The organism is Grimontia marina (genome assembly GCF_900060185.1).
Taxonomy (GTDB): Bacteria; Pseudomonadota; Gammaproteobacteria; order Enterobacterales; family Vibrionaceae; genus Enterovibrio; species Enterovibrio marinus.
This window is the reverse complement of the sequence record NZ_FIZY01000032.1, coordinates 1-57,671: the sequence shown is the minus strand read 5'-3', so window position 1 is coordinate 57,671 and position 57,671 is coordinate 1. Positions and strand designations below refer to the sequence as shown.

Annotated in this window: 47 protein-coding genes, 1 tRNA gene, 1 rRNA gene and 1 pseudogene (1 of these 50 running past the window's edge); 25 read left to right on the top strand and 25 right to left on the bottom strand. The window is 49.5% G+C overall.

The features are described 5' to 3' along the window. The 4 genes and pseudogenes from rpoD to rpsU all read right to left on the bottom strand — a co-directional run. Positions 1-534 (bottom strand): annotated as a pseudogene (rpoD, locus tag GMA8713_RS16140) (RNA polymerase sigma factor RpoD) (its annotated part extends 1,311 nt beyond the left edge of the window); the annotation flags it as partial. Between the two features lie 81 nt (positions 535-615). After that, positions 616-2,370: a DNA primase gene (gene dnaG, locus GMA8713_RS16135; RefSeq protein ID WP_062712182.1), complete on the bottom strand. Its 1,755-nt coding sequence runs from the start codon at positions 2,368-2,370 to the stop codon at positions 616-618. A 123-nt stretch (positions 2,371-2,493) separates the two neighbouring features. Further along, entirely contained in the window at positions 2,494-2,937 is a 444-nt protein-coding gene (locus GMA8713_RS16130; RefSeq protein WP_002537657.1) for a GatB/YqeY domain-containing protein, read from the bottom strand. A gap of 24 nt (positions 2,938-2,961) precedes the next feature. After that, the gene (gene rpsU, locus GMA8713_RS16125) at positions 2,962-3,177 is read right to left on the bottom strand and encodes a 30S ribosomal protein S21 (protein ID WP_002537656.1); all 216 of its coding nucleotides are present in this window, start codon (positions 3,175-3,177) and stop codon (positions 2,962-2,964) included. Between the two features lie 208 nt (positions 3,178-3,385). Here rpsU and tsaD point away from each other — a divergent pair, with 208 nt between their 5' ends. Beyond that, positions 3,386-4,405, top strand: coding sequence for a tRNA (adenosine(37)-N6)-threonylcarbamoyltransferase complex transferase subunit TsaD (tsaD, locus tag GMA8713_RS16120; protein ID WP_062712179.1), 1,020 nt, complete (start codon positions 3,386-3,388; stop codon positions 4,403-4,405). Positions 4,406-4,493: 88 nt separating this feature from the next. On the opposite strand, the gene plsY is transcribed toward tsaD, so the two are convergent. After that, on the bottom strand, positions 4,494-5,126 hold the full coding sequence (plsY, locus tag GMA8713_RS16115; RefSeq protein WP_062712176.1) for a glycerol-3-phosphate 1-O-acyltransferase PlsY: 633 nt from the start codon (positions 5,124-5,126) through the stop codon (positions 4,494-4,496). Positions 5,127-5,320: 194 nt separating this feature from the next. Between plsY and folB the strand changes: the two genes are divergently transcribed. The 3 genes from folB to GMA8713_RS16100 are packed head-to-tail and all read left to right on the top strand — an operon-like array spanning position 5,321 to position 6,988. Next, positions 5,321-5,680, top strand: a complete 360-nt coding sequence (gene folB, locus GMA8713_RS16110) for a bifunctional dihydroneopterin aldolase/7,8-dihydroneopterin epimerase (protein WP_062712173.1) — start codon at positions 5,321-5,323, stop codon at positions 5,678-5,680. Continuing rightward, positions 5,677-6,162: a 2-amino-4-hydroxy-6-hydroxymethyldihydropteridine diphosphokinase gene (folK, locus tag GMA8713_RS16105; protein WP_062712169.1), complete on the top strand. Its 486-nt coding sequence runs from the start codon at positions 5,677-5,679 to the stop codon at positions 6,160-6,162. The genes folB and folK overlap by 4 nt, the downstream gene beginning before the upstream one ends. 22 nt (positions 6,163-6,184) lie before the next feature. Next, on the top strand, positions 6,185-6,988 hold the full coding sequence (locus GMA8713_RS16100; protein WP_062712166.1) for an undecaprenyl-diphosphate phosphatase: 804 nt from the start codon (positions 6,185-6,187) through the stop codon (positions 6,986-6,988). Positions 6,989-7,112: 124 nt separating this feature from the next. Here GMA8713_RS16100 and GMA8713_RS16095 read toward each other — a convergent pair whose 3' ends face one another. After that, the gene (locus GMA8713_RS16095) at positions 7,113-8,351 is read right to left on the bottom strand and encodes a multifunctional CCA addition/repair protein (RefSeq protein WP_062712163.1); all 1,239 of its coding nucleotides are present in this window, start codon (positions 8,349-8,351) and stop codon (positions 7,113-7,115) included. Between the two features lie 205 nt (positions 8,352-8,556). Here GMA8713_RS16095 and GMA8713_RS16090 point away from each other — a divergent pair, with 205 nt between their 5' ends. Further along, positions 8,557-10,836 carry an AAA family ATPase gene (locus tag GMA8713_RS16090; RefSeq protein WP_062712161.1) on the top strand — a complete coding sequence of 760 codons (2,280 nt, stop codon included), beginning with the start codon at positions 8,557-8,559 and terminating at the stop codon, positions 10,834-10,836. A 73-nt stretch (positions 10,837-10,909) separates the two neighbouring features. Here GMA8713_RS16090 and GMA8713_RS16085 read toward each other — a convergent pair whose 3' ends face one another. The 3 genes from GMA8713_RS16085 to GMA8713_RS16075 form a co-directional block, all read right to left on the bottom strand. After that, the gene (locus tag GMA8713_RS16085; protein ID WP_062712158.1) at positions 10,910-11,524 is read right to left on the bottom strand and encodes a TIGR04211 family SH3 domain-containing protein; all 615 of its coding nucleotides are present in this window, start codon (positions 11,522-11,524) and stop codon (positions 10,910-10,912) included. A 159-nt stretch (positions 11,525-11,683) separates the two neighbouring features. Beyond that, a complete protein-coding gene (locus tag GMA8713_RS16080) occupies positions 11,684-12,949 on the bottom strand; it encodes an inorganic phosphate transporter (protein WP_002537644.1) in 1,266 nt (421 codons plus the stop codon). Positions 12,950-12,984: 35 nt separating this feature from the next. Further along, positions 12,985-13,665, bottom strand: coding sequence for a TIGR00153 family protein (locus tag GMA8713_RS16075; RefSeq protein ID WP_062712155.1), 681 nt, complete (start codon positions 13,663-13,665; stop codon positions 12,985-12,987). 226 nt (positions 13,666-13,891) lie between these two features. Between GMA8713_RS16075 and GMA8713_RS16070 the strand changes: the two genes are divergently transcribed. Continuing rightward, the gene (locus GMA8713_RS16070; protein ID WP_062712203.1) at positions 13,892-15,418 is read left to right on the top strand and encodes a CYTH and CHAD domain-containing protein; all 1,527 of its coding nucleotides are present in this window, start codon (positions 13,892-13,894) and stop codon (positions 15,416-15,418) included. A gap of 33 nt (positions 15,419-15,451) precedes the next feature. On the opposite strand, the gene GMA8713_RS16065 is transcribed toward GMA8713_RS16070, so the two are convergent. After that, the gene (locus GMA8713_RS16065) at positions 15,452-16,234 is read right to left on the bottom strand and encodes a potassium channel family protein (protein ID WP_062712152.1); all 783 of its coding nucleotides are present in this window, start codon (positions 16,232-16,234) and stop codon (positions 15,452-15,454) included. A 151-nt stretch (positions 16,235-16,385) separates the two neighbouring features. Here GMA8713_RS16065 and GMA8713_RS16060 point away from each other — a divergent pair, with 151 nt between their 5' ends. Beyond that, positions 16,386-17,984: a methyl-accepting chemotaxis protein gene (locus GMA8713_RS16060; RefSeq protein ID WP_062712149.1), complete on the top strand. Its 1,599-nt coding sequence runs from the start codon at positions 16,386-16,388 to the stop codon at positions 17,982-17,984. Positions 17,985-18,076: 92 nt separating this feature from the next. Then, positions 18,077-20,929 carry a bifunctional [glutamate--ammonia ligase]-adenylyl-L-tyrosine phosphorylase/[glutamate--ammonia-ligase] adenylyltransferase gene (glnE, locus tag GMA8713_RS16055; RefSeq protein WP_062712146.1) on the top strand — a complete coding sequence of 951 codons (2,853 nt, stop codon included), beginning with the start codon at positions 18,077-18,079 and terminating at the stop codon, positions 20,927-20,929. Positions 20,930-21,010: 81 nt separating this feature from the next. Here glnE and lpxL read toward each other — a convergent pair whose 3' ends face one another. Beyond that, positions 21,011-21,940 carry an LpxL/LpxP family Kdo(2)-lipid IV(A) lauroyl/palmitoleoyl acyltransferase gene (gene lpxL, locus GMA8713_RS16050; RefSeq protein ID WP_062712143.1) on the bottom strand — a complete coding sequence of 310 codons (930 nt, stop codon included), beginning with the start codon at positions 21,938-21,940 and terminating at the stop codon, positions 21,011-21,013. 192 nt (positions 21,941-22,132) lie between these two features. On the opposite strand from lpxL, the gene hldE reads away from it, so the two are divergent. Then, positions 22,133-23,569, top strand: coding sequence for a bifunctional D-glycero-beta-D-manno-heptose-7-phosphate kinase/D-glycero-beta-D-manno-heptose 1-phosphate adenylyltransferase HldE (gene hldE, locus GMA8713_RS16045; protein WP_062712140.1), 1,437 nt, complete (start codon positions 22,133-22,135; stop codon positions 23,567-23,569). A gap of 71 nt (positions 23,570-23,640) precedes the next feature. On the opposite strand, the gene tolC is transcribed toward hldE, so the two are convergent. After that, positions 23,641-24,960 carry an outer membrane channel protein TolC gene (gene tolC, locus GMA8713_RS16040; RefSeq protein ID WP_062712126.1) on the bottom strand — a complete coding sequence of 440 codons (1,320 nt, stop codon included), beginning with the start codon at positions 24,958-24,960 and terminating at the stop codon, positions 23,641-23,643. Positions 24,961-25,216: 256 nt separating this feature from the next. On the opposite strand from tolC, the gene nudF reads away from it, so the two are divergent. From nudF to idi, 8 genes are all read left to right on the top strand, one after another. After that, positions 25,217-25,852, top strand: coding sequence for an ADP-ribose diphosphatase (gene nudF / locus GMA8713_RS16035; protein ID WP_198159529.1), 636 nt, complete (start codon positions 25,217-25,219; stop codon positions 25,850-25,852). A gap of 25 nt (positions 25,853-25,877) precedes the next feature. Beyond that, positions 25,878-26,303 carry a DUF1249 family protein gene (locus GMA8713_RS16030; RefSeq protein ID WP_062712122.1) on the top strand — a complete coding sequence of 142 codons (426 nt, stop codon included), beginning with the start codon at positions 25,878-25,880 and terminating at the stop codon, positions 26,301-26,303. A gap of 45 nt (positions 26,304-26,348) precedes the next feature. After that, positions 26,349-27,173: a 3',5'-cyclic-AMP phosphodiesterase gene (gene cpdA, locus GMA8713_RS16025; protein ID WP_062712119.1), complete on the top strand. Its 825-nt coding sequence runs from the start codon at positions 26,349-26,351 to the stop codon at positions 27,171-27,173. A 2-nt stretch (positions 27,174-27,175) separates the two neighbouring features. Next, positions 27,176-27,754 (top strand): esterase YqiA, encoded by a 579-nt coding sequence (gene yqiA / locus GMA8713_RS16020; protein ID WP_062712116.1) that lies wholly within the window; start codon positions 27,176-27,178, stop codon positions 27,752-27,754. Positions 27,755-27,851: 97 nt separating this feature from the next. After that, on the top strand, positions 27,852-29,744 hold the full coding sequence (gene parE, locus GMA8713_RS16015; protein ID WP_062712114.1) for a DNA topoisomerase IV subunit B: 1,893 nt from the start codon (positions 27,852-27,854) through the stop codon (positions 29,742-29,744). A 28-nt stretch (positions 29,745-29,772) separates the two neighbouring features. After that, positions 29,773-32,067: a DNA topoisomerase IV subunit A gene (gene parC / locus GMA8713_RS16010; protein WP_157515650.1), complete on the top strand. Its 2,295-nt coding sequence runs from the start codon at positions 29,773-29,775 to the stop codon at positions 32,065-32,067. A 183-nt stretch (positions 32,068-32,250) separates the two neighbouring features. Next, the gene (locus tag GMA8713_RS16005) at positions 32,251-32,976 is read left to right on the top strand and encodes a 1-acylglycerol-3-phosphate O-acyltransferase (protein ID WP_062712111.1); all 726 of its coding nucleotides are present in this window, start codon (positions 32,251-32,253) and stop codon (positions 32,974-32,976) included. 96 nt (positions 32,977-33,072) lie between these two features. Continuing rightward, positions 33,073-33,609, top strand: coding sequence for an isopentenyl-diphosphate Delta-isomerase (idi, locus tag GMA8713_RS16000; RefSeq protein WP_062712099.1), 537 nt, complete (start codon positions 33,073-33,075; stop codon positions 33,607-33,609). A gap of 86 nt (positions 33,610-33,695) precedes the next feature. Here the strand turns inward: idi and GMA8713_RS15995 are convergent, their stop codons facing one another. The 5 genes from GMA8713_RS15995 to arcA form a co-directional block, all read right to left on the bottom strand. Then, on the bottom strand, positions 33,696-34,085 hold the full coding sequence (locus GMA8713_RS15995; protein WP_062712097.1) for a RidA family protein: 390 nt from the start codon (positions 34,083-34,085) through the stop codon (positions 33,696-33,698). A 168-nt stretch (positions 34,086-34,253) separates the two neighbouring features. Then, positions 34,254-34,721 carry an aspartate carbamoyltransferase regulatory subunit gene (gene pyrI, locus GMA8713_RS15990; RefSeq protein WP_002537624.1) on the bottom strand — a complete coding sequence of 156 codons (468 nt, stop codon included), beginning with the start codon at positions 34,719-34,721 and terminating at the stop codon, positions 34,254-34,256. Between the two features lie 15 nt (positions 34,722-34,736). Beyond that, entirely contained in the window at positions 34,737-35,666 is a 930-nt protein-coding gene (gene pyrB, locus GMA8713_RS15985) for an aspartate carbamoyltransferase (protein WP_046307058.1), read from the bottom strand. A gap of 335 nt (positions 35,667-36,001) precedes the next feature. After that, positions 36,002-37,006, bottom strand: coding sequence for an ornithine carbamoyltransferase (gene argF, locus GMA8713_RS15980; protein WP_062712094.1), 1,005 nt, complete (start codon positions 37,004-37,006; stop codon positions 36,002-36,004). Positions 37,007-37,271: 265 nt separating this feature from the next. Beyond that, entirely contained in the window at positions 37,272-38,492 is a 1,221-nt protein-coding gene (gene arcA / locus GMA8713_RS15975) for an arginine deiminase (RefSeq protein WP_062712091.1), read from the bottom strand. Between the two features lie 514 nt (positions 38,493-39,006). Here arcA and rraB point away from each other — a divergent pair. Continuing rightward, positions 39,007-39,405, top strand: coding sequence for a ribonuclease E inhibitor RraB (gene rraB / locus GMA8713_RS15970; protein WP_062712088.1), 399 nt, complete (start codon positions 39,007-39,009; stop codon positions 39,403-39,405). Between the two features lie 68 nt (positions 39,406-39,473). Here the strand turns inward: rraB and GMA8713_RS26865 are convergent, their stop codons facing one another. Continuing rightward, complete coding sequence (locus GMA8713_RS26865; protein WP_084387758.1) at positions 39,474-40,382, bottom strand: helix-turn-helix domain-containing GNAT family N-acetyltransferase; 909 nt, start codon at positions 40,380-40,382, stop codon at positions 39,474-39,476. A 249-nt stretch (positions 40,383-40,631) separates the two neighbouring features. Here GMA8713_RS26865 and GMA8713_RS15960 point away from each other — a divergent pair, with 249 nt between their 5' ends. Together GMA8713_RS15960 and GMA8713_RS15955 are read left to right on the top strand one after the other, a co-directional pair. Beyond that, on the top strand, positions 40,632-41,894 hold the full coding sequence (locus GMA8713_RS15960; RefSeq protein ID WP_232314462.1) for a YjgN family protein: 1,263 nt from the start codon (positions 40,632-40,634) through the stop codon (positions 41,892-41,894). After that, the gene (locus GMA8713_RS15955) at positions 41,894-42,898 is read left to right on the top strand and encodes a M48 family metallopeptidase (RefSeq protein WP_062712083.1); all 1,005 of its coding nucleotides are present in this window, start codon (positions 41,894-41,896) and stop codon (positions 42,896-42,898) included. The genes GMA8713_RS15960 and GMA8713_RS15955 overlap by 1 nt, the downstream gene beginning before the upstream one ends. A gap of 49 nt (positions 42,899-42,947) precedes the next feature. Here GMA8713_RS15955 and GMA8713_RS15950 read toward each other — a convergent pair whose 3' ends face one another. The 3 genes from GMA8713_RS15950 to GMA8713_RS15940 form a co-directional block, all read right to left on the bottom strand. Continuing rightward, entirely contained in the window at positions 42,948-43,349 is a 402-nt protein-coding gene (locus tag GMA8713_RS15950) for a DUF2061 domain-containing protein (RefSeq protein ID WP_062712080.1), read from the bottom strand. Positions 43,350-43,536: 187 nt separating this feature from the next. Beyond that, a complete protein-coding gene (locus GMA8713_RS15945) occupies positions 43,537-45,807 on the bottom strand; it encodes a bifunctional diguanylate cyclase/phosphodiesterase (RefSeq protein WP_062712077.1) in 2,271 nt (756 codons plus the stop codon). Continuing rightward, the gene (locus GMA8713_RS15940) at positions 45,804-47,834 is read right to left on the bottom strand and encodes a HAMP domain-containing sensor histidine kinase (RefSeq protein ID WP_062712074.1); all 2,031 of its coding nucleotides are present in this window, start codon (positions 47,832-47,834) and stop codon (positions 45,804-45,806) included. The genes GMA8713_RS15945 and GMA8713_RS15940 overlap by 4 nt, the downstream gene beginning before the upstream one ends. A gap of 156 nt (positions 47,835-47,990) precedes the next feature. Here GMA8713_RS15940 and GMA8713_RS15935 point away from each other — a divergent pair, with 156 nt between their 5' ends. Beyond that, on the top strand, positions 47,991-48,455 hold the full coding sequence (locus GMA8713_RS15935) for a hypothetical protein (protein WP_062712071.1): 465 nt from the start codon (positions 47,991-47,993) through the stop codon (positions 48,453-48,455). A gap of 331 nt (positions 48,456-48,786) precedes the next feature. On the opposite strand, the gene GMA8713_RS15930 is transcribed toward GMA8713_RS15935, so the two are convergent. The 3 genes from GMA8713_RS15930 to pepA all read right to left on the bottom strand — a co-directional run bounded on the left by GMA8713_RS15930 (position 48,787) and on the right by pepA (position 53,755). After that, entirely contained in the window at positions 48,787-51,645 is a 2,859-nt protein-coding gene (locus GMA8713_RS15930) for a valine--tRNA ligase (protein WP_062712067.1), read from the bottom strand. Between the two features lie 20 nt (positions 51,646-51,665). After that, the gene (locus GMA8713_RS15925) at positions 51,666-52,121 is read right to left on the bottom strand and encodes a DNA polymerase III subunit chi (RefSeq protein WP_062712064.1); all 456 of its coding nucleotides are present in this window, start codon (positions 52,119-52,121) and stop codon (positions 51,666-51,668) included. Positions 52,122-52,246: 125 nt separating this feature from the next. Further along, positions 52,247-53,755 (bottom strand): leucyl aminopeptidase, encoded by a 1,509-nt coding sequence (pepA, locus tag GMA8713_RS15920; RefSeq protein ID WP_062712061.1) that lies wholly within the window; start codon positions 53,753-53,755, stop codon positions 52,247-52,249. A 193-nt stretch (positions 53,756-53,948) separates the two neighbouring features. Here pepA and lptF point away from each other — a divergent pair, with 193 nt between their 5' ends. Both lptF and lptG read left to right on the top strand, forming a co-directional pair. Further along, entirely contained in the window at positions 53,949-55,049 is a 1,101-nt protein-coding gene (lptF, locus tag GMA8713_RS15915; protein ID WP_062712058.1) for an LPS export ABC transporter permease LptF, read from the top strand. Then, on the top strand, positions 55,049-56,122 hold the full coding sequence (gene lptG, locus GMA8713_RS15910; RefSeq protein WP_046307038.1) for an LPS export ABC transporter permease LptG: 1,074 nt from the start codon (positions 55,049-55,051) through the stop codon (positions 56,120-56,122). Before lptF ends, lptG begins: the two co-directional genes overlap by 1 nt. Before the next feature lie 73 nt (positions 56,123-56,195). Here the strand turns inward: lptG and GMA8713_RS15905 are convergent, their stop codons facing one another. Then, positions 56,196-56,681, bottom strand: coding sequence for an RDD family protein (locus tag GMA8713_RS15905; RefSeq protein WP_002537602.1), 486 nt, complete (start codon positions 56,679-56,681; stop codon positions 56,196-56,198). 182 nt (positions 56,682-56,863) lie between these two features. Between GMA8713_RS15905 and GMA8713_RS15900 the strand changes: the two genes are divergently transcribed. Continuing rightward, positions 56,864-56,949: transfer RNA gene (locus GMA8713_RS15900), tRNA-Leu, on the top strand. 659 nt (positions 56,950-57,608) lie between these two features. Continuing rightward, positions 57,609-57,671, top strand: a 16S ribosomal RNA gene (locus GMA8713_RS15895); the annotation flags it as partial.

Genomic DNA, 57,671 nt, shown 5'->3' with positions numbered 1-57,671 from the left:
TGCGATGTCTTCCTGGTTCGGGTCTACGAAGCCAGAAATGATGTCTGTCAGGCGAAGCTCTTCTGCTTCTACTTTGTCAAACTGATCGAGCAGTGATGAGATGGAGCCAGGGTATTCGGCAACCGATACCTGTACTTGGTTAATACCATCTTCGATGCGTTTGGCGATGTCGATTTCGCCTTCGCGGGTAAGCAGTTCTACTGTACCCATTTCACGCATGTACATGCGTACTGGGTCAGTTGTACGACCTATTTCAGATTCAACGCTAGAAAGTGCTGCTGCTGCTGCTTCGACGGCATCTTCGTCCGCGACAGTTTCAGACATCATCAGCTCATCGGCATCTGGCGCTGTTTCCACCACCTGAATACCCATGTCGTTGATCATCTGAATGATGTCTTCTATCTGATCAGAATCAACAATGTCTTCCGGTAGGTGGTCATTTACTTCTGCATAGGTTAGATAGCCTTGTTCCTTACCTTTTGCGACAAGCAACTTTAGCTGTGACTGCGGATTTTGATCCATAGACGATATCCAACTTCGGGTCTGAGTGAAGAATTTAGTATGCGGAAACGCAAACTGCCAATTTTAGCAAAATACAAGTATGCTGGCTAGTTTCTAGTCGGGTCGGCTTTGTAATAATAGCCATAATTCCCGTCTCTCTTCGGCTGATAAGCCGACGCTTCGATCTTTAGCTTGAAACTTGTCTATTTGTTGTTTGACACACTGGTCTAGAATTTTATCCAGTGAGTCTAAAAAAACGTCTAATACATTGTTTTCGTTGATAGGTAGTTCCCAACTTGCCAATTTGGCCAACAATGCCTCTTGTTCTGTGCCGCGCCAATGTTCGAGCAGCTGTCCTGTCGTAATATTGGGACGGTTTCTGCAAAGTTCAAGCATGGTGGTGAATAAATTTAAGCCGGGCATGCCGAGCTCTTCCACCCCATCCAGTGGCGGTACGTTTTCTACAAACCCTGGATTCTGCAATAACAGGGTTATAACTTCGCGCATCGGCGTGCGTTTCATTTCCGGCAAGGGCTTGCGCGTTTGCGTCTGTCCTTGTCGTCTGATGAGCTTTTCAAGTTGTTGCTCATCAGGTAGACCTAGCTTCTGGCCCAAAATGTTACGTAGGTAGAGACGAAGTGTGCCACCCGGCACTTTATCAATCAGTGGTACGGCCAAGGTGGTGAGCTTGGCTTTGCCTTCCTGACTGCTGGTGTCGACCTGTTCCATGAGGGTGTTAAATAGGAATTCGGATAATGACATTGCGCCTGCGAGACGCTGCTCAAAGCCTTCTTTACCTTCCTGTCGAACCATGGAATCTGGATCTTCACCATCTGGCAGGAACATGAATTTGAGCTGGCGTCCATCTACCAAATGTGGAAGTGCCTGCTCCATTGCGCGCCATGCGGCGTCACGTCCCGCTCGGTCACCGTCGTAGCAGCAAATCACGTTGGAGGTTTGGCGGAACATGGTTTGCATATGTTCTGCGGTAGTGGCGGTGCCCAGTGATGCAACGGCGTAATCAATGCCAAACTGCCCCAGCGCGACAACGTCCATATAACCTTCAACAACGAGCAATTGCTTGGGCTCGCGGTGTGCCTGCAACACTTCGTACAGGCCATACAACTCACGTCCTTTGTGGAATATCGGTGTTTCCGGTGAGTTGAGGTATTTCGGTGTACCATCGCCAATGACGCGGCCACCAAAACCGATAACACGTCCACGACGGTCACGAATAGGGAACATCACGCGGCCACGGAAGCGGTCGTAACGGCGTCCGTTGTCGTTTTCTATCAGCATGCCGGTTGATACCAGTGCCTGCTGGCTGGTGTTGTCACGGCCAAAGCGTGAACGCACCTGATCCCATTCGTCAGCGACGTAGCCAATCCCAAACTTCTGCACTATTTCACCGGAAAGGCCACGGCCTTTGAGGTAATCAATCGCTATCTTACCCGCTTCATTACGCAGCCCACCCTGATAAAACTGGGCGATTTGGCCCATCATCTGGTAAAGGTCGCGTTTCTGATCGCTGCGTGCATAAGGCCCTTTCGGGGCACCACCGCCGGATTGCTCTCTTGGTACATCCAGACCAAGTGAGGATGCTAATTCTTCGATGGCTTCGACAAATTCAAGGCGATCGAACTCCATGACGAAGTCGATGGCGTTGCCGTGCGCACCACAACCAAAACAATGATAGAACTGTTTCTCTTGGCTGACGGAGAAAGACGGGGTTTTTTCGTTATGGAAAGGACAGCAAGCACCGTAGTTTTTGCCTTGCTTTTTAAGTTTCACCCGCGCGTCTATTAGCTCGACAATATCGAGTCGTGCTAGCAGATCATCAATGAATGAGCGTGGGATCTTTCCTGCCATAAACCTTTATGCGTTCGGTGAATAAGAGAAGAGGGTACTCTCAGTATTTGCTACTGAGCGAATACGAACAAGCCGCGCACTCCAAAAATGGATAGCACGGCTTGTTTGCAGGTCGGATAAAAGTTAGGCCAGATTAGCTTTAACCAATTGGCTGATTTTACCCATGTCAGCTCGGCCCTGAACCAGAGGTTTCAGAACGGCCATGACTTTACCCATGTCTTGCATGGAGCCTGCTCCAGAAGTTGCGATGGCTTCTTTCACCAGAGCATCAACTTCTTCGTCGCTGAGTGGCTTTGGCATGAACTCTTCCAGAACGGAAATTTCTGCCAGTTCCACATCAGCCAGGTCATCACGGCCTGCTGACTGATATTGCGAAACAGAATCACGACGCTGCTTAACCATTTTGGTCATCACTGCCAGCACTTCGTCTTCGTTCAGAGTTTTCTGACCGTCAACTTCTTGCTGTTTAATGGCAGCCATGATCAAACGGATAGTGCCAAGACGAGGTTTGTCTTTGGCTTTCATCGCCGTTTTTTGTTCGTCTTTCAGACGTTCAATCAATTCCATCTCGCAATCCTGTATTAATCGTAATTAGTACAGGCGAACGCGACGTGCGTTTTCGCGAGCCAGCTTTTTCAGGTGGCGTTTAACTGCAGCTGCTTTAGCGCGTTTGCGAACGGTAGTCGGCTTTTCGAAGTGCTCACGACGGCGAACTTCAGAAAGGATACCTGCTTTTTCACAAGAGCGCTTGAAGCGACGCAGTGCTACGTCGAATGGTTCGTTTTCACGTACTTTAACTACTGGCATGTGCCTTTCACCTCAGGGGTTAGTCAGTTATCGCTGGAGACAGATTGACCAGCTTTGATTAAAAATGGTGCGGAATTCTAATCCGATACTAGGGTGCTTGTAAAGCATAACTGGTGAATTTGATGCCGCCCATGTAAGATTGCCGCCTGATTTAGAAACCAGCAGATCGAAAGCGGATCGATCTGTGATCCAAGTGAGCTGAGGTGTTATGCGAATTCTGGGCATCGAGACGTCGTGCGATGAGACCGGCGTGGCTATTTATGATGATGAAAAAGGTCTGTTAGCGCACCATTTATACAGCCAGGTAAAACTGCACGCTGATTACGGTGGTGTGGTGCCTGAACTGGCTTCTCGCGATCACGTTAAGAAGACGATTCCGCTGGTTAAAGCTGCGCTGAAAGAAGCGGGCCTGACGCCGAAAGACTTGGATGGCGTGGCTTACACGGCAGGCCCGGGTCTGGTTGGGGCGCTTTTGGTCGGCGCGACGATTGGCCGAAGCTTGGCTTACGCGTGGGACATTCCTGCGGTGGCGGTTCATCATATGGAAGGTCACTTGCTGGCGCCGATGCTGGAAGATAACCCTCCTCCGTTCCCGTTTATTGCGCTGCTGGTCTCTGGCGGTCACTCGATGATCGTTGAAGTAAAAGGTATCGGTGAATACCAGATCCTTGGTGAATCGATTGATGATGCTGCCGGTGAAGCGTTCGACAAAACCGCGAAGCTGATGAACCTGGATTACCCAGGCGGCCCTCTGCTTTCTAAACTGGCAGAAAAGGGCGACAGCAGCCGCTTTACGTTCCCACGTCCAATGACCAATGTACCGGGCTTGGATATGAGCTTCTCTGGCCTGAAAACCTTCACCGCCAATACCATTGCCGCGAACGACAATGACGACCAAACCCGTGCTGATATCGCCCGTGCGTTTGAAGATGCCGTCGTTGATACCTTGGTGATCAAGTGTAAGCGAGCACTGAAGCAGTGCGGCATGAAGCGTGTGGTGATTGCTGGCGGCGTAAGTGCTAACCGTCATCTGCGTGCCAAGCTGGAAGATCTGGCGAGCAATATCGGCGGAGAAGTTTACTACCCACGTACTGAGTTCTGTACCGACAACGGTGCCATGATTGCTTACGCTGGCATGCAGCGCCTGAAAAACGGCGAGCACAATGATTTGGGTGTGAAAGCTTTCCCACGCTGGCCGATTGATACGCTTAAGCCGATTGAGGCGTAAAAGCGAAAAGCAGACCTCTAGAACAGAAAAAGCGGCAACTGAATTTCAGTGCCGCTTTTTTATTTGTCTATGCGAGGCCCCTGAGACCTCAAATCTCTTTCCCTTCCTGCTCTTCGCTCTCTGTCAGCTTCTTCTTTTTGTTCCAGATCTTCTGCTCTTCGCCACGGATGAGACGTTTAATGTTTTCCTGATGACGGAAAATGATAAGACAGGAGAGCATGGCGACAGGCATGGTGAACTGGGGTTTGACCATCCAAGTAAACAGTGGAGCAAATAAAGAGGTTAGTAGAGCACCGACAGAAGAATAGCCCGTGACTAAAACGGCAGCTATCCATGTCCCTAACATCATGCCGGTGAGGTCTAAGCCTATAGGTGCAATGGCACCAAGTGCAGTTGCGACCCCTTTACCGCCACGAAAATGAAAGAAAATGGGGTAAATATGGCCAAGGCAGGCCGCGATACCAATCAGGCCGAGCATGAAAGGGTTGACGCCCAACAGGTAGCTCGCCCAGACAGGAATGGTGCCTTTAAGCATGTCGCATAGCAGCACAAGCGCCGCAGCAAGCCGGCCACCTAAACGGAATACATTGGTGGCACCTGGATTACCTGAACCTTGTTCACGTGGGTCTGGCAGGCCATAGAGACGACAGATCAATACTGCGCTGGATATGGAACCCAGTAAGTATGCAAGTACAATCATCAATAGGCCAAAAGCAGTCATTCAGTCATCCACGTTGAACATTCGCTAGGGCGGCGAGAACTTGATATAGTTCGCGCACCAGACACAAAGTATCCATTTTTTTGAGGATATTGTGTAGATATAATGCGCGCCCTGACTGTTTTGGCCATCGCGCCGGTTGAGCCGATGTTACGTGCTTTTGCGCATAATGGGTATCCGACCTCTGATATTTTTGAGTGAACATGGACTTAGTATTTATTGAGCAGCTTGAAGTCGTGACGACTATCGGTGTCTACGACTGGGAACAACAAATCAAACAGAAGCTGGTGTTTGATATTGAAATGGCGCACGACAACAAGCCTGCGGCGGACAGCGATGATGTCACTTACGCACTGGACTATGCCTCGGTCAGTGGCGTTATCATCGATTTGGTCGAAAATGGCCGTTTCTTGTTGGTGGAGCGTGTTGCGGAAGAAATTGCGGCACTGATCCAATCTCAGTTCTCTGTGCCTTGGGTTCGCGTGAAAGTGAGCAAACCCGGTGCTGTTCCTCAGGCCCGCACCGTGGGTGTGGTTATTGAGCGAGGCGCTAAGTGACTCAGGTTTTGGTGAGCGTTGGCTCGAACATTGAACGCGAGCATCATATCTCTGAAGGTATTACTGCGCTTAGGGAGCTCGATCCCCAATGTCGTTGTTCCCGCATTTTTGAAGCTGTCCCCGTTGGCTTTGAAGGTCCTAATTTTTATAACCTTGTCGTTGAACTTCACACTGAATTAAGCCTCGAAGGCATTATGGCTGCGCTGCGTGAGATTGAATCTCGCTGGGGTCGCGAACGTAATGCTATCAAGTTTCGCGATCGCACGCTGGACATCGATTTGCTGACTTACGGTGAGCTGTCGCAGCCGGAAGGCCCGAGATTACCGCGCAATGATGTGTATAAATTTGCCTTTACCCTGTGGCCTTTGGCAGAGCTTTGTCCTGACCAATTGATTCCGGGTGATGACAAAACCTATAAAGAAGCGTGGGAGGCATTCTCTGAGCAACAACCTCTTTGGCCGGTAGCCGACTACTCCTTTTAATAATTATAAGTGACTTAAAACTATGAGCATGTTTGAAGCCTTTGCGCTGGCTTTAATTCAGGGTCTGACGGAGTTTCTTCCCGTTTCAAGCTCTGCACATCTTATTCTTCCTTCAGAAATTCTAGGTTGGCAAGATCAGGGCTTAGCCTTTGATGTCGCTGTTCACGTGGGGACTTTACTTGCTGTTGTGGGCTACTTCCGAAAAGAAGTAACGCAGTTGCTGGGTGCATTCTTCCGCTCTATCTTCAAAGGCGAGCGTTCTTCTGATGCTACACTGGCATGGATGATTGCACTGGCAACGATTCCTGCCTGTATTTTCGGCCTGTTCATGAAAGACATCATCGAAATGTACTTGCGTTCGGCGTGGGTGATTGCAGTGACCTGTATTGTTTTCGGTCTGCTGCTTTGGTGGGTGGACGTGAAAGCCAAGTGTGAGTTTGATGAATACAAAACCACGTCCAAAATGGCACTGTGGATTGGTATTGCACAGGCGTTGGCAATGATCCCGGGCACATCCCGCTCTGGCGCAACTATGACCATGGCGCTTTATCTGGGTTATACCCGCGAAGCTGCGGCGCGTTTTTCTTTCCTGATGTCGATTCCAATCATTGTGCTGGCGGGTTCTTACCTTGGCTTAGGCCTCATGAAAAGTGACGTGCCAGTCATGTGGGCGCCTATTTTGACTGGCGTGCTGGTTTCATTCATCAGTGCTTATGCGTGCATTCACTGGTTCTTGAAACTCGTGACCAAGATGGGCATGAAGCCATTCGTGATTTACCGTGTGGCGCTGGGTCTTGGCCTGATGGCGTTTTTGGCTACACGATAAGAGCTTGAGGGCTAGGAAAACAGATCCTAGGCCCTAGGAACAGCAAGAGCAGATCCTAGCAATAGAAAAAGCGGCAACTGATATAGTGCCGCTTTTTTACGTCTGGAGTTGGAGATATTGCCTTCTAGGAACCTAGGACCCTATGTCCTTCGAGATACCCCTTTACTGCCTCAACCCTCTGCCTAGTCAGCTCTTCGCGAATTGCTGGGCCTTTAAAACCCGCAGCAACAATCGGTTTAACCTCGACAGCACTGGCGGTATCAAACGCGCCAGTCAGCCATTCTGACTGGGGATAATCACGCTCTTCAAAGCCAGTGCGGCCCTGGTGATCGGCTTTGCTCGCCGTGGCGAGCTGAGGAATTTTCTCGGGCTTACGCCAGCAGTCATTGCGGTCGAATATCTTGACGAAAGTGGCGGCCTTTAGCTCGCCTGCGTTGTGCACATTGGTGTGCTCGGCGCAGACCAAAAGCGCGGCGTCGCGGTAGGCGTTTGGCACACGGATGCGCTCACACAGGGCTTTGATCGGTTTCAAACCGAGCTTTGTATGTAGCTTGTGGCTTGGCCACTCTTCTTTGGGTGTCAGACCTTTACCCAAATCATGAACTTGAGCAGCAAAGCGGATGACTGGGTCTTCCGTCAACAGTGCGGCTTGTCTGGCGACCATCAGGGTGTGAACACCGGTGTCGATTTCCGGATGCCACTGTTCGGGCTGAGGAACGCCGAACAGGGCGTCTATCTCAGGCAGTACGACAGCTAATGCGCCGCAGTCGCGAAGCACGCTCAAAAACACTTCAGGGTGTTGGGAAGAGAGCGATTTCTCCCACTCTTTCCAGACACGCTCGGCGGTCAGGGCTTCAAGCTCGCCGCTTTCGACGATTTCCTGCATCAGCGCAAGGGTCTCATCTGCCACGCGAAACCCCAGATGATGGAACCTCGCCGCAAAGCGTGCAACGCGCAGCACACGTAGCGGGTCTTCTACAAAGGCTGGAGAAACATGGCGAAGCAGGCGATCGTTGAGATCTTGCTGACCACCGTAAAGGTCAATCAGAGATCCATCTTCGGCTTTGGCAATGGCATTGATGGTCAGATCGCGTCGCTGTAAGTCTTCTTCCAGCGTGACGTCCGGCGTGAAATCACAGACAAAGCCTGTATAGCCTTTGCCAGATTTTCGTTCTGTCCGCGCCAGTGCGTGTTCCTCGTGGGTTTTAGGGTGCAGAAAAACGGGGAAGTCTGAGCCCACTTGCTGGTAACCCGCGTTTAGCATGGAATCAATATCTGCGCCGACCACGACCCAGTCCCGATCTTTGACTTCCAGACCGAGCAGTTCGTCGCGTACCGCACCGCCGACAAGGTAGGTTTTCACATTACTATCCGAAATCTAAGTAATAATGTGATCATCATATACCGAAACCATGCGTCTATGCAGGCGTGAACCGTGCGCAGAATACAGGGATGTGTGTAAAAGGTGCGAACCTGTACCTGATTACATAGTCTGAAGCTTTGGCTGACTTTACTTCATCTTTAGGCCGCGTTACCTTGCGAGCCATTGAGGGAACAGAGAAATATTCATGTACCAAGACTTTTTCCGGTTAACCGAATCGCCATTTGCGATCGTGCCTAATCCTAAATTTTACTTTTTAAGCGAAAGGCACAAAGAAGCGCTGAGTCATGTCCTGAATGGCATTGAGGACGGCGGCGGTCTGGCGCTTTTAACCGGCGAGGTGGGCACGGGTAAAACCACCACCATGAAAGCCTTGTTGGATCGCTTACCTGAGAAAACACAGGTGGCAACGATCCTGAACCCGAGTGTTTCTGTTCTCGAACTGCTTCAAACGCTTTGCGATGAGCTGGGCGTGGAATACAAAGACGATGACAGCTTCAAGCGTCTGTATGACACGATTGCTGATAAGTTGTTCAACAACGAATCCAAAGGCATCCAAACTGTGTTGCTGGTGGATGAGGCCCAGCATTTAATGCCAGATGTGTTGGAACAGCTTCGTCTTCTGACCAACATCGAAACGTCTTACCGAAAGTTGTTAAAAGTTATCCTTATTGGTCAGCCAGAGCTTCAACAAATGCTGCGCCAGTCTAATCTTCGTCAACTTGCTCAGCGCATTACCGCACGTTATCACTTGATGCCTCTCACACCAGATGAAGTTCACCAATACATCACGCACCGCATCAGCTGTGCGGGTGGGCTTGAGCCTTTGTTTGATGGGGCCGCCATTAAGCTGATTGCCAAGGAGACAGGTGGTGTACCGCGGCTGGTGAATCTGGTGTGTGATAAAGCGCTGAAGATGGCGTTTAAAGAATCGCGTCAGAAAGTGAACAAAGAGATTGCCGGTCGCGCTTGTCAGGATGTACTGGAATGGCAGGGCGTGACCCAAAGCAAGCCTCAGACAGATTACAAGCGTTACTGGCCAGTGTATGCAGGCGCGATAGGTGGTGCCGCACTGCTGGCGATTGCTATTCGAGTTGGGCTCGGTAGCGGTGGAGAGGACGAAGTCATGGTGGTGGCGTCTGAACCGCCTGCACCTGTGGTGGTGACGCAACCAGTAGACGTCGTACCTGCAAATCCTGAGCCCGTGGTTGTCGTTACTGAGCCGACATCTGTGGTGGAAGTAGAGATCACTAAGCCGGTTCAAACCATTGTCACTTTGCCACTTGGCGAGGTGACCCGTGAGAGTCTGAGTGCAGGTTCGTCTATGCAGTCCCTTTATAAGCTTTGGGGCTTTGATGCAGATGTGCTGGCAGCGGGCTGTTCATCGGAAGTACGTGGCGAGCTTGCCTGTTTCAAAGGCAAGTTGCCGTTATCTCAATTGCTGACCATTGATCGTCCCGCTGTGCTGGAAATGAATGGCACAGGTGGCCAGAACTGGTTTGCGGTACTTTATGGCAGGGGCGATGGTCAGTTTGAACTGTTGGCTGCTGACAAACATCTGCTGGTGAGCGAGGAATTTCTGAACCAATACTGGAACGGCGAAGCATTGGTGCTTTGGCGTCCGCCATTGGGTAACCCTAACTTTATCCGTTTCGGTCAGCGTGGCGAGCGCGTCCAGTGGTTGGATCAACGGCTCAATCTGGTGCTTGGCGAGAATTCGCCGGTATCTAACACCTTTGGGCAGGAGCAGCGCGTGAAAGTGCGTGAGTTCCAGCGAAGCAAAGGCTTGGATGCAGATGGTATTCCTGGGGCAATGACCTTTATGGTGCTGGACTCTGTGTTGCAAATGCCGGGGCCAACGTTGGTGGGCAGCATCGATGCTACACCGGGCGAGAAGTTGGCGCTTTCAGAAGGTGAGATAGTGGTGATGCCGGACTCAGAGGTGTTTGAACTTGCGCTTGCGCCTTTGCCGCAGCCTGTCATTGAACCCGTTGTGGAAGAAGAGATTGCTCAGGCTGAGCCTTCAGAACCTGAAGTGGTAAAACTTGGTAGCACAACCTTTACGGCGCCAAATCAGACTCAGCTAAAAGGGAGTGATGAGCTCACGCTGGAAGATTTGGACTTGTCTGAGCTTTCCCCTGAGTTGGCTCAGAAAGTCGAAGCCGCTATGGGCAGTGATAAAAGCCGAACCCTAGAAGCGAAATTGGATCGCGCCCAGCCAGAAAGCAATGTTGTGCCGATTGCTGAGTTGAATTCTGCGCAGTTAAACCGCTTACCTACAATGGATTTTCAGACCCATATTTATACTTCGAATGAGAACAATCGTTGGGTGAAAGTGAACGGAAAAGAAGCCCGTGAAGGGCAGTTTGTGGCAGATGGTGTGTTGCTTAGAGGGATCGAACCCCTGCAGGTGGTGGTGCAGTTTGAAGATGCGCTCATCGCCATTCCAGCGCTGACCACGTGGTAACCCAAGGCTCTGTATTCTGAAAACAAAAAAGCCGCTTCCGCGGCTTTTTTGTTTTCGTTCGATTATTTATTTCTTACGCCCAGCCGTTATTACGCTTTTTACGGCGTGGGATCAGGTGCGGAAGGATTAGGCCAAACAGCAGACCACCGCCGGCAACCATGCCACCATAAGCGAAGTAGCGCATCAGTAAATCATCTTTCTGAGTGTCGATACGTGCGCGCAGTTCGCGGATTTCGGTTTGCGCGTCGATCAGTTGTTGATTCAGCTCGCTGGTGTGTCGCTCAAGCTCTTTTACCTGTGAGTTACGCTGATCCAGCGACTCAATCAGGCCTTTGGTTTTTGCTTCCGCGTCGCCTTGTGCACTCGACAGTGCTTCTTTTACCTGCTTCAGTTCTTCTTCCAATGCAGGTACACGAACTTTCAGGCCTGGTTGGTTAGAAACATACTTGGTCTCAACCCAGCCTTTACGACCACGATCATCGATAACTTGGGTGTAGCCAGCGTTACGGTTAGTGTCCACAACTGTTACCTTGGTACCCGCGTCTACACTGCCGACAATGCGGAACTGGGTGCCCGGGCCAGAATGCATGTAAGTGAAAAGCTCATCTGAGATGTAGTTGTCCTTCGCATGTGCAGCAGGGACCGCCAGCATCATAAGTACAGCCAGGGCAGAGAAAAGTTGCTTCACGGAGTATTCCTTTGTTTTGGTCGTGAGTATCTGTTTGTGCCAAATACTAAAAAATTTTGGGGTTCAGGTACAACAAAAGGGAGGCATTACCTCCCTTTTTTGACCGAAGACTGACATCACTGCACAAAAACGTGACTGAAATGCCTTTCTTAGTTTGTCTTATACGCCGAATGCAGCCTGCATGACGTAGAAGAAAATCACCGCAAGCAGCGCACCGGCTGGCAGGGTGACGACCCAGGACGCCACGATATTACGCACGACACCCAGATTCAGTGCACCGATACCACGGGCAAAACCAACACCTAACACCGCACCGACCAGCGTTTGCGTGGTAGAGATAGGCAGGCCCGTACCAGATGCCAGAACAACCGTTGATGCGGTTGCCAGCTGTGCAGCGAAGCCTCGGCTTGGTGTCAGTTCAGTAATACCTGAACCTACGGTCGCCATCACCTTGTGACCCAGTGTTGCCAGACCCACCACGATACCGATACCACCCAGCGGTAGAATCCACCATGCAATTGTGCTCTTCTCGGTGATTTGGCCCATGTGTTCAACGGTAGAAACGATAGCCGACAGTGGACCAATCGCGTTTGCTACGTCGTTGGAACCGTGTGCGAATGCCATCGCACAGGCGGTTACGACCATCAACAGGCTGAACACGCGCTCAACACCTTGATAGCCATTTGCGCTTGCTGTGTCATCTTTGTATTTACGGCTGATGTAGACGTACCCGAACATCATGATCAGAGAAGAAACCGCTATAGATACCATCACTGCTTCGCCGGTAGAAAGATGCAGACCAACGTGCTTAAGACCTTTCTTAATCGTTACCATGGCGATAATCATCGCGGTCAGGAACATGTATACCGGAACGAAACGTTTGGCGTTGATAAGAGGTTTGTCGGTATCAAAGATCAGGCGCTGCGCGCTGACAAAAATGGCATAGGCGAACACACCGGAAATTAGAGGCGTGACAAGCCAGCTACCTACGATGCCTTGCACGGAACTCCAATCAACAGCCTCGGTGCCGACAGAGACACAGGCGAAACCAATGATGGCACCAATAATGGAGTGAGTGGTGGAAACTGGCCAGCCCATGTAGGACGCAACCAGCAGCCAGGTGCCCGCCGCGAGCAGAGCTGACATCATGCCGTAAACCAGCACTTCAGGTTGGGAGGCGTAAAGCGACGTTTCAATCACCCCTTTTCGGATGGTGTCTGTCACCTCGCCACCAGCAAGATAAGCGCCGGCGAATTCAAATATCATCGCAATGATGATGGCTTGTTTAACGGTCAGTGCTTTAGAGCCCACTGACGTTCCCATGGCGTTGGCAACGTCGTTTGCACCGATACCGATAGCCATCATGAAACCAAAGACTGCGGCCACCAAAATAATAATGGTGCCGTAATTCGCTAGGATTTCCATTGTATTACCTTGTTATCTCTTAGATGAATGGCGCGTTACGAGCGCGACAGCATCAGCTCAAGACGCGAGCCAACACGTTGTGCCTGATCAGCGATAGCGCCGACCCATTCAAGAATCTTGTAAAGGAACATCACATCAACCGGGTTGTATTCACTCTCGATTGACATCAATTGCTGGCGAAGCTTGATTTGCATTGAGTCAGTATCGCCCTCAATGGTATCCAACTGGTGGATCATTTCTTCGACCAGAGTGACTTCACGTCCCTTAAAGCCAGTTTCCAGCAGTTCATCCAATTCACTGATAACGCGACGTGCCTGTTCGGCAGCATCCAGACAGCGTTGTACGTAAGCAACGAAGTCGGGGTAGAGCAAGGAAGGGACTTGGAGTTGTCGACCAATCACGCGGCCGGCAATATCTTTGGCGAGGTTTGCAAGCTTGTCCTGTTGGATAAGCAGGTCGAGCATGTCAGTGCGGTCTACCGGAAGGAACAGACCGCGAGGCAATTTGAGGCGGATTTCACGCTTGAGTGCATCAGCTTCTTTCTCAATCGTGGAAATCTCATGGCGCAGTTGCTCTGCACGTTCCCAATCGCCCTTCTCACAGGCTTCGAAGAAAGGGACTAACAGCGAGCAGCAGTCGTTTACGCGGCTCACGTGGCGTTGCAAAGGTTTTAGAGGGCTCTTTGCGAACAGCCCAACAATTGTATTTACAGGCATAGCCGTATCTACCTAAAAGACCTGTCCAAAGGATCAGGCTAAATATTACACCTAAAACCATCTGAATATTTCAGGAGTCTGGCTTTTTGGTGACGCGATGGTTATTTAGGCGGCGAATGTTATCGTAATCACATTTGTATTGATACCGTTTCAGATCAATGAAAGTCTCTTGCTCGCTTAGGCGATTACCCATATCCTTGTTCTGCTATTGGTTATGGGTACCTTTATGGAAACTGAGATAGAGTTAAAGTTTTTTGTCTCAAGCGATTTTTCACGCCAAATTCGGGACAAAATTACTGATTTAAAGGTATTGCAGCAACGCCAGCGAGACCTCGGTAATATCTACTACGACACCCCGGATTACCTGCTACGAAGCCATGATATAGGGCTTCGTGTCAGACGGTATGACGATGTGTTCGTGCAAACACTGAAAACCGCAGGCCGCGTTGTTGCAGGACTTCACCAGCGTCCGGAATACAATGCAGAACTGGACTCTCCGGTTCCTGATCTCTCACTGATCCCTGCTGATGCTTGGCCAGAAGGCTTAGACATCGAAGCACTCAGTGCCAACCTGAATCCTTTGTTCTCTACAGATTTTGAGCGCCAGCAGTGGCTGCTTGCGATGCCTGACGGTAGTCAAGTGGAGCTGGCTTATGACAGCGGCGAAGTCACGACTGAGGACGGCGGTTACGACCCGATTTGCGAAGTTGAGCTTGAGCTGAAGTCTGGTCAGACGGATGCCTTGTTTGTGCTGGCGCGAGAGCTGGCAGAAAACGGTGGACTGCGTTTGGGCAACCTGAGTAAAGCAGCGCGCGGATATCGCCTGGCGACTGGCTATGAAGGCGATCCGGTGAAACCGCTGACCATGGTTGGTGTTAACGGCCAGATGTCGGTAGATCAGTCGTTTGTGAAAGCACTCGAGCATGCGCTCGATCATTGGCACTACCACGAGCAGGTCTATGTGGAGCGCCCAGAGCAGGAAGCCATCTTCGAGATGTGTAATGCGGTGTCGCTGATCCGTCAGGCTTTGGTGCTTTATGGTGGTTTGATTCCGCGTCGCGCCAGTGCGCTGCTTCGTCAGGAGCTGCAATGGCTGGAAGGGGAGCTGGATTGGGTTTATGAAGGCCGTGCCATTGAGCGCCTGCTTGACGATAAAGGTCACTTCCTGCGTAAACTGAATGCGCAAAAGCCACTGATGGCAAAGCTCTCTGACCGATATGATGAATTGCCAGAGCGTGCTGAAGTGCTGGAACTCCTTCACTCAAGCCGTTATTGCAACCTGCTACTTGATTTGAGCCGCTGGATCCTCACCCGTGGTTGGCAACCTTTCCTTGATGACAAAGCTCGCGAGAAATTGGGTGAACCTATCCGTCAGTTTGCGAATCGTTCACTGGCGCAGTCCTGGGATGAACTGTTGACTGTTTTTGCGGAAGGGAATGAGCTTGATCGATTTGCATATCTGGATCAACAGCCGCGCCTGACTCGGAACCTGATGTCAGGATGTTGTGTTGCTGCCCTTTATGACAGTGAAGAACGTGAAACCTTCCGCCTTCCTTGGCTGGATTTGTTGCAGGGTATTGAGGATTTTCAACTGCTTGAGCCAGTGAGAAAGCTGGCAGATGATGAAGATTTGGAAGAAGAAGATCGCGCGCAAATCGAGAAATGGCTGAGCCGCAAAGAAGAATCTTTGCTGCATGCCATGATGCAATCGCGTCAGATTGGCCTAACGCTGGATCCCTACTGGGATATCTAAATTCTGAATATCGAAAAATAGCGCCTGACGGCGCTATTTTTTTGCTTGCTGCGGAGGTGGTTTGTTCTCCAGCTTGGCTTCAATTGCCGTAATACGTTCCAATATTTCGGTTTGCTGCGTGAGAATCAGTTCCAGCGCTTCGCGGCGGCGTTCTTCTCTTTCCTGCGCTTTCTTCTCTGGCTTGGTGACATAGGAAGTCACAAGGCCGGTAATGGCACCAAAAATACCGACACCACACATGATCACTATTACCGCGACAGCGCGTCCTGCCGGCGTCACAGGGTAGTAATCGCCATAACCCACGGTGGAAATGGTGACAAACACCCACCAAATAGCATCAGTCAGGCTTGTGATGTTGGCCTCGTCTGAAGGGCTTTCGAGTGCAAAGACTGCGGCAGAACCAGTTGAAACCAAAACCGTTAGTAACAGCAGAATGGTCGCCATGGTGGTTTCGTTTCGGTTTTCGCTCATGTAGGTGAGCAGCGACTGGCTTTGCTGAATAAGGCGGATGACTCGGAAGATCTGAAAAATGCGGGCGAAACGTAATGCTTCAACCACAGGGATGCTGGCGAGGATATCTATCCAATGCGTTTTTAAATAAGTGACTTTATTATCACTTTTGAGAAGATTCAGGGCGATTTGTAGCAAAAATATCAGACAAATCAGCGTATCGATGCCTAGCAATAAGGTATAAAGAGGGTCGCTTTTAGGCAGCAATAAAATGGTAGTGACTACACAAAGTGAGACAAAGGAAAGTAACAGACTCAACAATCCCATCGGATTCAGATCTAAGTCTTTCGTTTCAGTCTCGCTCATCACTCAATAAACAACCTGTGCTGCCGTTAGTTCTTTAGGGCTCAGCATTTCTACCGAAGTTTACTCTCGACAGATACCTAACCCTATTCCGCTTGCTTTCTCTCTACTGTATCGCAGTTTAGGCGATGCAACTATCAAGGAGTCATCGAGAATGTCACAGATGATATTTAGGCCTTGGGAAAAGGCCGTTGCCAACATCAAACTGGTTCCCAAACTCATTCTTTTAATGGTTTTCAGTACCTTGCTATTGGTGACAAAACAGCTGTGGGACGCCAATACGTTCCGTGACTCTGTCAGTGAAGTGACCGAGGCACAGAGCCATAGTCTGGCATTGCGAAGCGCTGAAATGGCAAAAGAGCTTCTGAAAGAAGAAAACGGAGCCGCGCTGCTTCAGCGTGTGGTGAGCAGTGAAAATGCGACCAGCGGAATTAACCAGTACATCTACTTCACCAACCGTAAAACCGGTGAAGTCCTGGCGCACCCAAGCATCCGTAATTTTGATGGTTTGAACCTGCCACTTGAAAATGGCCGCATGCTGACAGAAGTGATTCGAAATACTCAAGGCGAATTTACTTACCACCTAGCCAACGAAGGCCGTCATGGCATTGCCGTGCCGGTAGGAAACACAGATTGGCTGTCTATCTCTTCCCAGCCAGACTCTGCAGCTGAGCAATACTATAACGCTTACCTGATGCAGATGGCATGGCAAACCGCGCTTATGATTGTTGCCTTTATGATCATCCTACTGGGCGGCTCTAACCTGATGCTTCGCCAGATAAATTGCCTGATTGACGGTATGCGTAACATGGCTCAGAAGAATCTGAGTGTGCCAGTGGTGATGGACTGCAAAGATGAGTTCGGCGAGTTGGCGCGTGAGCTGGAAAAAAGCCGTATTCAACTGTCGGGCGTAATCAAAAACCAACGTAGCTCTTCTGAGGAACTGTCTTCAATGGCTGAAGTGATGAGCATCAGCATGGATGAAACCCGAGAGTCTGCCAAAGAGCAGTTCGGTGAAATTGACCAGTTGGCGTCGGCAATGAGCGAAATGACTTCGACAGTACAAGACGTGGCGGGACACGCCCGTGCAGCTTCCCAGGCGACGGAAGCCTCCCGCGGTCAGGTGGCGAACGGCCAGCAATACGTCAGCAATACCATTTCGACCATTAATAAGCTGTCTGATGATATCCGCGAGTCTGCGAGCGTGGTGAATCAGGTGGAAGAGCGCGTTGAGAAGATCAGCTCTGTGGTGGTGACGATTCAGGGGATTTCTGAGCAAACTAATCTGTTGGCACTTAATGCAGCGATTGAGGCTGCGCGTGCCGGTGAAGCGGGCCGGGGTTTTGCTGTAGTAGCAGATGAGGTGCGTAACTTGGCACAGAACACCCAAAAAGCCACCGTAGAAATTCAGGATATGATCACCCAGCTTCAATCCTCCGCGCAGCAAGCGGTTGGCCTGATGGAGCAAAGCGTGGTGGAAGCGGTGGAAAGCGTAGAGTCTGTGAGCAAAGCAGGTGAAGAATTGACCCTGATCGTGGATCAAATCTGCCAAATCAACGACATGAACTTTCATATCGCTACAGCGGCAGAGCAGCAAGCCTCAGTAGCTGATGAGATGAACCAAAACCTGACCAATGTCCGTGAGCTGGTGGAAGCATCGGTCACTGTGGTGACTGAATTGGCGGAAACCTCGGAAAGTATGCAGGGCAATGCAGAACAGCTGGATTTGAAAATCAAAGAGTTTGCGATTTGATTTCCGTTTAGGAATGAGGAAGCCCACCGATTGTGTGGGCTTTTTTTATGATATTTTAAGGATAACTAGAAAGGTCAAAGGAAAGAATACCGATGCCGCTCCCTACGGAACTGGAAGCTTGCGCAAACCGCGCTATCGACACCTTGGCTGAAAAGCAGCCCGAGAACTTCGAACAATGGCAAGGTGCTGACAGGGATACCCTTTCCCGCACATTGGCACTCAGTGATTTCATCAAGGAATCGGTGCTTCATGACGAAAACCTGCTTCCTTGGCTGAAGGATAATCTCGGCTCTGGTCTTCGTATTGCGCAATACCGCAAGCTTCTGAAAGAGCATCTCGATGGTCAGCAGGATGAAAATGGCCTGTTGCGTGAGCTTCGTCGCTTCCGTCGGCGCGAAATGGTTTGGCTGGCGTGGCATGACTTTAACGACATCATTTCCCTTGATGATGGTCTCTCCCATCTCTCTAAACTGGCAGAAGCCATGATCATGGAAGCCTATAGCTGGCTTTACCGTTTCTGCTGCAATGAGTGGGGAACGCCATGTGATGCAGAAGGAAACGCGCAACCAATGTTGATCCTCGGCATGGGCAAGCTGGGTGGTGGCGAGCTGAATTTTTCTTCTGATATCGACCTTATCTTCACATACCCCGAGAACGGCGAAACGCAAGGTGCGCGCCGCAGCATTGCCAATGCTCAGTTCTTCACCCGTCTCGGTCAGCGTTTGATCAAAGCGTTGGATCAGCAAACCTATGATGGCTTCTGTTACCGCGTCGATATGCGCCTTCGCCCGTTTGGCGATAGTGGCCCACTGGTCATGAGTTTCGCAGCGCTTGAAGATTACTATCAGGAGCAGGGGCGTGACTGGGAACGTTACGCGATGATCAAAGCGCGGGTGATGGGGAAAGAGCAGTTTGCCTGTTACCAGACTCTCCGTCAGATGCTGCGTCCCTTCGTATTCCGCCGATATATCGATTTCAGTGCGATCCAGTCTCTACGTCGTATGAAAGCGATGATCCGCAGTGAAGTGCGTCGCCGTGGCCTGACAGACAACATCAAACTGGGGGCGGGTGGTATTCGTGAAATCGAGTTTATCGTCCAGTCTTTCCAGCTTATCCGAGGCGGTCGCGATCCGATTTTGCGTAAACGAGGTCTTTTCATCACCTTGAAGGCTATTCGCGAATTGGAGCTGCTGCCGGAGAAGGAAGCTGACACGCTCGAAGCATCATACCGCTACCTGCGCCGGGTGGAGAACTTGCTGCAAGCCATTGGCGATAAGCAAACCCAAACCTTGCCAGATAACGATCGTGACAGGTTGCGCCTTGCCGTGGCCATGGGTGAAACGGAGTGGGACGCGCTGCGTGAGAAAATTGCTTTCCATATGCAGGGTGTACACGACATCTTCGATAACCTGATTGGCGACGAAGAGGAAAACGAAGAAGAGAAGATCGGCGCTGAGTTCAGTGAGATCTGGGATGCTGCCCGCGATCCGGATTTGGTGGAGAAGATCCTGACTGACATGCAGGCGCAAAGCGCCGAAGATCAGGCCAAAGCGCTGCTGCGATTCAAAGAAGAGTTGGCTAAACGCACTTTAGGCCCTCGTGGCCGTGAAGTGGTGAACCGACTCATGCCATTGATGCTTAGCCACATTGTGTGCCGTAAAGATGCTATGGCTGTGCTTGAGCGGGTGCTCAAATTGCTTGTTCGAATCGCTACACGGACAACGTATCTGGAACTTCTCGATGAGCACCATGGGTCGATTAGCCAGTTAGTCCGCCTTTGTAGCGCGAGCCCAATGGTGGCAGAGCAACTGGCAAATTACCCGATCCTTCTGGATGAGCTTCTGGATCTGCAACACCTTTACAATCCAACGCCACTCGACCAATACCGCAACGAGCTGTTTGATTTTCTCGCCCGTATTCCGGAAGAGGATATGGAACAGCAAATGGAAAACATTCGCCAATTCAAGCAAACCCAGTTGCTCCGTATCGCTGCGGCTGACATTGCTGATGTGTTGCCAGTGATGAAGGTGAGCGATCACTTGACCTATCTTTCTGAAGCCATCGTGGAAGCGGTGGTGAATCAAGCCTGGTATCAGATGACTGAAAAGTACGGACAGCCGTCTCACCTGTCTGGCCGCGATGGTCGTGGCTTTGCGGTGATCGGCTATGGCAAGGTCGGGGGGATTGAGCTGGGTTATAACTCAGACCTGGATGTGGTGTTTGTGCACGATTGCCCGGATAACACCTACACAGACGGCCCGAAAGAGATAGACAGCCGTCAGTTCTATCTGCGACTGGCGCAGCGTATCGTCCATCTATTTTCTACCCGCACCGCGTCCGGTGTGTTGTATGAAATTGATACCCGCCTTCGTCCCTCGGGTGCATCAGGGATGCTGGTGACGACACTGGATTCGTTCGAAGAATATCAGAACGAAGAAGCCTGGACATGGGAGCATCAGGCGCTGGTGCGCACCCGGCTGATTTATGGTGATGCACTCCTGACCAAGGGTTTTGCGGATTTGCGGAAGCGTGTGCTGACTAAAGCGCGTGACATAGATGCCCTTCGCAAGGAAGTGGTCGAGATGCGCCATAAAATGCGTGACCATCTTGGAAGTAAAGAAAAGGGCAAATTCCACATCAAGCAAGACCCAGGTGGGATTACAGATATTGAGTTTATGACTCAATTCTTCGTGCTGGCGAATGCTAATGACGAACCTGCATTGACCCGATGGAGTGATAACGTCCGCATCCTCGAAGATATGGCACAAGCAGGCATTCTCAGCACGCCGCAGGCACTGACTTTACGAGATGCTTATGTCGTGATGCGCGATGAAATCCATCGTCTGAATCTGCTTGATGCTTCTGTGGAAGTGGATGACAACGCCTTCACAGTAGAGCGTGACGCGGTGAAAGCGGCTTGGGAAGAGTGGATGGAGCCTGTGTAAAACAGACCCTAGAAAATGAAAAGGCGGCTACTGATTCGGTGCCGCTTTTTTATTGTGCGAAGGACCAAGCTATTTGATTCCTTAGTCATATAGCGAGGGTTCGCCTTCAGGGCGGCTCTTAAATCTGCGGTGTAGCCACATATATTGCTCAGGCGCACGCATGATAGAGCGCTCCACAAACTTATTGGTATAAACCGCAGAAGCATCTGCGTCATCGTATGGGAAAGCATCCATTGGCGGATCCAGTCTCATGGTGTAGCCGGTACCTTCGCGGTCGCGTGTGATGGTGAAAGTAGCAACCTTACACTTACTGGCAGATGCCAGTAAGTGTGTTCCTGTCGTAGTACAGGCTTTTTCTACCGCAAACAGTGGTGCCCATGCGTAGCGGTGGCGGCCGTAGTCATGGTCTGGTGCATACCAAACTAGCCCGCCTTGACGCAGACGTTTGATCATCTGTTTTACATCGCGACGATCAATACACTTGTTTTCGCGAGTACGGCCTCGGTATTGAAACCAATCATAAACAGGGTTGGTGTTGGGTCGGTAAACACCATAACCTGGAGAGTGAACCCCAAAAGCACGTGCCCCCAACTCAAGGTTGAAAGAGTGCACCGCGATGATCAGTACACCTTCTTTGTTCGCTTTAAAATCCTCGATTTGTTCAAAGCCCTCGTACTTCATGTGTTTCTTGATACGCCAAGCAGGCCAGAACCATGCCATACAGGTTTCAAAAAAAGCGAGCCCCATGTGTTGGAAGTTTTCTTTCAGTAATGCCTCGCGTTCACCACCTGTCATCTCAGGAAAACAAAGCTCAAGATTTCTTGATGCAATCTTCTTACGGCTTTTGAAGAACTTCATGATCAGCAAGCCAAGTTTACGGCCCAGGAAACGTTGCAGGCGATAAGGCATCCAACTGATCAGGAACATCAATCCGACACCAATCCAGGTATGCCAATACTTAGGATGTAGTAAGGACCATTGGAAAGTCGGAGCGTCAGAATGGTTGCTCATAGCGATGCGTGTTTCCTGAATCAAGCGAGAAAATATGGTCGTCATTGTATACCGAAACTTTTGAAATAGTCAGAGTTCGTCAACAAGCTATCTTACTGCAGACATTGAAGGGTTGAGTTATTGCTCGCATGGCTGTTGCAGTGCAGTGTTTATGGTAATATCGCCGACGTTCCTTTTTCCCTGGAGAAAACAATGAAACTGACTTTGCCTGATTATCAGCAAGCAGACGTTCTGGTTGTTGGAGACGTAATGCTTGACCGCTATTGGTATGGCCCTACGGGACGTATCTCTCCGGAAGCTCCGGTACCGGTTGTAAAAATCAACCAGACTGAAGAGCGTCCAGGCGGTGCTGCCAACGTGGCGATGAATATCGCAGCGCTGGGTGGCAAGGCACAACTGATTGGTTTGGTGGGCCAGGATGAGCAGGCGCAAGTGTTGAACAACACTCTTAGCTCGTTGAAAGTGGAATGTGATTTTGTTGGTCTGGCAGATTATCCAACCATCACCAAATTGCGTGTAATGAGCCGTAACCAACAGCTAATCCGCTTGGACTTCGAAGAAGGATTCCAAGATGTAGATGTTCAGCCGATCTTGGCTCGTATCGAAGCGGCGTTGCCAAAAGCGAAGGCAATGATCCTGTCTGATTACGCCAAAGGCGCATTAGAAAATGTTCAGCCAATGATCCAGCTGGCTCGCCGAGCAGGTGTAGCAACACTGGTTGACCCGAAAGGCGCTGACTTTGAACGCTACCGCGGTGCGACACTGCTGACGCCAAACATGAGTGAGTTTGAAGCCGTAGCAGGTACTTGCCGTACTGAAGAGGACATTGTTGAGCGTGGTCTATCGCTTATCGAAAAATTTGATTTCGAAGCTCTGCTGGTTACCCGCAGTGAAAACGGCATGACCTTACTGCGTAAAGGCCACGAACCACTGAACCTGCCAACATTGGCAAAAGAAGTGTACGACGTGACAGGTGCAGGCGATACCGTAATTTCGGTACTGGCGGCTTCTCTGGCTGCAGGCAAGCCAATTGAAGATGCTTGTGCGTTGGCAAATGCAGCGGCGGGGGTTGTGGTTGGTAAGCTGGGTACATCCACTCTGTCTACCATTGAACTGACAGAAGCCGTGCATGGCAGCCATCATTCTGGCTATGGCGTTGTGACTGAAGAACAGCTGAAAGCCGCTGTTCAGATGGCGCAATCACGTGGCGAGAAAGTGGTGATGACCAACGGTTGTTTCGACATTCTGCACGCAGGACACGTCGCTTACCTGAATGAAGCCGCGAAACTAGGCGACCGCCTGATTGTCGCTGTGAACACTGATGAATCTGTACGTGGGCTAAAAGGTCCGGGTCGTCCTGTAAACCCTACCGATCGTCGCATGGCCGTATTGGCAGGTTTGGGGGCAGTGGATTGGGTTGTGCCATTCGGCGAGGAAACACCACAACGTCTGATCAGTGAAGTGCTACCGAGCCTTCTGGTAAAAGGTGGTGACTACAAGCCTGAAGATATCGCAGGCGGTAAAGAAGTGATTGAGGCTGGTGGTGAAGTTCGCGTACTGAACTTTGAAGATGGCTGTTCAACCACAGAGATAATTAACTCAATTCTGGGTGGTCACAACAAGGCCTAATGGCTTTTGTGACAGACCGAGATAGAGACAAAAAAAGGCGCCTAAGGCGCCTTTTTTATGCATACCGAAAATTACTTCTTCGGTGGCAGAAGACCATTGTTGATATCAACCAGATCTTGCTCGCTCAAAGTACCTACCGCTTGACGCAGTTGCAGTACGCTTAGGATGTAGTCGTAGCGTGCATCTGACAGATTGCGGTTTGCATCGTACAGACGACGGGTTGCATCCAGCACGTCAACGATGGTTCGGGTACCGACTTCAAAGCCAGCTTCTGTCGCTTCCAACGCTGAGCGTTGTGAAACCACAGTTTGCTCATAGGCACGCAGTGCGCCGATGCTGGCATTGATGTTGTTATAAAACGCACGCACATCTTTCACCGTTGAACGGTAAGTGCCTTCAAGGCGTTCAGACGCGGCAACATAGTTGAACTGAGCTTCTTTCACGCCTGCACTAATAGTACCACCCGTGTAAAGCGGCATATTCAGGTTAATGCCAGCAGTGAACTGGTTATTGTCGCCACTAGTACCCGTTGTTTTGTTGTCTGTGTCTGCGTAACCATATCCCGCATTCAGAGTTAGTGATGGCAGGTGACCTGACTCAGCCAGACTAATACGCTCTTTTGCTGCGTCGCGTGAAATACGCTGTGCCAGCAGGCTCAGATTGCCTTCTTCAGCTTGTTTCACCAGCTCATCTGCGGCTTGCCCTGGGCGGGTTGCAGAGAAGGTTTTGGTGTTAAGCACGTAAAGGTCAGCGTGGCGGGTACCTGTTATCTCACGCAGCTCTTCGTAGCTGTTGGAAACCTGGTTTTCTGAAAGAATTTCTTGCGCCAGTACTGAGTCAAACTGCGCTTGTGCGTCATGCACGTCGGTGATCGCAGATAGGCCGACTTCAAAGCGCTGTTTGGTTTGCTCCAATTGGCGACCAACCGCCGCTTTTTCTGCGCGGACGAAAATCAGATCATCAATGGCACGAAGCACGTTGAAATAAGCCTGGGAAACACGAAGGATCAGTCCTTGTTGCTCCGCCGCATAAACAGCATCTGCCTGACGGGCAGTGATTTCGGCGATATCAAGGTTAATCCAGCTATTCTGCTCGAAAAGCTCTTGGCTTAGATCAACACCTGCTGATAAAACGTTGGTGTCAGATACGCCGGGACCATTCGTGCTGAAGCGGGTAAGGTTGTAGCCTGCATTAAGATTAATCTGTGGCAGCAGCGTGCCGCGGTTGGTATCGACGGCAGCAAAGGCAGCGTCTTTGGTTGCAGCTGCTTGTAGAAGTTGTGGGTCGCTTTGTTTTGCCTGCTCGTAAACCTGAATCAAATCGTCAGCGCTTGCCAGGGGAGCGGCAGTGCCCAGCGCAACCCCGATAAAAAGGGGGAGCAATTTTTTCATAATAGGTAGTCCCTGAACTTATCGTTATCTCGTCAATTACCAATAGGTGTCCGAGCCTAGTGTAAACTATGGATGCTTACTTGAAACTGACAATGTGATGGTTTCTTGAGAAAAATTGATTGTAAAACCATCTGGACAATAAAGATATTCAAATAATTCTGCAATCCATACCAAAAAAGTACAGGTATGACATTGCAGCCCCACATTTCGACCATTTATCATTTGCTCCCCGTTTGCAGGAATAAAGGGATATTCCGTGCCACAGCAAAATGCGCCGTCCCAATTTGGGAAAGGCGACGTCAAAATTGAAGCAAACGACGTTGTCTATAATGGTTACTTTAAGATGGTGAAATATCGCTTTCGTCATCGACTTTTTGCCGGTGGCTGGAGTGATGCCATTGAACGCGAGCTTTTCGAGCGCGGCCACGCCGTTGCAATGCTTCCTTACGACCCGGTCACTGACCAGGTTGTAATGGTTGAGCAAATCCGTATCGGAGCAATGGTGGCAAGCGATTCTCCCTGGCAGCTTGAGATTGTCGCAGGGATCATCGATAAGGATGAATCCCCTGAGGAGGTTGCGGTGCGTGAAGCGGATGAGGAAGCTGGGCTTTCTGTCCGTAAGCTTGAGCCGATGACCAACTACCTGTCGAGCTCTGGCGGGTGTTCTGAGCGCATCCATCTGTACCTCGGGCTGGTGGACGCATCAGAGGCAGAAGGCGTTCATGGTTTGCCGGAAGAAGGTGAAGATATTTTGGTACACGTGGTGCCGTTTTATACCGCGATGCAATGGATAGAAGACGGAAAAGTGGAAAATGCCGCCTCTATTATTGCATTGCAGTGGCTGGCACTGAATCGTGACAGGGTCCGCTCCGAGTCGACTTCCATTGGTTGATGAAGTAGCGATTGAGAATAAAGGTATGTTGAGGCAATACAAGGTCGACCTGAATGCGCTGATGCGCATGTACGAGACTAATTACGCTAAATTGCTAAGACTGATGCCGCGTGATGACAACGTGGGGGTTTCCTGCGTGTACGAAATCCAGGGACATGAGTTCCAGATGGATATCGTAGAGTCGACGCGTTACACCACCTTGCTCGATATTTGGCAGCGTGGTGAGGTACCCCAGTATTTGCGACCCAGACTCACAGTTCGTATGTATCATGATGCACGTGTGGCCGAAGTGTGTACCACGCAGCAGATTTCTCGCATCCAACCGCGATATGATTACCCGAACCCGCGTATGCACCAGAGAAATGAAAAGCATCAGGTGAATGCTTTTCTTGCAGACTGGTTAGCGCATTGCCTGCAAAACGGTATAACAAAACACAATATAATTTATTAGTATGACGTGCATGAGCGCGTATTTACGATCAGGGTTTTCAAGACGTTGCGGATAAGCCATCTACCTAGCCAACACAGCCAGACCGTCCGGTTGTTACAAATTACAGACACCCATCTTTTTGCTGACCCCTATGGTTGTCTACTTGGGGTGAATACGTCTGCGAGTTTTCAGGCAGTGGTCGACGAGATTCGAGCCAGTCATGTTGAGTTTGATGCCATTATCGCGACCGGCGATATTTCCCAGGATCACACAGCTGAATCCTATCAGCGTTTTGTCGATGGGATTGCTCACTGGTCAGAGCCTTGCTTCTGGCTACCTGGCAATCATGACTACCAACAGGAAATGCAATCCATTCTGGCGCAATCCTCGCTGCAACGTTGCGATAGCGTGTTGGTTGGAGAGCATTGGCAACTGGTGGTGTTAGATAGCCAGGTTAAAGGCGTACCGCACGGTCGTCTCTCTAAAGAGCAACTGTCCCTGCTTGTTACCGCACTATCAACGAACAAAGACCGTCATACACTGGTGCTGCTACACCACCATCCACTCCCCGCTGGCAGTGCATGGCTGGACCAACACCAACTTCACAATCAGGAAGATTTCTGGACGGTGGTTGAAAAGCACAACAATGTTAAAGGGGTAGTGTGTGGCCATATTCATCAGGCATTGGATACTGAATACAAAGGTCGTCGTGTGATGGCGGCACCTTCAACCTGCATCCAATTCAAACCGGATTCTGATGACTTTGCGCTGGACTGTACTAACCCTGGTTGGCGTGAGATTGAATTGCATCAGGACGGCACTATCATCACTCATGTAGGACGACTTAAAGGGACGGAATTTCAGCCTGATATGAATTCCTCAGGCTATTGAATATGCCCTCGTTGCTACTCTATATCCATGGTTTTAACAGCTCGCCACTTTCTGCAAAGGCAGAGCAGATGCGGGCTTGGTGCGAACTGCAGCGCCCAGACATAAAGCTGGAAGTTCCCCGTCTCGCCTGTTACCCTGCCGAAGCCGCACACCAACTCAAACATATTATCGAAACCTATAAAGGTGGCTATCATATAGGTTTGGTTGGTAGTTCTCTCGGTGGTTATTTATCGACTTGGCTAAACGCCCAGTATGGTTGTCGTGCCGCGCTGGTGAATCCAGCCGTGAAGCCTTACGACTTACTGGCATACTACTTGGGGCCACAGCAAAATCCTTACACTGGAGAAGAGTACCTGCTTGAACCTCATCATATGGATGAGCTGAAAGCCTTGGATGTGGCCTCGATTTCCCATCCGGAGAGACTCTGGCTGCTGCAACAAGAGGGCGATGAAGTGCTTGATTACCGAGAGGCTGTCGCTAAATACCAGGGATGCAGGCAAACCGTTGAAGCAGGTGGCGATCACGCCTTTGTTGGGTTCGACAGATACCCCGCTGAAATCATTCAATTCCTGGGACTGTGACCCCAACTCACAGAATAACCTCGTTAGCTGTGACATTATTTGACAAGCTAGCGCGGCATCACTGACCATGTGACAAAATTTAGAAAACCATTCATCTATGACAGAGCAAGTTTATAACGCGGGATCCATTGAAGTTCTCAATGGTCTTGAGCCGGTGCGTCGTCGTCCCGGCATGTATACAGACACGACCCGTCCAAATCACCTCGGTCAAGAAGTTATCGACAACAGTGTCGATGAGGCATTGGCGGGACATGCACGTAAAGTGGAAGTCATCCTTCATGCGGACCAGTCCCTTGAAGTGATTGATGACGGCCGTGGTATGCCAGTGGACATCCACCCGGAAGAAGGTGTTTCAGGGGTCGAACTGATCCTTTGTAAGCTCCACGCAGGTGGTAAATTCTCCAACAAGAACTACCAGTTCAGCGGAGGTTTGCATGGCGTGGGGATTTCGGTTGTAAACGCCCTGTCTAACCGTGTCGAAGTCTCGGTAAAACGTGATGGTCAGGTGTATGAAATCGCCTTCGAGCATGGCGATAAAGTACAGGAACTGACAGTGACGGGCACCTGTGGTCGCCGTGCAAAAGGCACACGCGTTCACTTCTGGCCTGATGCCAGCTACTTCGACTCACCGAAATTCTCTGTTTCCCGTCTGAAAAGCATTCTGAAAGCCAAGGCTGTGCTTTGCCCTGGTCTGGAAATTGTCTTCACCGACAAGAACACCGATGAGACCACTAAGTGGTGCTACGAAAGTGGTTTGAAAGATTATCTGGCAGAAGGCGTAAAAGGTTACGAACTGCTGCCAGCAGAACCATTTGTGGGTGAATTCAACGCGCCACATGAAGCGGCCGATTGGGCGGTTATCTGGTTACCAGAAGGTGGCGAACTGATTGCTGAAAGTTACGTTAACCTGATCCCAACTGCTCAGGGCGGTACGCACGTGAATGGCCTTCGTCAGGGGCTTCTGGATGCGATGCGTGAGTTCTGTGAATTCCGCAATCTGTTACCGCGCGGCGTGAAGCTGACAGCCGATGATATCTGGGATCGCTGTGCCTACGTGCTGTCTGTAAAAATGCAGGATCCGCAGTTTGCCGGCCAGACCAAAGAACGTCTGTCATCACGTCAATGTGCTGCTTTCGTCTCAGGCGTTGTCAAAGATGCCTTCAGTCTGTGGCTGAACGAGCGTCCGCAGTTGGCGGAGCAACTGGCGGAAGTGTGTATTGCAAACGCGCACCGCCGTATGCGCGCGGCGAAGAAGGTAGTGCGCAAGAAAGTGGCGTCAGGCCCAGCACTGCCGGGCAAGCTCACTGACTGCTCAATGCAGGATCTGGCGCGTACCGAACTGTTCCTCGTCGAGGGTGACTCGGCGGGTGGTTCTGCCAAGCAAGCCCGTGACCGTGAATTCCAAGCCATCATGCCGCTTCGCGGTAAGATCCTTAACACGTGGGAAGTTTCAGCCGATCAGGTTTTGGCGTCTCAGGAAGTCCACGATATTTCTGTGGCATTGGGTATCGACCCCGACAGTGAAGATTTAAGCGGCCTGCGTTACGGCAAGGTGTGTATCCTCGCCGATGCAGACTCGGATGGTCTTCACATCGCCACACTGCTTTGTGCGCTGTTCGTGAAGCACTTTCAGGCACTGGTAAAAGCCGGTCACGTGTATGTGGCAATGCCACCGCTCTACCGTATCGACTGCGGCAAAGAAGTGTATTACGCGCTGGATGACGAAGAGAAAGCCGGCATCCTTGAGCGTTTGAGCCAAAAGCGCGCCAAAATCGACGTACAGCGATTTAAAGGTCTGGGTGAGATGAACCCACTGCAGCTTCGCGAAACCACCATGGATCCGAATACCCGCCGTCTGGTTCAGTTGACCATTGACGATCAGGAAGAAACGGATCGCATGATGGACATGCTGCTGGGTAAGAAACGCGCAGAAGACCGCCGCCACTGGTTGCAAGATAAAGGCGACATGGCTGAGCTGACCGAAGTTTAAGCAAGAATTTTAAGATCGGACGTTTTCAATGACTGATATCACTTATGATGGTGTCGAACAGCTTCCGCTGAGGAAGTTTACTGAGGATGCATACCTCAACTATTCGATGTACGTCATCATGGACCGAGCACTGCCTTTTATCGGTGACGGCCTGAAGCCGGTACAGCGCCGCATTATTTATGCGATGTCTGAGCTTGGCTTGTCGGCAACTGCCAAATACAAGAAATCTGCCCGTACCGTCGGTGACGTGTTGGGTAAGTATCACCCGCACGGTGATTCTGCCTGTTACGAAGCCATGGTATTGATGGCACAGCCATTCTCTTACCGTTACCCGCTGGTTGATGGTCAGGGGAACTGGGGGGCGCCTGACGATCCGAAATCCTTCGCGGCGATGCGTTACACCGAATCGCGCTTGTCACGCTTCTCGGAAGTGCTGCTGTCTGAATTAGGGCAAGGCACTGTCGATTGGCAGCCAAACTTCGACGGCACCATGAAGGAGCCAAAAGCGCTGCCTTCTCGTCTGCCGCATATCCTGCTGAACGGCGTGACCGGTATTGCTGTCGGTATGGCGACTGACATTCCACCGCACAACGCCCGTGAAGTGGCCGATGCGCTGGTGGCTTTGATTGATACGCCAAAACTGGATCTGGATGGCCTGCTTGAGTACGTCAAAGGCCCAGATTATCCGACCGAAGCAGAAGTTATTACACCGCAGGTAGAGCTTAAGAAGCTTTACCGCGATGGTCGTGGTTCCATCAAGATGCGTGCTTGCTGGCACAAAGATAACGGCGATATCGTAATCACCGCGCTGCCGCATCAGGTTTCCGGTGCGAAGCTTCTGGAGCAAATTGCTAACCAGATGCGCGCGAAGAAATTGCCGATGGTCGACGATCTGCGTGATGAGTCGGATCATGAAAACCCGACCCGTATTGTGATTGTTCCACGCTCAAACCGTGTGGATTGCGATCAACTGATGAACCACCTGTTCGTTTCAACGGATCTGGAAAAGAGCTATCGAGTTAACCTGAACATGATTGGTCTTGATGGCCGTCCTCAGGTGAAGGGTCTGGTTAGAATCCTGACTGAGTGGCTGGAATACCGCCGCGAAACCGTGCGTCGCCGTCTGCAATACCGTCTGGACAAAGTACTGGCTCGTTTGCACATCTTGGAAGGTTTGTTGGCTGCGTATCTCAACATTGATGAAGTGATTGAGATCATCCGCACCGAAGATGAGCCGAAAAAAGAGCTGATGAGTCGTTTTGACCTCAGCGAGAAGCAAGCCGAAGCGATCCTTGAAATCAAACTCCGCCAGTTGGCAAAACTGGAAGAGATCAAGATCCGTGGCGAGCAGGACGAGCTGAACAAAGAGCGCGAGCAACTGGAAAAGCTGCTGGGTTCTGAGCGCCGTATGAATACCCTGCTGAAGAAAGAAATTCTGGCAGATGCTGAGAAGTATGGTGACGATCGCCGCTCACCTTTGATTGAGCGTGCTGAAGCAAAAGCGATGACAGAACGCGATTTGATCCCGAGTGAGCCAATCACTGTGGTTCTGTCTGAAAAAGGTTGGATCCGTCATGCGAAAGGTCACGACGTTGATGCGACCACGTTGAGCTATAAGTCTGGTGACAATTACCTGGCGTCTGCGCGCGGTAAGAGTAACCAGCCTGCTGTGTTCATAGGCACTGACGGTCGAAGTTATGCGCTGGAATCGCACAGTTTGCCTTCAGCGCGTAGTCAGGGTGAGCCGATTACCGGCCGCTTGAATATCACTGCAGGCACGACAGTGCGCCATGTGATGATGGGCGAGAATGATCACCTTGTGTTGATGGCATCAGATGCGGGTTATGGTTTTGTGTGTAAGCAAGACGACCTTCTGTCGAAAAACCGCAGTGGTAAAGCCCTGTTGAGCCTGCCTCAAGCAGCAGAAGTGATGCCGCCACAACGGGTGTTTGATATCGACAATGACGATATCGTCGCTATTACTAACGAAGGCCGTATGCTGGTGTTCCCAGTGAAAGAGTTGCCTGAGCTGGGCAAAGGTAAGGGCAACAAGATCATCAACATTCCTTCTGCGCGCGCGAAAGCCCGTGAAGAGTTGTTGGCGCAATTGTTTGTGATTCCGCAAGGCTCAACCGTGACTCTGCATGCTGGTAAGCGCAAACTGTCGCTGAAACCTACGGACATGGATAATTTCCGTGGTGAGCGCGGCCGACGTGGCTCGATGTTGCCACGAGGTTTGCAGCGAGTAACGGCGATTGAAGTAGCAACACCGGATACATCGTCGGCAGAAATCTCAGCGCCAGATACTCCGGAAGCTGAATAAGAAAAGGCCCTCTACGGAGGGCTTTTTTTCGTCATGTTAACCGAAGGTTGATGATTTTTGTTAACGCATGCGTATACTAGTCGCAGTCAATTTAAGCGAACAAGTGTACGCTGTAATTTTTACCCGACCGCCCCAGGCCAACAGCCTGATTCTTTGCGGCTAAATGGTGTTAGGAGAATTTGAATGTACTTTATACTGCGACTGCTGGCTGTCGCGTTGTTTGCGATTTTCATGCTTGTATTCGGTTGTGGTTACTGCCTGTTCAGCCCGAGAAATCCAAAGCACGTTTATACCTTTGGCCGCATGTTCGGCAAGCTTTCTTCTCTGTTTGGTATCAAGCTTGACCTGCGCCAGTCTGAAGCATCAAAAGATGTTGGCACCTGTGTTTATATCGCCAACCACCAGAGCAACTGGGATTTGGTAACGGTATCTAATGCTGTTCGTCCACGTGCGGTGACCGTGGGTAAAAAAAGCCTCGCATACATTCCTATTTTTGGCACCCTTTACTGGCTAACCGGCAACATCCTGATTGATCGTAACAACCGCAGCAAGGCAATGGGTACCATTGGTCAGGTCGTCGACCAAGTCAAAAACAAAGACGTGTCTGTATGGCTGTTCCCAGAAGGTACGCGTTCACGTGGCCGTGGTCTGCTGCCATTTAAAACTGGTGCGTTCCATGCTGCCATCGGTGCAGGTGTTCCTATCGTTCCTATCGTATGTAGCTCAACCAAGCACCTGAGTGCTTCACGTGGCGATAACGGACACATCATTGTGGAAGTGATGGATCCGATTTCTATCGAAGGCTATGACAAAGACAATGTGCGCGAATTGGCGAAGAAGTGTCATGACATCATGGCGGCGAAGCTGGCAGAATTGGACGCGGAAGTCGCCGAGCTCAACAAGAAATAATAGACTACACTCTGTAACAATGAACAAAAGGATACGCAGGTGCGTATCCTTTTGTGTTTTTAAAAGCCTCTGATTTGTAAGAGAAGTAAGGCAGGTATGCTGAGAGATAAGGTTGTTCTGGTAACAGAAAGCGGCGAGCCAACAGGGCTGGCTGAGAAACTGGCTGCGCACGAGCAAGGACTATTGCATCTGGCTTTTTCGGTGATGATTTACCGGGAAACACCGCAGGGCCGTGAATACCTGCTCCAGCAAAGAGCGATGGGTAAGTACCATAGTGGTGGGTTGTGGACTAACACCTGTTGCTCGCACCCAATGCAGGGGGAATCGTTTGAAGAGGCTGCTAAGCGTCGCCTGAACGAAGAGCTGGGTATTGTTGCGCCGCTCAGCTTCGAGATGGGCGAATCTTTTTGCTATCGCGCTGAGCTTGATAACAATCTGACTGAGCATGAGTTGGACCAAATCATCGTGTGTCAGGTAGACGATATTTCCCTTGCACCCAATCCTGATGAAGTGATGGACTGGCGCTGGTGGTCTCAGCAGGAAATGAGTGCTGCGATGGGGGATAAGCCCGAGCAGTTTACGGCCTGGTTTCGTCAGGTTGTCGACAAGATTGAAGTGCAGTTGGCGGCTTAACAATATGCCCAGATAATAAAAAAGCGACCTTGTGGTCGCTTTTTTCATTCTCGTCCGATATCAAAGTCATCAGACCTTGAGAGAGATTATTTGCGTACTGCGATCGCTTCGATTTCGATACCAACATCTTTTGGCAGGCGAGCGACTTCAACACAAGAGCGTGCTGGGTAGTGTTCTACACCGTGCTCGTCAAAGAATTTGCCGTATACCTCGTTAACAGTACCGAAGTCGTTCAGATCTTTTACGAATACGGTCAGCTTAACGATGTCGCTAACAGTCAGGCCAGAAGATTCAACAACCGCTTTCACGTTTTCCAGAGACTGGCGTGCTTGAACCGCGATGTCTGCTGACACTTCACCAGTGACAGGGTTCACTGGGATTTGGCCTGAAGTCAGTACCATGTTACCCATATCGACGCCCTGAATGTATGGGCCAATTGCTGCTGGAGCGTGTTCAGTGTGAAGCACTTTAGTCATTTACCAATCCTTCATTCAATGTTTTTCGGTAGGGTGGTTAGTCTGCATGGCGACTCGCCCGACGTAAACCCAATTCCATCACATTTTATACCCGACACCATGTTATGTTCCGCTCATAGACAAGAAAAGCCAGCGCAAAGGCTGGCTTTTTCAGTGCAGAGAAAACGATCAGTGGCTTTCTGTCATGATTTCGCGCGAGAACACCTTCTCACAGTATTTGCACTTAAGGTGGATATCGTCAGTTTTCTCAATCACGTTGAAGCTGCTCTCAACGGCTTTTTCGTCGTGAGTGATGCAGTTGGAGTTAGGACAACGGAACACGCCCAGAATGCTTTTAGGCAGCGTCAGGGGGATTTTCGCGACGACTTGGTAGTCTTCGATTTGGTTGACGGTTGCTTTAGGGGCGTAGAGTGCCAGTTGTTGCGCCTGTTCTTCAGACACGAAGATGTTTTCAATCTTGATCAGATCTTTCGCACCGAGTGCTGAGGAAGGCAGGTTCAAACCCACGGTCACGCGTTCGTTGGTTTTATGTAGCTTAAACAGCTTCATGACCTTAAAGCCGACATTAGCAGGGATGTGGTCGATAACTGTGCCGTTCTTGATGGCTTCAACCTGCAATTTATGTTCTTTAACCATGTTGATTCTCCTGCCTTAAACGCTTCCGTTGATAACCAGTGCCAGTAATGCCTGACGCGCATACACCCCATTTTCCGCCTGCTCGAAGTAGTAGGCGTAAGGGGTTTTATCGACTGCGACTGTGATTTCATCTACGCGTGGTAGTGGGTGAAGCACCTTGAGGTTATCACGGGCATTGGCAAGCTGAGGGGTGTCGAGAATGAACGCCGCTTTGATGTGCTGGTACTCGGATTCGTCAAAACGCTCTTTTTGGACACGGGTCATATATAGGATGTCGAGTTCCGGCACGACGTCTTCGATGCTGGTGTGCAGGCTGTAAGGAATGCCTTGCTCGTCCAGCTCTTCCAGAATGTAATCTGGCATCGCCAGTGCTTCCGGTGCAATGAAATAGAACTGGTTGTTATCGAACTTCGACAGTGCCTGAGTCAGAGAATGCACCGTGCGGCCGTATTTCAGGTCACCGACCATGGCCACTTTCAGGTTGTCCAGACGCCCTTGGGTTTCGTATATGCTGAAAAGGTCCAGCAGGGTTTGGGTTGGGTGCTGGTTGGCGCCATCGCCGCCATTAATCACTGGCACGCCTTTGGAGAACTCTGAAGCCAGGCGGGCTGCGCCTTCTTTCGGATGACGCATTACGAACGCATCAACATAAGAAGAGATGACCTGTACCGAGTCAGACAAGGTTTCGCCTTTTTTACCTGAAGACGTGTTTCCGCCATCCGGGAAGCCAATGACTGTGCCACCAAGACGCTGAACCGCTGTTTCGAAAGACAGGCGGGTGCGGGTTGATGCCTCGAAGAAGCAACTCGCGACTACCTTGTTTTTCAACACGGTAGGGTTCGGTTCCGCTTTCAGTTTGCCGGCAGTGTCGACGATAAGTTCCAGTTCTTCGCGGGACAACTCCGGGATGGAGATGATGTGTTTATTGTGCAGCGAGGTCGCCATGTCTTCTCTTCCCTTAACAGATTCCATGCGTTGGCTAGGTGAAAACAGCCAGTGCAACATGGTGGATGGTACATTTTGGTCAAAAAAAAGCCTCCCGATCAGGAGGCTTTTCTTGAGAATCCAGTAAAAACAAAAAACGGTGCCAGTGCCGAGATTCGGCAGGTTTTAGCAGTCAGTTGTGTCGCTAATGTTGGCATTCCGATTCGTTTTTTTGACAAATTGCGAAGGATTATACGCCCATTTTTGTCCTGTGCAAGGCAGAGCGAATGACATCGTGTCGCCCTATAAAATAAAAAGCCGCGCAGGTGCGCGGCTTCATCATCGGTACAATGGGATTAACTGCCCAGCGTGGCTACCATCACTGCTTTAATGGTGTGCATGCGGTTTTCTGCTTCGTCAAACACGATGGAGTATTCAGATTCGAAGACGTCCTCGGTGACTTCGAGCCCTTTCATGCCGTATTTCTCCGCGACCTCTGCACCAATGGTGGTTTCATCATTATGGAACGCCGGCAGACAGTGCATGAATTTGACGTCTGGATTGCCAGTGGCTTTGATCATGTTCATGTTGACCTGATATGGCTTCATCATGGCAACACGTTCATCCCATGCTTCTTTTGATTCGCCCATGGAAACCCACACGTCGGTGTATAGAAAATCGCAGCCCTGAACGCCTTCTTCAACGCTTTCTGTTAGGGTGATTTGCGCACCGGTCTTGTAGGCAATCGCCTGACACTCTTCAACCAGCAGTTCTTCCGGCCAGAACTGGCTTGGAGCAACCAGACGGATATCCATGCCCATCTTCGCTGCACCCACCATCAGGGAGTTTCCCATGTTGTTGCGTGCATCACCAAGGTAAGCAAACTTCATTTCGGAAAGCTTTTTGCCCTGACCGTGCTCAAGCATGGTCAGGAAATCTGCCAGGATCTGGGTCGGGTGGAATTCGTCAGTCAGACCATTCCAAACCGGGACACCTGCAAATTGGCCCAGTTCTTCAACGATAGACTGACCAAAACCACGATACTGGATGCCGTCATACATACGGCCAAGAACACGGGCGGTATCTTTCATTGACTCTTTATGACCGATCTGCGAGCCAGATGGGCCGATATAGGAAACTTGTGCGCCTTGGTCAAAAGCGGCAACTTCGAAGGCGCATCGCGTGCGGGTAGAAGCTTTCTCGAAGATCAGGGCAATGTTCTTGCCTTTCAGACGAGGCTGCTCATAGCCACCGTATTTAGCTTTCTTCAACTCTGCGGAGAGATCCAGCAGGTGCGCGATTTCCTTTGGCGTGAAATCCAGCAGCTTGAGAAAGTTCCGGTTACGCAGATTAAATGCCATGTTGAGGTCCCTTTCTATAAATCCGTTTACTGCGATGTGACTTGTAACCATACAGCCTGAAGATGCAGGATTTGGGTTGTTTTGGTATATATTTGCGTCACTTTGATATTAATCACGATTCTGACTCATTTGTGACTATTAATTCAACCCCTTTGAATAAATATTTATTTGTGTTTGGTCGATATTTTCCCGGAGAAACGAAAAAAGCCACCTCGCAATGAGGTGGCTTGTTCGGTTAAGGAGAGTGGGAGAGTTCGGTTGCTTTTTAAAGCCCCTCTCGTTCGATAGGGCAGCTCATGCAGCGCGCACCGCCGCGACCACGGCCAAGTTGGTCACCCGGGATAGGTAGAACGGTGATGCCCGCTTTGTCGTATTTTTCATTGGTGTACACGTTGCCTTCATAGCCAATCACCACGCCAGGCCGCACAGTCAGCACATTGTTGGCATCGTTCCACTGTTCGCGTTCTGCTTCAAAGCTGTCACCACCGGTGGTGATGATGTTGAGCTGAGGCAACTCCAGTGCTTTTTCGATGGCGTGCAGGAAGTAGTCTGCTTCTTTCACTTCCACATCGCCATTGCCTTTGTTGATAAGACGCCAGCTTTGCAGGTCTTTACGCATCACTTGTGGATACACAGAGAAAGTGTCGATGTCCATGTGAGTCATCACGGTATCCAAGTGCATGCAGGAGCGGTGCTTTGGTAGGTTAATGGCAATCACTTCTTTTGCCTGACCATGAGTAAACAGGCTACGTGCCAGCGCTTCCACACCTTGTGGTGTTGTGCGCTCAGACATGCCCACCAGAACCGCACCATTGCCGATAACCAGCACATCACCGCCTTCGACCATGGCATTGTCGTAGTCGCGGTGTTCATCGCCAAGATAAGTGATGAAGTCCTGACCTGCGAACAGTGGGTGCCAGCGGTAAATTGCACGCAGGTGGTTGGTTTCACGCTGACGGGCAGGCATCGCCATTGGGTTTAAGGACACGCCACCATATACCCAGCATGAAGTGTCACGGGTAAACAAGTGGTTCGGCAGAGGGTCGATGATGAAATCCATGCGTTCGTGCATTGCCTGCATCATCGACGCTGAATGGTTTGGAAAGTCGATATAGCTTAAGCCGCCGAGAAGGATGTGTGCCAGCTCTTCGTTACTGAGGCTTTTTAAATAGCTTCGCACATCATGAGCAAACTGGTAACCAAGACGGTATTCGCCCACTTGGGTGTTGAGCAACCAAGCCTTGGCTTCCGGAACTTCTAATGTTTGGGCCAGCAGATCGTGCAATAACAGCACTTCTACGCCTTGGTCACGTAGGGTTTGCGCGAATTGATCGTGCTCCTCGCCGGCACGTTCCACCGCAAGTACATCATCAAACAACAGGTCTTTGTAGTTAGACGGCGTGAGGTGGTTTAGCGCTCGTTCTGGTCGATGAAGCATTACACGCTTCAATTGACCGACTTCAGATCCCACATATAGCTGACTCATGATCGTTTCTCTCTTGAATTATTATTAACCTCCACCGTTTTGCCTTGTGCGACATGAGATGCTGAGAGACGTTGTCTCTCGGTCATGTCAATGCGCAGTAGGAACGGTGGGGAAAATGGAGATAAAGCAACAGAATTCTGTGTTCGTGGCGTCGGATAGTAGAGACGCCTGAAAATTTGTCGTAAATCCATTTACCTTGTTGCATGAGGGCTAACCTTGGTGTGCTCGATCTTCGCCGAGTGGGAAAGCCCATTATGCATCTATCGGTGCTTATCTATGCGATATGAATGCACACTATTCCATAATTCAGGGTTTTGTTGGCGCAAGATTGGGTGTTTTTAAATTTATCCAGCATCTTGTGTTGTTGTTGCCCTGTTCTCAAATAATGACAACCTTGTTCGATAAGGTCAATTTTACTTTTAATTAACATGTGGGGAGTATGGGAAATTGACGTGGTAAACCATGCCAATCCATGCCATAGTTCTGCCGTTAATTAAGTGCCTGGAGTGATCTGATGTCTTACGCTGACATTATTGAAGAACAAAAAGCGGAAACCCGTGAAATCATTGAAGCCCTGCTGGAAGATGGCAGCGATCCTGATGCGCTGTATACCATTGAGCACCACCTGTCTGCAGACAGCTTTGCAGAGCTGGAAGGCGCGGCAGTAGAAGCGTTCAAGATGGGCTTTGAAGTCCTGGAAGCGGAAGAGTTTGAGCTGGAAGATGGCTCCACAGTGATCTGCTTTGATGCTGTGATGGAATCTGCGCTGGATGCAGACCGCATTGACGAACAGGTCGATAAACTGGTGAAGCTGGCTGAGAAATTCAGTATCGATTATGACGGCTGGGGCACTTACTTTGAATCGGACGAAGAGGACGCCGAGGAAGAGGGTAAACTGGAAGAAGACGATTAATTGTCTTTGCCGAAAAGAAAGCCGGAGCGTTAAAGACTCCGGCTTTTTTGTGTCTGTTAATTGGTGACTTACAGTTTTTTCAGCATCGCGACTTCGCAGTCTGAATGTCCGGTGTTACCAAGTGGCTTATCAAGATGTTCAAAGCCGAGCGATTCATAGAGACTAATGGCTTCTTTCAGACAGGCAGTCGTTTCAAGATAACAAGCTTGATAGCCGTGATGTCGCGCAAATTTCATGGCCATTGCCGCGAGTCTTCTTGCAAAGCCTCGGCCACGTAGTTCAGGACGGAAATACATTTTCTGCAATTCACAGGTGCCCTCTTCTCCTGGCAATGCGCCGATGCCGCCTCCGCCCAGGATTTTACCGTTTTGTTCGATCACCCAATAAGCCGCATTATCCGCTTTGTAGCTTTCACTCAATACATCCAGTGTCGGGTCTGCCACGCTGTAGCCTTTGTCAGCAGTCAGGCCATATTCTTCTGATACTTTGCGAATAACAGTGGCAATGGCTGCGTTGTCGGCAGGCTCCAACAAGCGAAGGGTGAAACCTTTCTGGCGTTCGCTCTGCTCCATAGCCCTGTTATAGCGGTGCAGGGATGTGGAGAGGGATTCAATTTCATCGGTATCCAGTTGTTCCAGATACATGGCGATTTGATGATTGATACCGAAGTGGTGCTCATCCAGACGTTCTTTACCAACATCAGACAGAGAATAGCGCGGCAGATTGCTGTCTTGATCGATAGTGGAAGCAACATTGTCATTGTTGATGAGAATAGCCAGTGTTCGGTTGGCATTGGCGACATCAATATTGAGGCGCCCAGAAAGTTGCTCAGCAGTTAGAGTCTCCTGCTCCAGCTCTATCATGACGTGGCATTGCACTGTGGTAAGTCCTGCAGTGCCATAGATGTTATCCAACAACCCGCGATGGCGAAGAAGTTGGCGGACGAGCGATCTGATTTCAACTGGGCCTGTAGTCATTGTGTCTCCATTTTACACCAAGTGTGTCGCATTCCTTTGTGGCTTACTGTCTTGTGTAAGCAGGTAACTCAGAGATAATTACTCCGTCTGCACAGAAACAAGTCTCTTGATTCGCACTTGCCCTGAGCTTGAAGCGAGAAGGGTTTATACCTAAACAACTTGAAGGGAGAGCTTCATTACGGCCACTTCTTCGTTAAATTCCAAGGAAATAGAGGGACTATTCCTCGCGAAATTTGCCTCGAATTGAACATGTCGATGACTTCTGAGTGCGAGCATCTTCAGGTTGTTTGGGTATATTATGGACTTCAGATACATAATAAAACAGTTGGCAAAGGATTGACTATGGAAAACAAAATGACATTTCACGGTACGGGCCGTGAGTTTTTTGGCATCTGGATTGTAAATATTGTGCTAAGTATTCTTACGTTTGGAGTTTATTCAGCGTGGGCAAAAGTACGTACAAAAAAATACTTTTACGGAAACACTGAACTTGCGGGTGATCGCTTTGATTATCATGCAACACCAAAACAAATCCTTATCGGGCGGCTTATAGCTGTCACTGCATTTGTTATCTGGTTTTTGTCAGGCCATTTTTCCCCGGTTTTTTCCAGCGTTCTGTTTCTTTTGGGCTTAGCTATGATGCCCTGGATAGCGAGAAACAATGCTCGCTTTAACGCCCGTATGACGAGTTACCGCAATGTCAGGCTCAATTTCACCGGTACTTTGATGGGCGCTTATGCTGCCATTCTGGGTAGAGGCCTCTTGCTGATCCTCACTATCGTAGTGTTTGGGACTTTCGCTATCGCGCCCACCAGTGGCTTTATCACTTTCCTTTTTGTTGTTGGTGGACTTGCTTCTTTGTTGGTGATGTTTGCATGGATGATGAAAGGTATTGCGAGCTATTTCGCCAATGGATATGGTTACGGAAAACTACAATTTAACGCCACGCTGTCGACAGGCTTTTTTGTTCGCACATACATCTGGGCCGTGCTTATCTGGATACTGTCTTCTATCGGTGTATTAGCATTTGGCGCATTATTCTTTTTTGTTGGTGGGCAGTTGGTCAGTTTGTCAGAGATAAGGTTTACTGATATTTCTGATCTAAATATCGGGCATATCACGACAGCACTGGGCGCCATGAGTCTGGTCATCCTTATGTATGTGATGTTGTTTGTCTCAATGCTTATCGTGACTGCGTTTATTTATACTCGAACTCGTAATCATGTGTTTAGCCAAGTGATGGTTGGTGGCAGTGGGGATTATCGTCTGTCTTCAAAAATGAATACCGCTGATTACATTCTGCTCGTTATCACGAACTTCTTCATGCAGGTTTTGACGTTGGGTTTAGCGCGTCCTTGGGTAATGGTCCGCACAACACGCTATATATTGTCAGTGACGGCGGTTCATGGCGATCTTGATGCGCTCAGCGTTTACGAAGATGGAAATGGCGCCAAATCAGCAGTTGGTGACGAGATGTCACAGGTCTTCGACTTGGATATCGGGATCAACTGATGGTGAAAGGGATAGCATTTGCAGCAGGAGAGTCGGGTAAGCATCAGGCTGAACTCTTTGTCATAGGTGAGACCAAAGCGATACTTACATTTGATGACAAAACCGTTGAATGCCGACTTGATGAAGTTTCCCGCTCTGAGCGCATTGGCAATCTGCCGTTGCAGCTCAGCTTTCCGGATGGCGAGCTCTTTTTGCCCGACAACGAAGCTGACTTGCCCTATTGTTTTCAAGTGAAAAGTCGAGGATGGCTGACACGCCTTGAGAGCAGCAAAACGGCAATTCTTTCTTCCATTGCGGCTGCGCTGCTGTTTATGGCGGCCTTTTTCTCTATTGGGTTGCCAGGGATAAGCACAGGGATCACGCAGGTTTTACCCGAAGAGATCCCGATGGCGGTTGGTGAGCATGTGATGTCTCAGCTCGATGAAAGAATGTTTACTGCTTCCGAGCTGGATACGGAACGCCAGCAAGCGTTGAATCAACGCTTTGACGAGTTGATGAAAATGCTTCCGCAGATGCCAGTTAACCCCAGACTGGTGTTCCGCAACTGGAAACAAGGGCCCAATGCCTTTGCCTTAAGTGATGGCACTGTGGTGTTACTCGATCCTTTAGTCAATCTTGCTCAAACTGACGCGCAACTGGAGAGTGTGATACTGCATGAACTTGGTCATGTCTATCATCAGCACGTGATGAAAGGGCTGGTGCGCTCGACCTTGATTTCAGTCTCTATAGCCGTGATTACCGGTGAAAGCACAGGTGTTATCGACTTGATGACAGGTTTGGGTGTACTTGCAGCGACGGCAGGGTATTCAAGGGCAGATGAAGAAGAGTCCGATCAGTTCGCTGCTAAATACCTCAGTACTATTTATGGTGATGCCAGTGCACAGGCAGAAATGTTTGCCTTGCTTGGCGAGGCTCATCAGACGGAGGGAATGTCGCAATGGCTCAGTTCCCATCCAGACACAGAAAGCCGTATAGAGGCTGCAAACAGCTTCCAGACAGAATGATAAAAGGGCAGTTTACGCTGCCCTTTCTTATTTTGAGACGTGTTCTCTATCACGCTGCCATTGGATAGTGGTGATATTGCATCATGCTCAGGCGCTCTTTCTTCTGCCATACACGCTCATGGAAGTAGTAAGCTATGGTGTTAATACAAGGCTCAATCATCGCCATCACACTGCCAATCAGCACATCACCCGTCAGCAGGTAAGCCACACCAAACGCAACGCTGAAATGAACAACGGCGAAACTTGCTGTTTTACGGCCTGGATGGTTTGTTGCCAGACGCTTCAGTAACTTGTTGTCCCATGCCTTTTCGTGGAAGTAGAAGGCAACGGTATTAACCATAGGCTCTACCATTGCAATCAAGCTACCCAGCAGAATATCGCCTGTCAGGATATATGCGACAGTAAACGCAACGGTAAAGTGAATCACAGCAAAACTTAAGGTCTTTTTCATAACAGTTCCCTCATTCGGTATGATCCTATTATTGCAAATGATTCTCATTTGTAAATTGGCTTTATTTGATTACTACAATAGGCAAGGGCTATCAAAGCGGAGGTATTGAAACAAGCCAGATGATCAGAGAGATATTGGAGCGGAGTAAACCTTGGCTTGATATAGCAAGCCAAGGTTGAGATGCATTTTAGGCGACAGCCTGTTCTTTCAACGCAAGCGTGAAATCATCCAAGGTAAGTGGTTTATAGAACAGGTAACCTTGTGTCATTTCTAGCCCAGCAGCGACAGCGGAAACAAGTTGTTCTTCGGTTTCTATTCCTTCTATAAGCACCCGCTTGTTCATGCCTTTGAGCATATTTACCATTCCTCCCAGCAAGCGCTCAGAGCGGTCACATTTACTTAGTCCCCAAGTGAAGATTCGGTCGATCTTTATAACGGAGACTGGCAAGTTGAGGAGGTAACCAAAGGAGGAATACCCCGTACCAAAATCATCAAGGTGTAGTGACCACCCTTGTTCATGCAACTTGGCAATATTTGCTTTGCAGCTTTTCCCCTGAACGAAGCAGCCCTCGGTGATTTCCAAAGATATCCGGTGCTTATCGATACCATACTGTTGCAAGATGCCATCTAGAATTGGCAATAACTCGCGGCGATTGAGTGACAGGGGGGAGATGTTAATGGCAATTTCCGGCAATTCAGGATGGTTTGCCAGCACTTTACAGGCAGAACGAAACACAAAGGTGTCGAGCTCGAAACTGAGCCCTGCAGCTTCTGCTATCGGAACGAACACTCCCGGAGAGACTTCACCAAGCTCTGTGTGGTTCCAGCGCAATAAAGCCTCTGCACCAATAATGCAGTTGTTGGTTAGGTCCACTTTTGGCTGAAATACAAGATAAAGCAGCTCTTCAGATAGATCGTGGCGCAGCTTATTGATGAGGTTCAGTCGCTCATTACAGGCTATTTCCATATCTTCGTGGAAGGTTAGTGCACAACCACGACGTTTTGACTTTGCCTGCTTAAGTGCTATTTCCGCGCGTTTGAGAGCGACTTCTGTGTTGTTTAGGGTGCCGGTTTCCTCCAAATTGAAAATGCCGGACGTAACGCCGAGGTAGAAGGGCCCACCATCGTCCATTCCAAAAACGGTATCTTGGAGTGTTTGAAGCACATTGAGAAGCGAGGCTTCGTCAAGCTCTGTAGCGACAGCAAATGCGTCACTGTGAAGCCTGCTGACCACACTGCTCGTTGGTAGGCTTTGCTTTAAAGCATCACCGAACACTTTGAGAACCTTATTGCCATAATCAAAGCCCAGTGATTCATTGATTTGGTGAAAGTCATCAATATCAATCATGGCAAGTGTAAGGCGACCTGCACGTTTTAGCAGAGAGGGGACTTGCGAGTCGACAAACCCCATGCGGCTGTGAAGGCCTGTTATTTCATCGATAAAGGCTGCATCAAATAGTTGGTTGACAAACTTGGTGTTTTCCAGGCCGAGAGCGACATTCTGGATAAACACGGACAGCAGCTCTGGATCAAGCTCATCCAATAAATCGGTTTTGCCAGTGAAAATGTAGATGACAGCTTTCCACTGGCTGGGCGTGTCCATATAAAGTGCAATGTTTCCACCATTGATCACATTTCGACCTTCTTGAAATGCCTGCTTGATAGCTGTGTGGGACGTTTCATCCAGTTCTATTGTATCGAGGTTTTTCCCGAATGCCTGCTGGTACTTTTGGCTGGTAGCAACAACGATATGTTCGTCTTCATGCTGTTCATTAGTGGCATGAAAGTAAATCTTTTCCAGTTGTTGAGGTGGATTGAGAGGGCGGCTAGAAACGCAAAAAATACCTTCAGAGTGAATGTCGAACAGTGCATTGATTTGATCCAGTATGCCTTCGCTGAAGCTGGCAAGTGAACGCTCCTGGAATTGGTTTGCAGCAGAGTCAATGATCTTTCTTAATCCATCACGACTTTTCTGTATTGAATACAGGCTCTGATAAGAGCGGATAGACGAGCAAAGGGTACTGAACAGCTTAGCTCTTGTCAGCTCGTTTTTGGTCTTGTAGTCGTTGATTTCGAAATTCTCAATCACTGATTCTTCAGGGGCATAGCCGGGTTGACCAGTACGAAGCACGATTTGCGTTGTATGGTTTCCTAATTCCTTTCGGATATAGCTGGCGAGTTGCAGCCCCGAATCTTCCTCTTCCATCACGACATCAAGCAATATCACGGCGGTATCTGTGTTGTCTGCAAGAAGCTGTTGTCCTTCCTTGGCAGAGTATGCGTGAATAAAGCTCAATGGGTAGCCCATGATTTTGACATTTTTAAGTGCCAGTGTAGTTGCATGGTGCATAGAGGCTTCATCATCAATAATGGCGACTTTCCAACTTCGACTTGGAGTCACTGGCTGTTGGGAAGGCGTTGATGGGCCATCGATAATATTGATTTTAAAGTCGCTCATAGTTCATCTTCCGTCTGTTGAATGGATGCCGGAATAGAAATATCAAAGACGGCACCGTTGTCGTTATATACCTGAATGTCCCCTTGCAGCATGTTGACCACAATGCTGTAGACGACATGCATGCCCATCCCTGAACCACCTTCGCCCAGGCGGGTGGTGTAGAAAGGTTCAAAGATACGTTTGATCCCTTCTTCAGATAAGCCTTTCCCTGAATCCCGGTAGAGCAAACGTATTTGATCGCCTTCCCGAGTTAATGTGAGGGATATCTCTCCCTGTACATCATTTTTAAAATTATTAAAACCGTGAATGATGGAGTTGTTGAACAGGTTGGTAAATACCTGCCCAATAGGGCCGGGGTAGCTGTTCATCATTAGTTCTTCATCGTTGTACAACGAGAATTTGACGGGTCGATTTTTGATTTGGTGATGAAGGGTGCAATATATTTCTTGCAACAATGTACCCAGTTCAAAGTCACGTAGTTGCTCACTGGTTTGGTCGTTAGCAACCTGTTTAAAGCTGTTAATGAGTCCAGAAGCTCTTTCTAGAGAGACGTTAAGTACGTTGAGAGTCTCGGTACTGTGTGATTCAAAGTTATCGAAGTCTTCTCTAGTGATCTCGCCGGTTTTGAGTTTCTTCATGAAGCTGGAATATTCGTCTTCCAAAGTCGTCGCCATAGTCACAGAGATCCCTAGCGGCGTGTTAATTTCATGGGAAACGCCGGCCACCAGACTACCTAGGGAAGAGAGTTTTTCGGTCTCGATGAGTTTGTCTTGTGCCGATTTCAGGTTCTCTAGCATCTCAGTCAGGCTCTCTTTATCTTGCTTTAACGCTTCCTTCTGGTTGGCGTTTTCTATCTGGAGTTGGTCGAGTTGAGATAAGCCAATCTGGAAGTTTTTGAGACTTTGGGTAATTCGCCCTAGTTCGTTGTCTTCAATGTGCACGAAAGGAATGTTGCGATACCCCTTACGCAACGCTTGAATCGTTGTATTGATTTTCTCCAGCGGTCTAAATAAGGAGCGCTGGAAGAAAACAACGATCATTGCTAGCAATACGGATGCAAAAACGACCACCAATATAAGTGCATACATGGACTTGTTAGCGACCCCGCGTAGCCCTTGTGACTCTTCAATCAATAGAATATCCGATTGGTCAGCAATCTTTTTGAGCTGTGCTTTCATATCCAGAAACACGCCTCTCTCTAGCTCATTCACTGACTTCAACGCACGTTGACGGGCGGTATTGTCATGATATTTGAATATCCTGCTTGCACCGCCAAAAAACCTAGTAAAGTGCCACTCAATAGGCCCGATCTGATCCCGAATTTTGGAGCTGTCTGTAGAATTAGAAAGCGACTTTAAGGAGTGCTCAAATTCTTCAGCGTCGGCGATAAAGCGCTTTTCAGCCAAAGGGTAACCGAGGAGGAAAATATCTAAATCAGTCTTCATGTCCTGTATTTTTTCGAGCAATATCTCTATATCGTATTGATGCAATGTGTATCGATGAAATGAGGAAAAATCGTTATGGAACGTATAAAGCTCGCTTTGAGTGTCGATAAAGCTATGAAGCTCATTTAGAAGCACTTCAAGTGGTAAGGTGCTTGAAGTGAAAAAAGTACGGACACGTTGCACTGAACTCGGATCGAACTCGCCGAAAACACGTTGTTGCGCCAAAAGCAAAAACTCTTCATGCAGCGTCCTCAACTTGTTGATATCATAGCTGGTCGTCTCAACATTTTTATACAGACTTAATTCTTTTTTGTACTCAACGAATTTTCCCAGATGCTCCAGAAAGGTTGTGTTAGCTTCCTTTTCTTGGTCTTCCACATACCTGACTAAACTGGACATCATTTCGCTGAGCTCATACTCCATATGAGCAGTGTTGACAGTATTTGGTAGCGCTTTATCAAGCAGTGCATCCGTGCTGCTTCGGGTGCTGAGCGCGACCCAAACAGTCAAAGACGACACGGTTAGCAAGAGAAGCGCTAGTGTTATCAGACTTAGGTACAGCCTGGAGGCAATTGAATTCATTTCTACGTTTCATTGGTTGCAGGATGATGTTCGGAAAAGCGTAGTAACGGATTTAGAAAACAATGTTGAGATGAACAACAATTGCGGCGTATGTCACCTTAATGAGTCAAAATCAATGTATATTTAACATTAGTTTTTAATCGTCACGAATAAAGTGTGGATCTTACGGCGTCATGGTTGTTGAAGGCTGCCCCTGATATGGAGCCTGGCATCCTGTTTACAGAACGGCCATTTGGTCTCCTTGAGCTACATAGCCGAGACGCGGATGAATTGGTGTCGGCAGGTAAGGCAATTCTCGATGGTACAGGAATGGTCTCTTCATCTGCGATGAAGCCTGAGATCCTTTTTCAGCACATCATTCAGGATATAGCCGATCAGCATGCTATTTTACTTACCGAAACCGAAGTGCCTCAATGGTTGTTCCCGGGCAGTCTTTCGTTGTTGATTGAAATGGTACCGGCCCTATTTGTGTGCCTGGCCGCCAATGAGGCAGAAAAAGTGTCCCCTGCGATCACCTTGGTGGATGTTCAGATGATGGGGGCATCTGGAAGAGTATTGATTGCCGGGCGTAGTGATGAGTTAGAAATATGCCTTTCAGCTATCGAATCAGCGCTGAATTAAAAAAGGCCTTTCGTTAAGAAAGGCCTAGGGGCTGTTGACCTTTGGTGATGATTTTTGCAGCAGTTTGTGGGGATGTTATGCAAGGCAGAGGCTTCGATGTGTAGCTAGCCTACATGAGAAGCCGATAACGCAGCAGAAATTCCCCACAAACGCTGCCCGAAGGGTTCCACTGCGCGTCCCGTACTCTAAGCGTTTTATGCTTTGTTGAGGTGTATTTGCTTAGAATGACTAGGCGGCACACACCTCGCCGCACCTAAAACGCTTATAGCTAGAACAAAATTTAACCACCAAAGGTCAACAGCCCTAGTACTGCAGTTGTAATGAGTTTGGCTTATAGCGCCGCGATAGTCGCTTTCTGCTCTTCCAATTTAGTCAGGGTTTCAGCGTAGCCGCCCAGCTTCGCACGCTCAGCAGCAACAACCGCTTCGGGGGCTTTTGCCACGAAGCCTTGATTGTTCAACTTGCCTTCAACACGTTTGATTTCACCCTGGGTCTTGGCAATTTCTTTGTCTAGACGCGCCAGTTCAGCGTCTTTGTCAATAAGACCTGCCATTGGGATCATGAGGGTAGATTTACCAACCAGTGCGGTTGCACATGCCGGTGTTTCTTCGCCTGCTTCCAGAATGTGGATGCCTTCCAACTTCGCCAGTGACATTAGAACCTGCTTGCTTGCTTCTACACGAGCAGCATCTTTCTCATCAGCGGCTTTCAACATTACATCCAAAGGTTTGCTCGGTGCGATGTCATATTCAGCGCGCAGGTTACGGATGGCAGTGATGAAACCTTTCACCCACTCGATATCAGCCAGTGCTGCTTCATCGAACTGTGCTTCGTCATACTGTGGCAGTGCCTGTAGCATGATAGTGTCACCTTCAACACCGTCTACCAGCGGCTTCACGCTCTGCCAGATAGATTCAGTGATGTAAGGAACAACTGGGTGCGCCAGACGCAGTGTCTTCTCAAGCACGGTGATCAGCGTGTGACGGGTCGCGCGCTGTTGTGCTTCAGTGCCTTTCCACAGAACAGGTTTGGTCAGCTCGAGGTACCAGTCACAGAATTGGTTCCAGATGAATTCGTACAGGGTGTTCGATGCCATATCCAGACGGAAGTTTTCGATATGCGCGTTGAACTCTTTCGCGGCCAGTTGGAATTGAGATTCGATCCACTTGTCAGCCAGTGAGAATTCCATCTCGCCGCCCTGCATGCCGCAATCCTGGTCTTCTGCGTTCATCAGCACGTAACGGCTTGCGTTCCAAAGCTTGTTACAGAAGTTGCGATAACCCTCAAGACGCTTCATGTCCCAGTTGATGTCACGGCCTGTTGAAGCCATGGCAGCCAGAGTGAAGCGCAGTGCGTCGGTGCCGTATGCTTCGATACCGTTTTCGAAGGTCTTACGGGTGTTCTTTTCGATCTTCGCTGCCAGTTGTGGCTGCATCATGTTACCGGTACGTTTTTCTACCAGTGACTCGAGGTCGATACCGTCGATCATGTCGATCGGGTCAAGCACGTTACCTTTAGACTTCGACATCTTGTCGCCGTTTTCGTCACGGATCAGACCCGTTACGTAAACCGTCTTAAACGGTACCTGTGGCTTGCCATCTTCATCTTTCATGAAGTGCATGGTCATCATGATCATGCGCGCAACCCAGAAGAAGATGATATCGAAACCGGTTACCAGAACGTCTGTCGGGTGGAAGGTTTTCAGTTCTGGTGTTTCTTGTGGCCAGCCCAGTGTACCGAATGTCCACAGTGCAGATGAGAACCAGGTATCCAGAACGTCATCGTCCTGACGCAGAACAACAACCGGAGCCAGACCGTTCTTCTTGCGAACTTCCTCTTCGTTACGACCAACGTAAACATTGCCGTCGTTGTCGTACCACGCAGGAATGCGGTGACCCCACCACAGCTGACGAGAGATACACCAGTCTTGAATGTCACGCATCCACGAGAAGTACATGTTCTCGTATTGCTTAGGCACGAACTGGATGTCGCCGTTTTCTACTGCTTCAACGGCAGGTTGTGCCAGCGTCGCAGTGCGAACGTACCATTGGTCAGTCAGCATTGGTTCGATAACCACGCCACCACGATCGCCGTAAGGAACAGTCAGGTCGTGATCTTTGATCTCGTCCAGCAGGCCCAGCGCTTCAAACTCAGCAACAATCGCTTTCCGTGCAGCGAAACGCTCCATGCCACGGTATTTCTCCGGCAGGTCAGTGCTGTATACATCGCTCGCTTCACCGTTGGTGTTGAACACTTCGGCTGCGTTGCGGATGTCTGCGTTGAACGTCAGGATGTTGATCATTGGCAACTGGTGACGCTTGCCAACTTCGTAGTCATTGAAGTCATGCGCAGGGGTGATCTTCACACAACCTGTGCCTTTCTCCATGTCTGCGTGTTCGTCGCCCACGATGGGGATGCGGCGGTCAACGATTGGCAGGAAGATTTCTTTACCGATGAGCTCTTTGTAACGCGGATCTTCTGGGTTAACAGCTACACCGGTATCGCCCAGCATGGTTTCTGGACGGGTAGTTGCTACCACGATGTAGTCTTTACCGTCTGCGGTTTTAACGCCGTCAGCCAGTGGGTAACGGAAGTGCCACATGTGGCCTTTCACGTCTTTATTTTCTACTTCCAGATCGGAAATAGCCGTGTGCAGTTTCGGGTCCCAGTTAACCAGACGCTTACCGCGGTAGATCAGGTCATCTTCATACAGACGTACGAACACTTCCTGAACAGCAGCGTAAAAGCCATCATCCATGGTGAAGCGCTCACGATCCCAGTCGACAGACGCACCCAGACGGCGCAGTTGCTTGGTGATTGTGCCACCGGATTCGCCTTTCCACTCCCAGATCTTGTCGATGAAAGCATCACGGCCGTAGTCGTGCTTGGTTTTGTCTTCTTCTGCTGCGATCTTGCGCTCAACAACCATTTGGGTCGCGATACCTGCGTGGTCAGTACCGACCTGCCACAGGGTGTTTTTGCCTTTCATGCGCTCGCAGCGAATCAGGGTATCCATGATGGTGTGCTGAAACGCATGGCCCATGTGCAGGCTGCCCGTGACGTTGGGTGGTGGGATCATGATGCTGTAAGCAGCTTTTGATGTGTCACCGTGAGGCTTGAAGTAGCCAGCCTCTTCCCAGCGCTGGTACAGCGCCTTTTCAATTGATGTTGGGTTGTATGTCTTTTCCATAGCGCTCTTGATGGACTGATTTAATAGGACATTTCTTCAATGGCGAGGGTACGCATTTGACGCCCCGCCATTCGGTAAATTTTGTAGCGTTCCCGAGCCTGTTGCTTGAGAGCTTCTTCGCAAGGCACGAAGTCTACCACTTGTGCAAAGGAAGGCGCAAAAGTTGCTGCTTCTTGCGCCAGATTTATTAGCACTTGGCGGTGGCCAGCATGGCGTACACCCGGCCAACCGATTTCAATTTGTGCACCTCCACGTGGACCTTCGCCAACAAGGTTATGTGGCACAAAGTGTTCCGTGGTTTGTTGGAAGAGCAATTCATCAATCGCTTCGGCTTGTTTTTTATCTTCAGCCATGATGAATGCTTTTATGCCTTGCTGACAAAAAAGGGCAGAGAGTTGGCTAACCTTTTCCAACATTTGTTGTGTTGGCTGGTCTTGCGATTCATCCAGTAAGTAGAAGGTCGCCATGCCTGTCATCGAATTCCCTCTTTAGCCATTGGGCGGTGTTGATAACGCCACTGTGTTCGGCTCAGTGTGCGGTGAGTTGTTCACTCACGCAACAAAAAAAGGAGGCCTCGGCCTCCTTTTCTCTTTGTGCAGTTTTATTCTGCGACTTCAAGGCCAGAACGGTTCAGAAGGAACTGGACCAGCAATGGCACAGGACGGCCTGTTGCGCCTTTGTTCTGTCCGCCTTTGAATGAAGTACCCGCTACATCAAGGTGCGCCCAGTTGTACTTCTTCGCGAAGCGTGACAGAAAACAACCTGCAGTGATGGTACCACCACCTGGACCACCGATGTTTGCCATGTCAGCAAACGGGCTTTTCAGTTGGTCTTGGTACTCTTCCGTCATTGGTAGACGCCAAGCGCGGTCACCTGCTTGCTCAGACGCGTTCACAATTTCGTGTGCCAATGGGTTGTGGTTCGAAATCAAACCGCTGATGTGATGGCTCAGTGCCACAATACATGCGCCAGTCAGGGTTGCCACGTCAATCACGCATTCTGGCTCGTAACGTTCAACGTAAGTGAGTGCGTCACAAAGCACCAGACGACCTTCTGCGTCAGTGTTCAGTACTTCAACGGTTTGACCTGACATTGTGGTGACAATATCGCCAGGACGGTAAGCGTTACCATCAGGCATATTTTCACAACCCGCCAGTACCCCAACCACGTTAATAGGCAGATCCAGCTTCGCCAGAGATTTCATTGCACCGAATACAGAAGCAGCACCACACATGTCGTACTTCATTTCATCCATGTTGGCAGGCGGCTTCAGTGAGATACCGCCAGCATCGAACGTCAGGCCTTTACCCACCAGTATAATTGGTTTCGCATCTGGGTCTGGGTGACCTTTGTACTCCATGATGGACATCATAGATTCATTCTTAGAGCCTTGGCCTACCGCTAGATATGAGGTCATACCCAGCTCTTTCATCTCCTGCTCGCCAATGATTTTGGTGCTGACTTTTTCAAAGTCATCCGCTAGACGGCGTGCTTGAGAAGCGAGGTATGCAGGGTTTGCAACGTTTGGTGGCATGTTGCCGAGGTCTTTACATGCATTGACACCGGAAGCAACTGCCAGACCGTGGGCAATCGCACGCTCACCCAGATTCAGTTCACGACGTGTTGGTACGTTGAACACTAGTTTACGCAGCGGACGGCGGGTTTCTGGCTTCACGCTCTTGAACTGGTTGAAGGTGTAGAGGCTGTCTTTGGTGCTCTCAACAGCTTGGCGCACTTTCCAGTATGTGTCGCGACCTTTCACGTGCAATTCAGTCAGGAAGCAAACCGCTTCCATAGAGCCCGTTTCATTCAGTGTGTTGATAGTGTTTTTGATGATTTCTTTGTATTGGCGCTCACCGAGTTCACGCTCTTTACCACAACCTACCAAAAGCACACGCTCAGACAGCACATTAGGAACGTGATGCAATAGCAGCATCTGACCAGGCTTACCTTCGAGGTCACCACGGCGCAGTAAGCTACTGATGTAACCATCACTGATTTTATCGAGCTGTTCTGCCACTGGTGATAGGCGGCGTGGTTCAAACACACCAACAACGATACATGCACTTCGCTGCTTCTCGGGACTCCCGCTTTTTACACTGAACTCCATGCGTACTCCTACATCCTAAAGACAAGTGAGGCTAAATGTTGGATAATGCCCGCTTTATCGGAACTCGATATCGTGTTCGACGTAAATTTCATTAAGCAGGCTAACACTTGGCCGAAAGATTAAAAAATAACTAATTTACCGAAAAACTATAGCGATTCGAGTAAAAAAACAAGTTTTCTAAAGGTAAAACGCCGTGATTATTGTTCGGTATTTGATCCGAGAAACAGTGAAAACGCAACTTGCGGTACTGTTTGTGCTATTTCTGGTCTTTTTTAGCCAGAAATTTATCCGAGTGTTGGCTAACGCTACAGATGGCTCAATTCCGGGCAGCGATGTGTTAACCCTAGTTGGGTTGTACATGCCATCTATGGGTATGTTAATGCTGCCGCTCAGCCTCTATATAGGTATTTTGATTACTTTCGGGCGTTTATACGCAGAAAGTGAAATTACCGTAATGAACGCAACGGGTATCGGAAACAAATTTCTGATCCGGGCAGCACTTTATTTGGCTGTAATTACTGGTACCGTTGCGGCCTTTAATGCTTTGTGGCTAACGCCATGGGCAAATGATAAAGAAATCAAAGTGATGGAAAGTCTAGAGGCCGATACGGGTCTTGAGCTTTTGGTGCAGGGACAAATCCAAACCACGCCAGATGGACAGGCTGTCGTTTTTGTCAACGAAATCACGGGAGACGGCAAAGATCTCCATAAAGTATTTATTGCACAACCTGTACCTCGCGGTACCTTGCGCCCCAACGTTGTTGTAGCAGAGAAAGGCTATATCTCTGAACTACCTGATGGACGTCAGGTTCTCGATCTAAATGGCGGTATGCGATATGAAGGTGTACCAACCTTGCTCGACTACACGGTGACAGATTACGAAAACTATCAAGTATTGATTGGTCAACGCGAAGTGCGTCAGAAACACAGGGATTGGGATGCTGTTCCTACCCATTCACTGCTCAACGAACCTTCAGCACGAGCTCAAGCTGAACTGCAGTGGCGTATCTCTCTGGTGCTGTGCATCCCGCTGATGACCATGATTGTTGTACCGCTTTCGGCGGTGAACCCGCGTCAGGGACGTTTCGCAAAGCTCTTCCCTGCAGTATTAATTTATCTGGCTTACTTCCTTTCTATCAGTGCGGCGAAATCTGCGGTAGAGGAGAGCAAGTTGCCACCTGAGATTGGTCTTTGGAGTGTAAACATATTGGCGTTGCTGGTGGCGTTAATGCTGATCAGTTGGGATAGTCTGCCAATGCGTAAACTGAAATACCGATTGAGGAGAGCGGCCTAATGTTTAAGATCCTCGACCTCTATATAGGCCGCACCATTATCGCCACAACAACCTTGTGTCTTGCAACACTGGTTGGCCTGTCCGCTATCATCAAGTTTGTTGAACAGCTGCGTTCAGTCGGAGAAGGCACCTTCACCATGATGACAGCAATTCAGTATGTGCTGCTCAGCATGCCGCGTGATATTGAAATGTTCTTTCCAATGGCGGTGCTATTGGGGGCCTTGATTGGACTAGGCACACTGGCTTCAAGCTCTGAGCTTGTGGTGATGCAAGCGGCGGGCTTTTCCAAGTTGGATATCGGCCTGTCGGTACTGAAAACCGCCATGCCTTTGATGCTGGTAGTATTGGCGCTGGGGCAGTGGGGCGCGCCCGATGCTCAGAAAGCTGCGCGTGAACTTCGCGCCTTCGCCAAATCTGGCGGTAATGTAATGTCGGTGAGAACCGGCGTGTGGGCAAAAGACGGCGCAGACTTCATCTATATTGCGCGTACTGATCAGAAAGAATCACTGACGGGTGTGAATATCTGGAAGTTCGATGACACCCAGAATCTGCAGGCTCAGGTTTTCGCAGAGCAAGCTAAATACCTAGATAAAGACAGTTGGATGCTGGAGAAAGTGACAGTAACGCACTTCGATGGCCCGGTGAAGATCAGTGAAACCAAAGAAGCAGAGCTGGCATGGAAAACCACACTGACACCGGAGAAACTCGCGATTGTGACGGTGAAGCCTGAAGAGCTCTCTCTCAGTGGTGTCTACAGTTACGTGGATTACCTGAAAGCATCAGAGCAAGATGCTTCCCGTTACGAGCTGGCGTTATGGCGTAAAGCACTCCAGCCTCTGTCGATTGGTGTCATGATGCTGTTGGCGCTTAGCTTTGTCTTTGGACCCTTGCGTTCAGTGACCATGGGGGCGAGAGTGCTATCCGGTGTGATCTTTGGTTTCGCCTTCTATATATCTAATGAAGTCTTTGGCCCAATGACACTAGTCTATAAGCTGCCGCCATTTGTTGGTGCGGTGGCACCGAGTCTGGCTTTTATCGGTGTGACACTTTATCTGCTAAACCGAAAACTCTGACGAGGCGATATCAGACTGGAAAACAAGAGAGGGAGCCTGTTGGCTCCCTCTTTATTATCAGCATTCTTACGAATTATTTAATCGTATCGACTTTAATCACCTGACTGTTGGAGAAGTGATCCTGAAACGCGCGGTTGTTTCGGTCAAACAGAGCCAGCAGGTTGCCAATACCTAAGCAAGAAGTTGCCATTCGGATAAGGGCTTGGGTAAAGGTGATGTTCCCACCAAACTCACTGATGACTTTAAGCTTCCATGCTTTCATCCCAACTGTCTGTCCTGCTCGGGTCCAGAAGTAACCATAAAAGCCAGCTGCAATAGCAAACACATAGATAGTAAAGAAAGGACTGATAGCCGGGTTGCGGGTCAGGTAATCGCTGACATCTTCATAGCCATCAATAGAAAGTCCCAGCTGCACAGCAATAGCCACGGCACCGACGACTAATGCGATTGCCAACATCTCCACAGCGATGAGTACAAGAAAGTCATAAAGCCAGGCGCCGAAGCGGCGGAAAAAGCTAGCGCCCTTGGGTACGCTGTACTGTGTCGATGATTGAGCCATTGTTCTGTCCTAGAAATGAGTACTGTGTGTAGTTTACCAGCCTAATCGATAGTGTTGAATGCGTAAAAATAGGGCAGATAGCGCGTGTTTATAGCACTGTGGTGAAAAAAGAACCGATCGAGAAGGTTTTGTGAATTATAGGCTTGCTTCAACCCATTGCTTGCGTATAATTGCTCGCACTTGCCCGGGTGGCGAAATTGGTAGACGCAGCGGATTCAAAATCCGCCGGTGAATAACTGTGCCGGTTCAAGTCCGGCCCCGGGCACCAATTTCCGGAAAAGCTCCAGTCGAAAGACTGGGGCTTTTTTCGTTTTATGTTTTTCTATTGCGACTCTAAAAATTCCTCATTATACCGTTACTTTATCCTAACTCCCATTTAGTGATGATTTGTTCCTAAGCACTTTCGTTCTAATTATCAGTGATAAGGGAAAGACCTGTGATTGTTTGGCTCATCTGCGACTTCTTAAACAGAATCTCGACTGTTTATCGGGGTGAAGGTGTGCTTCATTTCATTTTTCTTTGCACTTTTAGGGTGAAAGTTGCTGGATAAATACTCATTTTTGCCGTTTTTGCCGACTTTGTGACCATTTGAATCGATTTTTGAAAATTATTTGGTTTTTGCTATTGCCAACGAAAGTGAACTCTCTATAATGCGCCTCATCGACACGGCAAGCGGCTCGCAGAGCAAGCTACCAAGTCAACGTTCTTTAACAATTTGACCTATGCAATCTGTGTGGGCACTCGTAGTTGATAGACAAAAGATTTATCGATGTTTACTGAGTGACCAAACGAAATAACTTCGGTTATATCGGCACAGTCAATTCGTTCTGCTCTTTCTTTAGTTTGTAGAGAGGGGTTAGAACACAACAGTATTTCATCGAGCCGCCTTTGTTCACTTTTTCAAAGTGAGGAAGGGCAAAAAAATTCTAATTGAAGAGTTTGATCATGGCTCAGATTGAACGCTGGCGGCAGGCCTAACACATGCAAGTC

What these genes read in the sequence shown, in the direction of transcription:
- GMA8713_RS16090 (WP_062712161.1), top strand. Translation starts at nt 8,557, where the DNA reads ATGTACCAAGACTTTTTCCGGTTAACCGAATCGCCATTTGCGATCGTG.
- hldE (WP_062712140.1), top strand. Translation starts at nt 22,133, where the DNA reads ATGAAACTGACTTTGCCTGATTATCAGCAAGCAGACGTTCTGGTTGTT.
- yqiA (WP_062712116.1), top strand. Translation starts at nt 27,176, where the DNA reads ATGCCCTCGTTGCTACTCTATATCCATGGTTTTAACAGCTCGCCACTT.
- argF (WP_062712094.1), bottom strand. Translation starts at nt 37,006, where the DNA reads ATGGCATTTAATCTGCGTAACCGGAACTTTCTCAAGCTGCTGGATTTC.
- GMA8713_RS15925 (WP_062712064.1), bottom strand. Translation starts at nt 52,121, where the DNA reads ATGACAGGCATGGCGACCTTCTACTTACTGGATGAATCGCAAGACCAG.
- GMA8713_RS16070 (WP_062712203.1), top strand. Translation starts at nt 13,892, where the DNA reads ATGGAAACTGAGATAGAGTTAAAGTTTTTTGTCTCAAGCGATTTTTCA.
- GMA8713_RS16130 (WP_002537657.1), bottom strand. Translation starts at nt 2,937, where the DNA reads ATGGAATTGATTGAACGTCTGAAAGACGAACAAAAAACGGCGATGAAA.
- GMA8713_RS15905 (WP_002537602.1), bottom strand. Translation starts at nt 56,681, where the DNA reads ATGGCTCAATCATCGACACAGTACAGCGTACCCAAGGGCGCTAGCTTT.
- pyrI (WP_002537624.1), bottom strand. Translation starts at nt 34,721, where the DNA reads ATGGTTAAAGAACATAAATTGCAGGTTGAAGCCATCAAGAACGGCACA.
- GMA8713_RS16080 (WP_002537644.1), bottom strand. Translation starts at nt 12,949, where the DNA reads ATGGAAATCCTAGCGAATTACGGCACCATTATTATTTTGGTGGCCGCA.
- GMA8713_RS15955 (WP_062712083.1), top strand. Translation starts at nt 41,894, where the DNA reads ATGGTGAAAGGGATAGCATTTGCAGCAGGAGAGTCGGGTAAGCATCAG.
- GMA8713_RS15950 (WP_062712080.1), bottom strand. Translation starts at nt 43,349, where the DNA reads ATGAAAAAGACCTTAAGTTTTGCTGTGATTCACTTTACCGTTGCGTTT.
- pepA (WP_062712061.1), bottom strand. Translation starts at nt 53,755, where the DNA reads ATGGAGTTCAGTGTAAAAAGCGGGAGTCCCGAGAAGCAGCGAAGTGCA.
- GMA8713_RS16060 (WP_062712149.1), top strand. Translation starts at nt 16,386, where the DNA reads ATGTCACAGATGATATTTAGGCCTTGGGAAAAGGCCGTTGCCAACATC.
- GMA8713_RS16100 (WP_062712166.1), top strand. Translation starts at nt 6,185, where the DNA reads ATGAGCATGTTTGAAGCCTTTGCGCTGGCTTTAATTCAGGGTCTGACG.
- GMA8713_RS15945 (WP_062712077.1), bottom strand. Translation starts at nt 45,807, where the DNA reads ATGAGCGACTTTAAAATCAATATTATCGATGGCCCATCAACGCCTTCC.
- GMA8713_RS15960 (WP_232314462.1), top strand. Translation starts at nt 40,632, where the DNA reads ATGTCGATGACTTCTGAGTGCGAGCATCTTCAGGTTGTTTGGGTATAT.
- GMA8713_RS15995 (WP_062712097.1), bottom strand. Translation starts at nt 34,085, where the DNA reads ATGACTAAAGTGCTTCACACTGAACACGCTCCAGCAGCAATTGGCCCA.
- GMA8713_RS16005 (WP_062712111.1), top strand. Translation starts at nt 32,251, where the DNA reads ATGTACTTTATACTGCGACTGCTGGCTGTCGCGTTGTTTGCGATTTTC.
- plsY (WP_062712176.1), bottom strand. Translation starts at nt 5,126, where the DNA reads ATGACTGCTTTTGGCCTATTGATGATTGTACTTGCATACTTACTGGGT.
- parE (WP_062712114.1), top strand. Translation starts at nt 27,852, where the DNA reads ATGACAGAGCAAGTTTATAACGCGGGATCCATTGAAGTTCTCAATGGT.
- tolC (WP_062712126.1), bottom strand. Translation starts at nt 24,960, where the DNA reads ATGAAAAAATTGCTCCCCCTTTTTATCGGGGTTGCGCTGGGCACTGCC.
- lptG (WP_046307038.1), top strand. Translation starts at nt 55,049, where the DNA reads ATGTTTAAGATCCTCGACCTCTATATAGGCCGCACCATTATCGCCACA.
- rraB (WP_062712088.1), top strand. Translation starts at nt 39,007, where the DNA reads ATGTCTTACGCTGACATTATTGAAGAACAAAAAGCGGAAACCCGTGAA.
- GMA8713_RS26865 (WP_084387758.1), bottom strand. Translation starts at nt 40,382, where the DNA reads ATGACTACAGGCCCAGTTGAAATCAGATCGCTCGTCCGCCAACTTCTT.
- dnaG (WP_062712182.1), bottom strand. Translation starts at nt 2,370, where the DNA reads ATGGCAGGAAAGATCCCACGCTCATTCATTGATGATCTGCTAGCACGA.
- GMA8713_RS16065 (WP_062712152.1), bottom strand. Translation starts at nt 16,234, where the DNA reads ATGAGCGAGACTGAAACGAAAGACTTAGATCTGAATCCGATGGGATTG.
- arcA (WP_062712091.1), bottom strand. Translation starts at nt 38,492, where the DNA reads ATGAGTCAGCTATATGTGGGATCTGAAGTCGGTCAATTGAAGCGTGTA.
- idi (WP_062712099.1), top strand. Translation starts at nt 33,073, where the DNA reads ATGCTGAGAGATAAGGTTGTTCTGGTAACAGAAAGCGGCGAGCCAACA.
- lpxL (WP_062712143.1), bottom strand. Translation starts at nt 21,940, where the DNA reads ATGAGCAACCATTCTGACGCTCCGACTTTCCAATGGTCCTTACTACAT.
- glnE (WP_062712146.1), top strand. Translation starts at nt 18,077, where the DNA reads ATGCCGCTCCCTACGGAACTGGAAGCTTGCGCAAACCGCGCTATCGAC.
- tsaD (WP_062712179.1), top strand. Translation starts at nt 3,386, where the DNA reads ATGCGAATTCTGGGCATCGAGACGTCGTGCGATGAGACCGGCGTGGCT.
- parC (WP_157515650.1), top strand. Translation starts at nt 29,773, where the DNA reads ATGACTGATATCACTTATGATGGTGTCGAACAGCTTCCGCTGAGGAAG.
- GMA8713_RS15930 (WP_062712067.1), bottom strand. Translation starts at nt 51,645, where the DNA reads ATGGAAAAGACATACAACCCAACATCAATTGAAAAGGCGCTGTACCAG.
- GMA8713_RS15940 (WP_062712074.1), bottom strand. Translation starts at nt 47,834, where the DNA reads ATGAATTCAATTGCCTCCAGGCTGTACCTAAGTCTGATAACACTAGCG.
- GMA8713_RS16030 (WP_062712122.1), top strand. Translation starts at nt 25,878, where the DNA reads ATGTTGAGGCAATACAAGGTCGACCTGAATGCGCTGATGCGCATGTAC.
- pyrB (WP_046307058.1), bottom strand. Translation starts at nt 35,666, where the DNA reads ATGGCGACCTCGCTGCACAATAAACACATCATCTCCATCCCGGAGTTG.
- GMA8713_RS16075 (WP_062712155.1), bottom strand. Translation starts at nt 13,665, where the DNA reads ATGCCTGTAAATACAATTGTTGGGCTGTTCGCAAAGAGCCCTCTAAAA.
- rpsU (WP_002537656.1), bottom strand. Translation starts at nt 3,177, where the DNA reads ATGCCAGTAGTTAAAGTACGTGAAAACGAACCATTCGACGTAGCACTG.